Origin of the sequence: Streptomyces sp. NPDC005752 (assembly GCF_040630715.1) — a bacterium.
In the GTDB taxonomy this organism is placed as follows: Bacteria; Actinomycetota; Actinomycetes; order Streptomycetales; family Streptomycetaceae; genus Streptomyces.
In genome coordinates this window covers 55310-112815 of sequence record NZ_JBEXYB010000010.1, presented here as the reverse complement: position 1 = coordinate 112815, position 57506 = coordinate 55310, and the positions used below count along the sequence as shown (strand labels likewise).

At 70.2% G+C, this 57506-nt stretch carries 48 protein-coding genes, 1 tRNA gene, 2 pseudogenes and 1 riboswitch (1 of these 52 cut by a window edge); of the genes and pseudogenes, 36 read left to right on the top strand and 15 right to left on the bottom strand.

Annotated elements, in window-relative coordinates; translation table 11 throughout:
• Positions 1–282 precede the first annotated feature (282 nt).
• Positions 283–1728, bottom strand: a complete 1446-nt coding sequence (locus ABZ441_RS10995) for an NCS2 family permease (RefSeq protein ID WP_358970888.1) — start codon at positions 1726–1728, stop codon at positions 283–285.
• Between the two features lie 333 nt (positions 1729–2061).
• On the opposite strand from ABZ441_RS10995, the gene ABZ441_RS10990 reads away from it, so the two are divergent.
• On the top strand, positions 2062–2682 hold the full coding sequence (locus tag ABZ441_RS10990) for an XRE family transcriptional regulator (protein WP_358970885.1): 621 nt from the start codon (positions 2062–2064) through the stop codon (positions 2680–2682).
• Between the two features lie 24 nt (positions 2683–2706).
• Here the strand turns inward: ABZ441_RS10990 and ABZ441_RS10985 are convergent, their stop codons facing one another.
• A complete protein-coding gene (locus ABZ441_RS10985; protein WP_358970882.1) occupies positions 2707–4302 on the bottom strand; it encodes an MFS transporter in 1596 nt (531 codons plus the stop codon).
• 359 nt (positions 4303–4661) lie between these two features.
• On the opposite strand from ABZ441_RS10985, the gene ABZ441_RS10980 reads away from it, so the two are divergent.
• The gene (locus ABZ441_RS10980; protein ID WP_358970880.1) at positions 4662–5450 is read left to right on the top strand and encodes an ABC transporter ATP-binding protein; all 789 of its coding nucleotides are present in this window, start codon (positions 4662–4664) and stop codon (positions 5448–5450) included.
• Positions 5447–8029: an FtsX-like permease family protein gene (locus ABZ441_RS10975; RefSeq protein ID WP_358970877.1), complete on the top strand. Its 2583-nt coding sequence runs from the start codon at positions 5447–5449 to the stop codon at positions 8027–8029. The genes ABZ441_RS10980 and ABZ441_RS10975 overlap by 4 nt, the downstream gene beginning before the upstream one ends.
• Before the next feature lie 82 nt (positions 8030–8111).
• On the opposite strand, the gene ABZ441_RS10970 is transcribed toward ABZ441_RS10975, so the two are convergent.
• Both ABZ441_RS10970 and ABZ441_RS10965 read right to left on the bottom strand, forming a co-directional pair.
• On the bottom strand, positions 8112–8486 hold the full coding sequence (locus ABZ441_RS10970) for a type II toxin-antitoxin system VapC family toxin (RefSeq protein WP_358970874.1): 375 nt from the start codon (positions 8484–8486) through the stop codon (positions 8112–8114).
• A complete protein-coding gene (locus ABZ441_RS10965; protein WP_358970871.1) occupies positions 8486–8728 on the bottom strand; it encodes a type II toxin-antitoxin system prevent-host-death family antitoxin in 243 nt (80 codons plus the stop codon). Before ABZ441_RS10965 ends, ABZ441_RS10970 begins: the two co-directional genes overlap by 1 nt.
• A 182-nt stretch (positions 8729–8910) precedes the next feature.
• On the opposite strand from ABZ441_RS10965, the gene mfd reads away from it, so the two are divergent.
• On the top strand, positions 8911–12441 hold the full coding sequence (gene mfd / locus ABZ441_RS10960) for a transcription-repair coupling factor (protein WP_358970869.1): 3531 nt from the start codon (positions 8911–8913) through the stop codon (positions 12439–12441).
• Between the two features lie 60 nt (positions 12442–12501).
• Here the strand turns inward: mfd and ABZ441_RS10955 are convergent, their stop codons facing one another.
• A complete protein-coding gene (locus tag ABZ441_RS10955) occupies positions 12502–12894 on the bottom strand; it encodes an ATP-binding protein (protein ID WP_358970867.1) in 393 nt (130 codons plus the stop codon).
• A gap of 149 nt (positions 12895–13043) precedes the next feature.
• On the opposite strand from ABZ441_RS10955, the gene ABZ441_RS10950 reads away from it, so the two are divergent.
• Both ABZ441_RS10950 and ABZ441_RS10945 read left to right on the top strand, forming a co-directional pair.
• Positions 13044–13586: a UTRA domain-containing protein gene (locus ABZ441_RS10950; protein ID WP_358970864.1), complete on the top strand. Its 543-nt coding sequence runs from the start codon at positions 13044–13046 to the stop codon at positions 13584–13586.
• Positions 13583–14368: a GntR family transcriptional regulator gene (locus tag ABZ441_RS10945; RefSeq protein ID WP_358970861.1), complete on the top strand. Its 786-nt coding sequence runs from the start codon at positions 13583–13585 to the stop codon at positions 14366–14368. The genes ABZ441_RS10950 and ABZ441_RS10945 overlap by 4 nt, the downstream gene beginning before the upstream one ends.
• A 37-nt stretch (positions 14369–14405) precedes the next feature.
• Here ABZ441_RS10945 and ABZ441_RS10940 read toward each other — a convergent pair whose 3' ends face one another.
• Positions 14406–14987 carry a TetR/AcrR family transcriptional regulator gene (locus ABZ441_RS10940; protein ID WP_358970858.1) on the bottom strand — a complete coding sequence of 194 codons (582 nt, stop codon included), beginning with the start codon at positions 14985–14987 and terminating at the stop codon, positions 14406–14408.
• Between the two features lie 105 nt (positions 14988–15092).
• On the opposite strand from ABZ441_RS10940, the gene ABZ441_RS10935 reads away from it, so the two are divergent.
• The 4 genes from ABZ441_RS10935 (at position 15093) to ABZ441_RS10920 (ending at position 18606) form a co-directional block, all read left to right on the top strand.
• On the top strand, positions 15093–15959 hold the full coding sequence (locus tag ABZ441_RS10935) for a hypothetical protein (protein WP_358970855.1): 867 nt from the start codon (positions 15093–15095) through the stop codon (positions 15957–15959).
• Between the two features lie 98 nt (positions 15960–16057).
• The gene (locus ABZ441_RS10930) at positions 16058–16399 is read left to right on the top strand and encodes a hypothetical protein (RefSeq protein ID WP_358971149.1); all 342 of its coding nucleotides are present in this window, start codon (positions 16058–16060) and stop codon (positions 16397–16399) included.
• Positions 16400–16409: 10 nt separating this feature from the next.
• Positions 16410–17180 (top strand): HNH endonuclease family protein, encoded by a 771-nt coding sequence (locus tag ABZ441_RS10925; protein ID WP_358970852.1) that lies wholly within the window; start codon positions 16410–16412, stop codon positions 17178–17180.
• Positions 17181–17190: 10 nt separating this feature from the next.
• Entirely contained in the window at positions 17191–18606 is a 1416-nt protein-coding gene (locus ABZ441_RS10920; protein ID WP_358970849.1) for a hypothetical protein, read from the top strand.
• Positions 18607–18676: 70 nt separating this feature from the next.
• Here the strand turns inward: ABZ441_RS10920 and ABZ441_RS10915 are convergent, their stop codons facing one another.
• The 3 genes from ABZ441_RS10915 to ABZ441_RS10905 are packed head-to-tail and all read right to left on the bottom strand — an operon-like array spanning position 18677 to position 22604.
• Positions 18677–19276 carry a DUF6262 family protein gene (locus ABZ441_RS10915; protein WP_358970846.1) on the bottom strand — a complete coding sequence of 200 codons (600 nt, stop codon included), beginning with the start codon at positions 19274–19276 and terminating at the stop codon, positions 18677–18679.
• Entirely contained in the window at positions 19273–21477 is a 2205-nt protein-coding gene (locus tag ABZ441_RS10910) for a site-specific integrase (RefSeq protein ID WP_358970843.1), read from the bottom strand. Before ABZ441_RS10910 ends, ABZ441_RS10915 begins: the two co-directional genes overlap by 4 nt.
• Positions 21474–22604, bottom strand: a complete 1131-nt coding sequence (locus ABZ441_RS10905; protein WP_358970840.1) for a tyrosine-type recombinase/integrase — start codon at positions 22602–22604, stop codon at positions 21474–21476. The genes ABZ441_RS10910 and ABZ441_RS10905 overlap by 4 nt, the downstream gene beginning before the upstream one ends.
• A gap of 122 nt (positions 22605–22726) precedes the next feature.
• Here ABZ441_RS10905 and ABZ441_RS10900 point away from each other — a divergent pair.
• From ABZ441_RS10900 to ABZ441_RS10890, 3 genes and pseudogenes are all read left to right on the top strand, one after another.
• Positions 22727–23200: pseudogene (locus ABZ441_RS10900) on the top strand (HNH endonuclease family protein); the annotation flags it as partial.
• 31 nt (positions 23201–23231) lie between these two features.
• A complete protein-coding gene (locus tag ABZ441_RS10895; RefSeq protein ID WP_358970837.1) occupies positions 23232–23558 on the top strand; it encodes a hypothetical protein in 327 nt (108 codons plus the stop codon).
• A 127-nt stretch (positions 23559–23685) separates the two neighbouring features.
• Positions 23686–23772 (top strand): annotated as a pseudogene (locus tag ABZ441_RS10890) (N-acetyltransferase); the annotation flags it as partial.
• 128 nt (positions 23773–23900) lie between these two features.
• Here ABZ441_RS10890 and ABZ441_RS10885 read toward each other — a convergent pair.
• A complete protein-coding gene (locus tag ABZ441_RS10885; RefSeq protein ID WP_358970834.1) occupies positions 23901–24716 on the bottom strand; it encodes a DUF4352 domain-containing protein in 816 nt (271 codons plus the stop codon).
• 194 nt (positions 24717–24910) lie between these two features.
• On the opposite strand from ABZ441_RS10885, the gene ABZ441_RS10880 reads away from it, so the two are divergent.
• From ABZ441_RS10880 to ABZ441_RS10815, 14 genes are all read left to right on the top strand, one after another.
• The gene (locus ABZ441_RS10880; RefSeq protein WP_358970831.1) at positions 24911–27019 is read left to right on the top strand and encodes an N-6 DNA methylase; all 2109 of its coding nucleotides are present in this window, start codon (positions 24911–24913) and stop codon (positions 27017–27019) included.
• A gap of 97 nt (positions 27020–27116) precedes the next feature.
• Positions 27117–27767 carry a hypothetical protein gene (locus tag ABZ441_RS10875; RefSeq protein ID WP_358970828.1) on the top strand — a complete coding sequence of 217 codons (651 nt, stop codon included), beginning with the start codon at positions 27117–27119 and terminating at the stop codon, positions 27765–27767.
• On the top strand, positions 27764–29320 hold the full coding sequence (locus ABZ441_RS10870) for a serine/threonine-protein kinase (protein WP_358970825.1): 1557 nt from the start codon (positions 27764–27766) through the stop codon (positions 29318–29320). Before ABZ441_RS10875 ends, ABZ441_RS10870 begins: the two co-directional genes overlap by 4 nt.
• A gap of 171 nt (positions 29321–29491) precedes the next feature.
• Positions 29492–30148 carry a SurA N-terminal domain-containing protein gene (locus ABZ441_RS10865; protein ID WP_358970822.1) on the top strand — a complete coding sequence of 219 codons (657 nt, stop codon included), beginning with the start codon at positions 29492–29494 and terminating at the stop codon, positions 30146–30148.
• Between the two features lie 30 nt (positions 30149–30178).
• On the top strand, positions 30179–31165 hold the full coding sequence (locus ABZ441_RS10860) for a nucleoside triphosphate pyrophosphohydrolase (protein ID WP_358970820.1): 987 nt from the start codon (positions 30179–30181) through the stop codon (positions 31163–31165).
• Entirely contained in the window at positions 31162–32457 is a 1296-nt protein-coding gene (locus ABZ441_RS10855) for a cytochrome P450 (RefSeq protein ID WP_358970818.1), read from the top strand. Before ABZ441_RS10860 ends, ABZ441_RS10855 begins: the two co-directional genes overlap by 4 nt.
• 105 nt (positions 32458–32562) lie before the next feature.
• A complete protein-coding gene (locus ABZ441_RS10850; RefSeq protein ID WP_358970815.1) occupies positions 32563–33537 on the top strand; it encodes a transglycosylase family protein in 975 nt (324 codons plus the stop codon).
• A gap of 291 nt (positions 33538–33828) precedes the next feature.
• Positions 33829–34000: riboswitch (cyclic di-AMP (ydaO/yuaA leader) on the top strand.
• A complete protein-coding gene (locus ABZ441_RS10845; protein WP_358970812.1) occupies positions 34001–34693 on the top strand; it encodes a transglycosylase family protein in 693 nt (230 codons plus the stop codon).
• Positions 34694–35007: 314 nt separating this feature from the next.
• Positions 35008–36294, top strand: coding sequence for a phosphopyruvate hydratase (eno, locus tag ABZ441_RS10840; protein WP_014155837.1), 1287 nt, complete (start codon positions 35008–35010; stop codon positions 36292–36294).
• Between the two features lie 93 nt (positions 36295–36387).
• Positions 36388–36858: a septum formation initiator family protein gene (locus tag ABZ441_RS10835; RefSeq protein ID WP_205022836.1), complete on the top strand. Its 471-nt coding sequence runs from the start codon at positions 36388–36390 to the stop codon at positions 36856–36858.
• Between the two features lie 95 nt (positions 36859–36953).
• Positions 36954–37496: a DUF501 domain-containing protein gene (locus tag ABZ441_RS10830; RefSeq protein ID WP_358971130.1), complete on the top strand. Its 543-nt coding sequence runs from the start codon at positions 36954–36956 to the stop codon at positions 37494–37496.
• 34 nt (positions 37497–37530) lie between these two features.
• Positions 37531–38472 carry a Ppx/GppA phosphatase family protein gene (locus tag ABZ441_RS10825; RefSeq protein ID WP_358970808.1) on the top strand — a complete coding sequence of 314 codons (942 nt, stop codon included), beginning with the start codon at positions 37531–37533 and terminating at the stop codon, positions 38470–38472.
• Positions 38473–38921: 449 nt separating this feature from the next.
• Positions 38922–40325 (top strand): NAD(P)/FAD-dependent oxidoreductase, encoded by a 1404-nt coding sequence (locus tag ABZ441_RS10820; RefSeq protein WP_358970805.1) that lies wholly within the window; start codon positions 38922–38924, stop codon positions 40323–40325.
• A gap of 301 nt (positions 40326–40626) precedes the next feature.
• Positions 40627–41931 (top strand): cyclopropane-fatty-acyl-phospholipid synthase family protein, encoded by a 1305-nt coding sequence (locus ABZ441_RS10815; RefSeq protein WP_358970802.1) that lies wholly within the window; start codon positions 40627–40629, stop codon positions 41929–41931.
• A 54-nt stretch (positions 41932–41985) separates the two neighbouring features.
• Here ABZ441_RS10815 and ABZ441_RS10810 read toward each other — a convergent pair whose 3' ends face one another.
• From ABZ441_RS10810 to ABZ441_RS10800, 3 genes are all read right to left on the bottom strand, one after another.
• Positions 41986–44523: an ABC transporter permease gene (locus tag ABZ441_RS10810; protein ID WP_358970799.1), complete on the bottom strand. Its 2538-nt coding sequence runs from the start codon at positions 44521–44523 to the stop codon at positions 41986–41988.
• A gap of 58 nt (positions 44524–44581) precedes the next feature.
• Positions 44582–45349, bottom strand: a complete 768-nt coding sequence (locus ABZ441_RS10805) for an ABC transporter ATP-binding protein (protein WP_358970796.1) — start codon at positions 45347–45349, stop codon at positions 44582–44584.
• Positions 45350–45520: 171 nt separating this feature from the next.
• A complete protein-coding gene (locus tag ABZ441_RS10800) occupies positions 45521–46540 on the bottom strand; it encodes a LacI family DNA-binding transcriptional regulator (RefSeq protein ID WP_358970794.1) in 1020 nt (339 codons plus the stop codon).
• A gap of 222 nt (positions 46541–46762) precedes the next feature.
• On the opposite strand from ABZ441_RS10800, the gene ABZ441_RS10795 reads away from it, so the two are divergent.
• The 8 genes from ABZ441_RS10795 to ABZ441_RS10760 all read left to right on the top strand — a co-directional run bounded on the left by ABZ441_RS10795 (position 46763) and on the right by ABZ441_RS10760 (position 56242).
• Positions 46763–48496: an ABC transporter substrate-binding protein gene (locus ABZ441_RS10795; RefSeq protein ID WP_358970791.1), complete on the top strand. Its 1734-nt coding sequence runs from the start codon at positions 46763–46765 to the stop codon at positions 48494–48496.
• Between the two features lie 84 nt (positions 48497–48580).
• Entirely contained in the window at positions 48581–49576 is a 996-nt protein-coding gene (locus ABZ441_RS10790) for an ABC transporter permease (RefSeq protein ID WP_358970788.1), read from the top strand.
• Positions 49573–50478, top strand: a complete 906-nt coding sequence (locus tag ABZ441_RS10785) for an ABC transporter permease (protein ID WP_358970786.1) — start codon at positions 49573–49575, stop codon at positions 50476–50478. The genes ABZ441_RS10790 and ABZ441_RS10785 overlap by 4 nt, the downstream gene beginning before the upstream one ends.
• Positions 50479–50482: 4 nt before the next feature.
• On the top strand, positions 50483–51427 hold the full coding sequence (locus tag ABZ441_RS10780; protein WP_358970783.1) for an ABC transporter ATP-binding protein: 945 nt from the start codon (positions 50483–50485) through the stop codon (positions 51425–51427).
• Entirely contained in the window at positions 51427–52320 is an 894-nt protein-coding gene (locus ABZ441_RS10775) for an ATP-binding cassette domain-containing protein (RefSeq protein ID WP_358970780.1), read from the top strand. The genes ABZ441_RS10780 and ABZ441_RS10775 overlap by 1 nt, the downstream gene beginning before the upstream one ends.
• A complete protein-coding gene (locus tag ABZ441_RS10770) occupies positions 52317–54722 on the top strand; it encodes a glycoside hydrolase family 2 protein (RefSeq protein WP_358970777.1) in 2406 nt (801 codons plus the stop codon). Before ABZ441_RS10775 ends, ABZ441_RS10770 begins: the two co-directional genes overlap by 4 nt.
• Positions 54723–54973: 251 nt before the next feature.
• A tRNA-Leu gene (locus tag ABZ441_RS10765) sits at positions 54974–55057 on the top strand.
• Between the two features lie 297 nt (positions 55058–55354).
• Complete coding sequence (locus tag ABZ441_RS10760) at positions 55355–56242, top strand: Bax inhibitor-1/YccA family protein (protein ID WP_358970774.1); 888 nt, start codon at positions 55355–55357, stop codon at positions 56240–56242.
• Positions 56243–56324: 82 nt separating this feature from the next.
• Here the strand turns inward: ABZ441_RS10760 and ABZ441_RS10755 are convergent, their stop codons facing one another.
• On the bottom strand, positions 56325–56555 hold the full coding sequence (locus ABZ441_RS10755) for a DUF4287 domain-containing protein (RefSeq protein WP_358970773.1): 231 nt from the start codon (positions 56553–56555) through the stop codon (positions 56325–56327).
• Positions 56556–56655: 100 nt separating this feature from the next.
• On the opposite strand from ABZ441_RS10755, the gene ABZ441_RS10750 reads away from it, so the two are divergent.
• Positions 56656–56985, top strand: a complete 330-nt coding sequence (locus ABZ441_RS10750) for a hypothetical protein (protein ID WP_358970771.1) — start codon at positions 56656–56658, stop codon at positions 56983–56985.
• Here the strand turns inward: ABZ441_RS10750 and ABZ441_RS10745 are convergent.
• A protein-coding gene (locus tag ABZ441_RS10745) for a hypothetical protein (protein ID WP_358970769.1) crosses the window boundary here: on the bottom strand, positions 56982–57506 show its 3' portion. Its footprint extends 321 nt past the window's final position; the window shows 525 of its 846 coding nt (coding positions 322–846); the start codon falls outside the window, past its right edge; it ends in the stop codon at positions 56982–56984. The genes ABZ441_RS10750 and ABZ441_RS10745 overlap by 4 nt on opposite strands.

Below are 57506 nucleotides of genomic sequence, written 5' to 3'. Positions count from 1 at the left end.
GACCCGGTGCGTGCGTCGGGTGCCGAGGGCCTCCGGCTGCCCGGGCTCCGCGTTCGCGGATCTTCGCCGGGTCTCGCGCGTCCCGTGCGGCGCGCTGTGGTCTGCCTCGTTCCCCGCCGTGGGGGTCCGGGCCGCCTGAGCCGTGGGGGTCCGGGCCCGCCCGGTCCTGTGGGGTCGGGCCGCGCGGCGCGACCGCGCTTCGGCGGGTGGTGCCCGCGACGGCGGTCTCCCGGAGCGGTGTGGTTCGCACCCCGGGGACCGCCTTCGCGGCGGTTCTTCGTGCTACTTGATCCCGAGGAGCTGTTCCAGCGGGTCGATGGCGAAGTAGACGAGGAAGAGCGCCGCGGTGGCCCAGAGCAGCCAGTGGACTTCCCGGGCCTTGCCCAGGCACGCCTTGATGATCACGTAGGCGATGAAGCCGGCGCCGATGCCGTTGGTGATGGAGTAGGTGAACGGCATGACGACGATGGTGAGGAAGGCCGGGACGGCGAGTTCGTAGCGGTCCCAGTCGATGTGCTTGACCTGCGTCATCATCAGGAATCCGACCGCGACGAGCGCGGGGGAGGCGGCCTGCATCGGCACGATGGTCAGGACCGGGGTGAAGAAGAGGGCCAGGGCGAACAGGCCACCGGTGATGAGGTTGGCGAAGCCGGTGCGGGCGCCTTCGCCGACGCCCGCCGCGGACTCGATGTAGGTGGTGGCGGACGAGGAGGAGGCGGCGCCGCCGGCCACGGCGGCCGCACCGTCGATGAGCAGGACGCGGCCGAGGCCGGGGACCTGGCCCCGTTCGTCGAGGAGTCCGGCTTCGGCGGTGACGCCGACGACGGTGCCCATCGTGTCGAAGAAGTCCGACAGGATGAGGGTGAAGATCAGCAGGACGACGGTCAGGACGCTGATCTGTCCGAACGAGCCGAACAGGTCGAACTGGCCGAGCAGCCCGAAGTCGGGTGCGGCGACGGGGGAGTCGGGCACCGAGGGGGCGGTCAGGCCCCAGGACCTGACCTCGGCGAGCTGGTTGACGACGATGGACAGGACGGTCATCAGGACGATGCTGATGAGGATGGCGCCCTTGACCTGGCGGGCGAGCAGGACGACCGTGAGGATCACGCCGAGGCAGAAGACGAGCATGGGCCAGCCGGTGAGTGCGCCGGTGCCGAGCTGGACGGGCACGGTGGTGCTCGCGGCGTCCGGGATGCGGGTGACGAATCCGGCGTCGACGAAGCCGATGAAGGCGATGAAGAGCCCGATGCCGACGCTGATGGCCTGCTTGAGGGCTTGCGGGATGGCGTACATGATCGCTTCGCGCAGGCCGGTCGCCACCAGTGCGCAGATCAGCAGGCCCTCGAGCACGATGAGGCCCATCGCGTCGTCCCAGGCCATCAGGGGGGCGACCTGGTAGGCGACGACGGCGTTGATGCCGAGGCCCGCGGCCAGGGCGAGCGGGAGGTTGCCGCCCACGCCCATGATCAGGGTCATCACCGCGGCCACCAGGGCGGTGGCGGTCACCAGCTGGACGGTGTCCAGCTGGTTGCCGAACTTGTCCTCCGCGCCACCGAGGATGATCGGGTTGAGCACGAGGATGTACGCCATGGTGAAGAAGGTGGCGAATCCACCACGTACTTCCCGGCCGTAGGTCGATCCGCGTTCGGTGATGCGGAAGAACCTGTCGAGCGCGCCACCGGATCTGGTCGGTGGTATCTCGGCCGGGCTGGTCTTGCTGGGGTGCATGACGGTGTCTCCTGGGCCTGCGGTCGATGGGGGACGGGGAACCGCCGCTGCCCGGTATGACTGGCAGGCAGTTGTGCGAACACACATGCGGCACCTTGGGTGCGGATCATACGTGCCGTGCTGTGACCATCAAGTGCCCTGTTTGGAAAGAGAGTTACGGGACGAAATCTGCCTGTCGGTTCCTACGGAATCGCCGGTGATCTATTGCGTCAAACCGTGATGCAGGCGACAGCGACCATGGCTTTCCAGTCACACTCCCCTTACGTTCTGTGCGTGCACCCACCACTCCCTTTCAATGCGCGTGCTGCCCGAGCCCTGCGTGAGAAGCTCGGGATGGCCCACGGTCACGTCGCCTACGGCATGCGGGCCTCCTTCGGCACGGCCTACGTCACGCCTGAGCACGTCGCTGCCTGGGAAGGCGGCACCGCTCTGCCCAGTGCGGGTGAACTGGCGGCTCTGGCGGGGGCGTTGTGGTGCCATCCCCGGGAACTCATGGGACGCCCGCGGACGTTGCGCGAGCACCGCATCGCCCAGGGGGTCGCCGCCGAGGACGTCGCCCGCGGCACGGGTGTGCCGCTGGACGCCTACGTCCGTATGGAGGAGGCCGGCCGGTGGAGCGGGGACAAGAGGCAGTCCGCGAAACTCGGCCATGTGCTCAGACTGCCCCCGCGTGACTTCGTCGCCGTCACCGGACTGGAGGGCGAACTCGCACGCATGCTCACCGAGGCCGTCACCACGCGGTGGCAGGCCCACGTCCGCTCCATCGCCAAGCTCATCTCCGTGGAGCGCAAGGAGCTGAACGAGCCGCTGGACTCCATGTATCACGAGTACCAGGCGCTCATGGCCGCCACGCTCAGCCGGGCCGGTGGCAGCACCGCCTCCGGCGAGGACGGGCGGCGTTACCTCGAGGAGATCGTCGACCACTTCTGGGACCGGCTCCCGGATCAGGCGTAACCGCCCGGGCAGGGGAGGCGCGGTTCAGCCCCTGGGGGCCGGGGCGGTGTCCTCGTGCTCGGCCAGCACCGGGAAGCGGCGCGGGGCGACGAACACCAGTACCAGCAGGGCCAGTCCGGCCGCCACGGCCGCACCGGTGAAGACATGGTCGGTGGCGGTGTCGACGGCACGCCGCAGGTGGTCCGTCGCTGCGGCCGAGAGCGCCGCGGGGTCCTCCAGGGCGCGGGACACGGCGTCCAGGTCACCCGGCAGCCCCGGCACGGGGGCGCCGGCCAGCCGGGAGGCGAGCACCCCGTTGGCGACGGCGCCGAAGAGGGCGGCCCCCACGCTCTGGCCGACCTGACGGCAGAAGAGCACGGACGCCGTCGTCGTACCGCGCTCGGTCCAGCCGACCGTCGACTGCACGCCGATGATCAGCGGGAGCTGGAAGAGGCCGAGTGTCGCGCCGAGCAGCAGCATCAGCAGGGCGGGCTGCCAGGCGGCGCCGGGGTAGGGCAGCAGGGGGAAGCAGAGCAGGGCCAGCAGGGCCCCCGACATGCCGATGATCGCGGTGCGGCGGAAGCCGACGCGGTTGTAGACCCGGTCGGACAGGGCTGCGGCGACGGGCCAGCTCAGGGTCATCACGGACAGGACGAACCCGGCGGCGATCGGGCCGAGTCCGAGGACCGACTGGGCGTACGTCGGGAGGAAGACGGTCGGCGCGACCATCAGCAGCCCCATCGCGCCGAGGGCGAGGTTGACCGAGGCGATGGTGCGCCGCCGCCAGACCCAGCCGGGGATGACGGGTTCGGCGGCGCGGCGCTCGATCACGACGGTCAGGCCGGCGAGTGCGGCGGCGGCCCCCAGCAGTCCCAGTGAGGGGAGGGACAGCCAGGGCCAGGCGACGCCGCCCTGGACGAGTGCGGTCAGCAGGAGCGCGCCGGTGGCGAAGACCGCGAGGGCACCCGCCCAGTCGATGCGGGGGCGGGCGGCGGGGCGCGGCCGGGCGGGTTCATGGAGGTGACGGACCACCAGCCAGAGGGCGACGGCACCGACCGGCAGGTTGATGAGGAAGATCCAGCGCCAGTCGGCGTACGCGGCGAGAAGTCCGCCGACGGCGGGTCCTGCCACGGCTGAGGTGGCCCAGACGGTGGACAGTTTCGCCTGGATCCTCGGCCGTTCCCTGAGCGGGTACAGGTCGGCGGCGATGGTCTGCACCGTGCCCTGGAGAGCGCCGCCGCCGAGGCCCTGGACGACGCGGAAGGCGATGAGGGCCGCCATGTTCCAGGCGGCGGCGCAGAGCAGGGAGCCGGCCAGGAAGAGGATGATGCCGGTGATCAGGACGGGCTTGCGGCCGAAGGTGTCGGAGAGTTTCCCGTACACCGGCAGGGTGACCGTCACGGCGAGCAGGTAGCCGGAGAAGAGCCAGGAGAAGACGGAGAAGCCGCCCAGGTCGCCGACGATCTGGGGGACGGCGGTGGCGACGATCGTCCCGTCGATGGCGGCGAGGCCCATGCCGAGCATGAGGGCCGCGGCGACCGGGCGGCGGGCGCGGTCGGCGTCCGGTGCCGTTACGGGGGGAGCTGCCCCGTGCACCGCTTCGGGGCTGTCCTTGCCGCCGGTGCCGTTCGTGCCGCCCACAGGAGTCCCTTCCCTATGCATCTATTTCCTGGGGGTCACTGTCCCACCACCCGCGGTCCTGCGGGAACCGCAGGCCGAGGCGTGAGACCCCTACTCGGGTCCCGTCCTTGGGGCTTGGACCCTTAGGGGGAGCTACGTAGTTGTGCCCGGGGGCCGTTCCTCCCGCCGGAGGACGTGACGGGTGCGTCCCCTTCCTTAGCGTGTTACCGCACCGCCGATGCGGCCGGCCACAGGGAACGGGGTGGGGGAAACCCCCCTCGAAGACTGCGCCGGGCACCAGCGCGCCGGACCCCCTTCCCACCCGAGACTCGGACCGTACACAGAGACGTCCGCGCATCGACCGACATAGGAGAAAAACCGTGACAACGGCTGTAACCATTCCCAGGCACGGGGACACTGGAGGGCATACGGCCGTAGCTGCGCGAGCGCGGCAGGTCGTCAAGGCGTACGGGGCGGGCGAGACCCGGGTCGTGGCACTCGACCACGTCGACGTGGACATCGTCCGAGGGCAGTTCACGGCGATCATGGGCCCGTCCGGGTCCGGCAAGTCGACCCTGATGCACTGCCTGGCCGGCCTGGACACGGTGACGTCGGGGCAGATCCACCTGGCCGACACCGAGATCACGGGCCTCAAGGACAAGAAGCTGACGCAGCTGCGACGGGACCGGATCGGTTTCATCTTCCAGGCGTTCAACCTCCTCCCCACGCTCGACGCCCTCGAGAACATCACGCTGCCGATGGACATCGCGGGCCGCAGACCCGACGAGGGATGGCTTCGGCAGGTCGTGGAGACCGTCGGCCTCACCGAGCGGCTGAAGCACCGGCCCACCCAGCTCTCCGGCGGTCAGCAGCAGCGCGTGGCCGTGGCCCGGGCGCTCGCCGCCCGCCCCGAGATCATCTTCGGTGACGAGCCCACGGGGAACCTGGACTCGCGGGCCGGCGCCGAGGTGCTGTCCTTCCTGCGCAGGTCGGTCGACGAGCTCGGCCAGACCATCGTCATGGTCACCCACGACCCGGTGGCCGCCTCCTACGCGGACCGTGTCCTCTACCTCGCGGACGGCTCCATCGTCGACGAGATGCGCAACCCGACGGCCGAGCAGGTCCTGGACCGCATGAAGGACTTCGACGCGCGCGGGCGGACGTCATGACCGTGTGGAAGACCTCGATGCGCAACTTCCTCGCGCACAAGGGGCGGATGGCGCTCTCCGCCGTCGCCGTCCTGCTGTCGGTGGCGTTCGTGTGCGGCACGCTCGTCCTCACGGACACGATGAACGCCACCTTCGACAAGCTCTTCGCGGCGACGTCCGCGGACGTCACGGTCAGCCCGAAGGCGGCGGCCGACGCCGAGGACCTCCCGGAGACCGGCAAACCCGAGGCGCTCCCCGCGTCCGTCGTGGCCGAGGTCGCCGGCGTGGACGGGGTGAAGAAAGCCGAGGGCGCGGTCGTCAGCATGGCCGTCACGCTCGTCGACGCCCAGGACAAGAACCTCGGGTCCGACACCGGTGCCCCGACCATCGCAGGCAACTGGACCGAGAACGACCTGCGGTCCATGGAGATCACCTCAGGCCACGCCCCGCGCGGCCCCACCGAAGCGATGATCGACGCGGACACGGCCGAGAAGCACGGCCTGAAGCTCGGTGACGAGGTGCGCACCATCGCCGTCACCGGGGACATCAGGGCGAAGATCACCGGTATCGCGGCGTTCACCGTCACGAACCCCGGCGCTGCCGTCGTCTACCTCGACACCGCCACCGCGCAGCAGAAGCTGCTGGGTGCCCCCGACGTCTTCTCGCACATCTCGGTCACCGCCGAAGCGGGAGTCGCGGACACCGAGTTGAAGACGGACGTCGCCTCGGCCCTGGGCGGTCCGGCGGCGTACAAGCTGCAGACCCAGAAGGAGGCCGCCGCCGCGAACAAGGACTCCATGGGCTCCTTCCTGGACGTCATGAAGTACGCGATGCTCGGCTTCGCCGGGATCGCCTTCCTCGTCGGCATCTTCCTGATCGTCAACACGTTCTCGATGCTGGTCGCCCAGCGCACCCGGGAGATCGGGCTGATGCGGGCCATCGGCTCCAGCCGCAAGCAGGTGAACCGGTCCGTGCTCGTCGAGGCGGTACTCCTGGGCATCGTCGGATCGGTCCTGGGTGTCGCCGCCGGCATCGGCCTCGCCGTGGGCCTGATGAAGTTCATGGGCGCCATCGGCATGGAACTGTCCACCAAGGACCTCACGATCGCCTGGACGACCCCGGTGATCGGGCTGGCGCTCGGCATCGTCGTCACCGTCCTCGCCGCGTACGTCCCGGCCCGCCGGGCCGGCAGGGTCTCCCCGATGGCCGCCCTGCGCGACGCCGGCACCCCGGCGGACACCAGGTCCGGCTGGATCCGGGCGGTGCTCGGCCTGGTCCTCACCGGTGCCGGTGCTGCCGGCCTGTGGGCGACGACCCGGGTCGACGAGGCGAGCGAGGGCTCGCTCTACCTGGGCCTCGGCGTGGTCCTCACCCTGATCGGGTTCATCGTGATCGGCCCACTGCTCGCCGGTGGCGTCGTCCGGGTCCTCGGCGTCGTCGTCCTGCGGCTGTTCGGCCCGGTGGGGCGCCTGGCGGAGCGCAACGCGCTGCGCAACCCGCGTCGTACGGGAGCGACCGGCGCCGCCCTGATGATCGGCCTCGCCCTGGTCGCCTGCCTCTCGGTCGTCGGCTCCTCCATGGTCGCCTCGGCCACCGACGAGCTGGACAAGTCGGTCGGCACGGACTTCATCGTCCAGTCGAACACCGGACAGCTGATCGTCCCGCAGGCCGCCGAGGCCATCAAGAAGGTCCCGGGCATCGAGCACGTCACCGACTACAAGGTCCTCGCCGCGAAGCTCACCAACCCCGACGGGTCGACCGCCGACGAGCACGTCACCGCCGCCGACCCGACGTACCCGCAGGACCTGCGGCGCACGACCGTGGCCGGTGACCTGGCCAAGGCGTACGGCGAGAACGCCATGTCGGTCGGCTCGGACTACGCCGCGCTGCACAAGATCGAGACGGGGGACGAGATCACCGTCGCGTTCAAGGCCGGCGGGACCGCGAAGCTGAAGGTCGCGGCGATCACCTCGGACGACACGACCGTCGACCAGGGCGCGATGTACATCAACACCACGACCGCCGAGCGTTACGTCGACGCCGACAGGATGCCCACGAACATGATCATGTTCGCCTCGGCGCAGGACGGCAAGGAGAAGGAGGCGTACGCCGCCCTCAAGAGCTCGCTCGCCGCGTACCCGCAGTACAAGGTGCAGAACCAGGCCGACTTCAAGGAGGACCTGAAGGGCCAGGTCGGCCAGCTGCTGAACATCGTGTACGGCCTGCTCGCCCTGGCGATCATCGTCGCGGTGCTCGGGGTGGTGAACACCCTGGCCCTCTCGGTCGTCGAGCGGACCCGGGAGATCGGCCTGATGCGGGCGATCGGCCTCTCCCGCCGCCAGCTGCGGCGCATGATCCGGCTGGAGTCCGTGGTGATCGCCCTGTTCGGCGCGCTGCTCGGACTCGGCCTGGGCATGGGCTGGGGCACCTCGGCCCAGAAGCTGCTGGCCCTGGAAGGGCTCGGTGTCCTGGAGATCCCGTGGCCGACGATCATCACGGTCTTCGTCGCCTCGGCCTTCGTGGGACTGTTCGCCGCACTGGTCCCGGCCTTCCGGGCCGGCCGGATGAACGTCCTGAACGCGATCGCCACGGACGGGTGACGGTGCCGGACGCAGGATGACGGATCCGGCCCCGGGCGCTCCTCCGAGCGCCCGGGGCCGGATCGTGTCATGGCCGCCGTCGTCAGGCGTGCATGACCGGTACGTCGTACTGGGGGATCCACTTGTTGCGGGTGACGACCGTCAGTCCTTCGGTCTGTGCCTGGGCGACGAGGATGCGGTCGAAGGGATCGCGGTGGAGCGGAGGGAGGCGGCCTGCTTTGACGCCGTGCCCAGCGGTGATCGCGAGACTGGTCAGCTGGCAGTCGCGGACCCGCTCGGCCAGGTCATCGGGACCAGCCAACTTTCCGGCCGACTGTTTGATGGCGATCTCCCACGGAGTCGCGGCACTGAGGTAGACGGCGGGCTCCGTGTCGATGAGGTCCTTCAGCTCGTCGGAGAGTTCAGGGGAGTCGTCGAGCCACCACAGGGCGACGTGGGTGTCGAGCAGGAGGCGCATCAGCGCATCCCGAAGGCGTCGGCGATGTCGTCCGGAAGCTCGTCGAAGTTGTCGGGGATGTGGATCTGTCCCCGGAGGGATCCGCGACCGGTCCGCCGTACCTTCGGATGAAGGGGCACGACCTTCGCGATGGGCTCCCCGGCCCGGCTGATCACGACCTCCTCGCCGGTCTCGACCTGCTGCAGTATCCGGGAGAAGTGGGTCTTGGCCTCGTGCACGTTGTACTGCCGGCCTGCTTCCATGACGCCTCGCTCGGGCCAGAGATGGACTAACTGCTGGACCAAGGCTAGCCCCGCCGCCGCCGTACGGACAACGGCGTTCCCTCGCGCGAGTGACACACCGGCGTCGTACGCTGGACACCCCGGCCCGTCCCACGTGTCGGGTCCTTCGCGTTGCTCACTCGCCCCACCGGACGGAACCCTTCATGAGCCTGCACGGTCTGCTGGACGTCGTCGTCACCGACCCGGCGCTCTCCGAAGCGGTGAAGGCCGCATCCGACGGCCACCGGGCCCACGTCGACCTGGTCGGACCGCCCGCCGTACGCCCCTTCGCCGTGGCCGCCCTGGCCCGCGAGGCCGGGCGCACCGTGCTGGCCGTCACCGCGACCGGCCGCGAGGCCGAGGACCTGGCCGCGGCGCTGCGGACCCTGCTGCCCCCCGACACCGTGGCGGAGTTCCCCTCCTGGGAGACGCTGCCCCACGAGCGGCTCTCACCCCGCTCGGACACCGTGGGCCGCCGCCTCGCCGTGCTGCGCCGGCTCACTCACCCCCGGCAGGACGACCCGGAGACCGGACCGGTCAGCGTGGTCGTCGCTCCGGTCCGCTCCGTGCTCCAGCCGCAGGTCAAGGGGCTGGGCGACCTGGAGCCCGTCGCGCTGAGCAGCGGGCAGACGGCGGATCTGGGCGAGGTCGTGGACGCCCTCGCGGCGGCGGCGTACGCCCGGGTCGAGCTGGTCGAGAAGCGCGGGGAGTTCGCCGTACGCGGCGGGATCCTGGACGTCTTCCCGCCGACCGAGGAACACCCCCTCCGGGTGGAGTTCTGGGGCGACGACGTCGAGGAGATCCGTTACTTCAAGATCGCTGACCAGCGGTCCCTGGAGGTCGCCGAGCACGGGCTGTGGGCGCCGCCCTGTCGTGAGCTGCTGCTCACCGAGGACGTACGCGCCCGGGCGGCGGCCTTGGCGGAGGCGCACCCCGAGCTGGGTGAGCTGCTGGGGAAGATCGCCGAGGGCATCGCCGTCGAGGGCATGGAGTCGCTGGCCCCGGTGCTCGTGGACGAGATGGAGCTGCTGATCGACGTCCTGCCGAAGGGCTCGATGGCGCTGGTCTGCGACCCGGAGCGGGTGCGCACCCGGGCGGCGGACCTCGTCGCCACGAGCCAGGAGTTCCTCCAGGCGTCCTGGGCGGCCACGGCGGGCGGTGGCGAGGCCCCGATCGACGTCGGGGCCGCCTCCCTGCGGGGCATCGCAGACATCCGGGACCGGGCCCGTGAGCTGGGCATGATGTGGTGGTCCACCTCCCCGTTCGCCGCCGACGAGGAACCCGACGGAGACACGCTGAAGCTCGGGATGCACGCCCCGGAGGCGTACCGGGGCGACACCGCCCGTGCGCTCGCCGACACCAAGGGGTGGTTGGCGGACGGCTGGCGCACGGTGTACGTCACCGCGGGCCAGGGGCCGGCCTCCCGCACGGTCGAGGTGCTGGGCGGCGAGGGCATCGCCGCCCGGCTCGACCCGGACCTGACCGTGATCACGCCCTCACTCGTCCACGTCTCGTGCGGGGCCGTCGACCACGGCTTCGTCGATCCGGCCATGAAGCTGGCCGTGCTGACGGAGACGGACCTGACCGGGCAGCGCACCGCCAGCAAGGACCTGGGCCGGATGCCGGCCCGCCGCCGCAAGTCCGTCGACCCGCTGACCCTCCAGGCCGGCGACTACATCGTCCACGAACAGCACGGGGTGGGCCGCTACATCGAGATGGTGCAGCGCACCGTGCAGGGCGCGACCCGCGAGTACCTCCTCGTCGAGTACGCACCCGCCAAGCGCGGCCAGCCCGGCGACCGGCTCTACATCCCGACCGACCAGCTGGAGCAGGTCACCAAGTACGTCGGCGGTGAGGCCCCGACCCTGCACCGGCTCGGGGGCGCCGACTGGACGAAGACGAAGCAGCGGGCCAAGAAGGCGGTCAAGGAGATCGCCGCCGACCTGATCAAGCTGTACTCGGCGAGGATGGCCGCGCCCGGCCACGCCTTCGCTCCGGACACGCCGTGGCAGCGCGAGCTGGAGGACGCCTTCCCGTACGCGGAGACGCCCGACCAGCTGTCGACGATCGCCGAGGTGAAGGAGGACATGGAGAAGTCCGTCCCCATGGACCGGCTGATCTGTGGCGACGTCGGTTACGGCAAGACGGAGATCGCGGTGCGCGCGGCCTTCAAGGCGGTCCAGGACGGCAAGCAGGTCGCGGTGCTGGTGCCCACGACGCTGCTGGTCCAGCAGCACTTCGGCACGTTCACCGAGCGGTACGCGCAGTTCCCCGTCAACGTCCGGGCGCTGAGCCGCTTCCAGTCGGACACCGAGTCGAAGGCGACGCTGGAGGGGCTGAAGGACGGGTCCGTGGACCTGGTCATCGGCACGCACCGGCTGTTCTCGTCGGAGACCAAGTTCAAGGACCTGGGCCTGGTCATCGTCGACGAGGAGCAGCGCTTCGGCGTCGAGCACAAGGAACAGCTGAAGAAGCTGCGGGCCAACGTGGACGTGCTGACGATGTCGGCGACGCCCATCCCCCGTACGCTCGAGATGGCCGTCACGGGCATCCGCGAGATGTCGACGATCACGACGCCCCCCGAGGAGCGGCACCCCGTCCTCACGTTCGTCGGGCCGTACGAGGAGAAGCAGATCGGCGCGGCCCTGCGTCGTGAACTCCTGCGTGAGGGCCAGGTGTTCTACATCCACAACCGGGTCGAGTCCATCGACAGGGCCGCGGCGCGGCTGCGCGAGATCGTGCCCGAGGCGCGGATCGCGACGGCTCACGGGCAGATGGGGGAGAGTCAGCTGGAGCAGGTCGTCGTCGACTTCTGGGAGAAGAGGTTCGACGTGCTGGTCTCCACGACGATCGTCGAGTCCGGCATCGACATCTCCAACGCCAACACGCTGATCGTGGAGCGCGGCGACAACTTCGGTCTCTCCCAGCTGCACCAGCTGCGCGGTCGTGTGGGCCGTGGCCGGGACCGGGGCTACTCCTACTTCCTGTACCCGCCGGAGAAGCCGCTGACGGAGACCGCGCACGAGCGGCTGGCGACGATCGCCCAGCACACCGAGATGGGTGCGGGCATGTACGTGGCGATGAAGGACCTGGAGATCCGCGGCGCGGGAAACCTGCTCGGCGGTGAACAGTCCGGTCACATCGCCGGCGTCGGCTTCGACCTGTACATCCGGATGGTCGGCGAGGCGGTGGCGGACTACCGGGCGGCGGTGGACGGCGGCGTCGAGGAGGAGCCGCCGCTGGAGGTCAAGATCGAGCTCCCGGTCGACGCGCACGTCCCGCACGACTACGCCCCGGGTGAGCGGCTGCGCCTCCAGGCGTACCGCGCCATCGCCTCGGCGAACTCGGAGGAGGACATCCGGGCGGTGCGCGAGGAGCTCGCCGACCGCTACGGCAAGCTGCCGGAGCCGGTGGAGAACCTCCTGCTGGTGGCGGGCCTGCGGATGCTGGCCCGGGCCTGCGGGGTGGGCGAGATCGTGCTGCAGGGACCGAACATCCGCTTCGCGCCCGTGGAGCTGAGGGAGTCGCAGGAGCTGCGGCTGAAGCGGCTGCATCCGAAGACGATCTTCAAGCCGGCGGCCCGGCAGATCCTCGTGCCTCGGCCGACGGCCGGCCGGATCGGTGGGAAGCCGGTGGTGGGGCGCGAACTCCTGTCGTGGACCGGGGAGTTCCTCACGACGATCCTGGGGTCTTAGGGCAGGGTCGTCCGCTCCGGCCCCGCCGTGACTCCCGGCGGGGCCGACGTCCTCCCGGCGCTACGGACAGGGGGGCCGGTCAAAGGCCACCCAGACCGTCTTGCCGACGGCATGGTGGTCGACACCCAACTCCGCGGCCAGCTGCCGGGCGAGGAACAGACCCCGGCCCGAACCGCTCTCCTCGCCCACGAGCCGGACGGCCGGACGGCCGCCCCCGCTGTCGCGGACCGCCAGGCGTACGAAGTGGTCGGTGGCGCTCAGGCGCACCGAGAACTCCCTTCCCGGCGGCACTCCATGGAGCAACGCGTTGGTCGCGAGCTCGGAGACGCAGAGCTTTATGTCGGCGATCAGGGGGGCCAGCTGCCACCCCGTCAGGACCTGGTCGACGAAATCGCGTGAAGCGCGGACGGACGTCTTCCGTCGTGGGAAGCGCCGTTGCTGTGACAGAGGCACGGTGTGCACCGCCTTGCTCGTGGGCCGTAACGGCGCGACCGTATCGCTATTCGCTATTCGCGAAAAGCGGCAAGGTATGCTTTGGGGGAGCCGGGCGGCTTCGCCTACCGTGTGCTCGACACGGCCCGGCGGTGTTTCGAGGAGGAAGAATGGTCGAGGGAGTTCCGGTCACCACGTCGGCCCGCTACCTGGCGCCTTCCGGGGCAGGGGCCGGTGACGTCTGGGCAGCCGACGCGGCAGCCGGCGGGCACCGGGGGACGCAGGAGATCGTGCGGGCCGGGGAGGTGGACGCCCCCGGCCGGGTGGCCGTGCTGCTCGGTCTGGGCAAGGGGCAGCGGGTCGTCGAGCGGCGCAGGGTCATGTATCTCGACGGTGTGCCCTGCGAGTTGACCGACACCTACTACCCGGCGCGGATCGCGCGGGGTACGAAGCTGGCAGGGACCGCCAGGATCCGTGGAGGGGCGGTACGCCTCCTGGCGGAGCTGGGCCACGTCGGTGTCAAGGTGCAGGAAGAGGTGGTCGCGCGCATGCCCACGAAGGATGAGCGGGTCGCTCTGGCCGTGGACGGGGATGTGCCGGTACTTGAACTGATACGGCTCACTCTGGACGCGCACGATCGGCCGGTCCAGGCCGACGTGATGGTCATGCCGCCGGGCGGCCAGCGACTGCGGTACGAGATCAGGATCGGATGAGCGTGTCCGGACACGAAGGGGAAGCCGTGGACCGTCGCTCCCTTCACGAGCGCATCGCGGCCGATCTGCGGGACGAGATCATGTCGGGTGACCTGGCACCCGGGGCCGGCCTTCCGTCCACCGCGCAGTTGAAGGAGCGGTTCGGGGCGTCGAACGCCACCGTCCAGAAGGCGTTGCGCCTCTTGAAGGAGGAGCGGTTGGTGATCGGCAGGGCCGGGGCTTCGGTCACCGTGCGCGACCACCGGCAGCGGACGATCCGCCCCGCGTCGTACATGGCGCCTGCGGTCTCCGGTGAGCCGTACCGCTGGCTGGCCGAGGCGGAGCGCTCCGGCGTCCAGGCGCACAGCACGCTCGTGGAAGTGGCGGAGGCGGTGCCCCCGGCTGACGTGGCCGACGCACTGGGCCTGCGGCAGGGAGAGGCGGCCGCCCTTCGGCGCCAGGTGCTGTCGATCGATGGTGAGCCCGCGGAGCTCGTCGCCTCGTACTACCCGATGGACATCGCTCGGGGAACCGCGATCACCGAGCGCCGTAGGATTCCCGGCGGCACGCCCACTCTGCTCGCCTCGCTCGGCCATCCGCCCAGGCTCAGTGTGGACCGGGTGTCCGCGCGTGTGGCCACGCAGGATCAGTACCGGCTGCTGAGGCTTCCCGGGGACCTTCCCGTGCTGCGCACTCTGCGTGTCGTCCTCAGTGACCATGACCGGGCCATCGAGGCCACGGTGATGGTGAAGGCAGGCCATCTCTACGAGGTGCAGTACGAGTTCACGCCCGGCTCCGCCTGATCGCCGTTGGGTGCGGGAAGGTCCGCAGGGCCCCCGGTCATTCCTCGTCGTCGTCTCGGCGCGTGAAGATCAGGCCGGTCAGTGAGCGGAAGGCGGCCTCCGGGGTGCGGCCTTCCATGGCGTCGGCGAGGTTGCCCGTCAGTAGCAGGGTGGCGAAGCCGTGGGCGAGCGACCAGGCGGCGATGCCCGCGAGCCGGGCGTCCTCGCCACGGGCGGCGTCGGAAAGGCCGTCGACACCCGCGCGGAGCTCGTCCGTGGCGCGCGCCTTCGCGGTGAGCAGGGCCGTGTCGTCGGGCCGGTACAGCTCGGGGCGGAACATCACCTGGAAGTGCGCGGGGTGCCTGGCGGCGAACCGTACGTAGGCCACGCCCCGTTCCTGGAGGTCGGGGGCCTCGGCGAGGGCGTCCGCGAAGAGCGCGTACCCCTCGGCGGCCACGGCGGTGAGCAGGCCGGTGCGGTCCTTGAAGTGGTGGGCCGGCGCGGCGTGCGAGACACCCGCGCGGCGTGCCAGATCGCGCAGGGACAGGGCGTCGGGGCCTTCCTGGGTGATGACGTCGAGGGCGGCGGCGAGCAGGGTCCGCCGCAGGTCACCGTGGTGGTAGGCGCGTTCGCTGGTCATGGCACGTACGGTACGCGGAATCTAGGCATTGACAAGTTTACGGTCGCGGCGCACCCTGAGTATCTAGTCACTGACAAGATTGACCGGGGAGCGGGAGGTCGGGAGATGTCCGACGAATGGGGTCGCGTGCGTCAGATGTGGCACCTGCTGGAGCCCTTGCACGCCGTCGTCTACTACGCGCCGGAGGCCTTCGAGGAGGCCGCGGCGCTGGGGTACGCCACCGACGAGCGGTGGCCCAGCTACTTCGCCTGGCGTGCCGCGCCGCTCGGGGCGGTGGACGCGGACCGGGTGACGAGGACGTTCCACAGCTTCGATCCCCGGATGGTCGGCGCGTACGTGCCGGCCGTCTGGTCCGTCGCCTCCCCGGAGGCCGTGCTCGCGGCCAGGGCGAGAGCGGTGGACCGGGCGTATCGGGCGCTGTTCGGGGACCGGGTGGACGGGCCGGAGCTCGCCGAGGCCGCGGCGCTCGCCCGGCGGGCGGCGTCGGCGGCGGACGTGGCCGGGCGTCCCCTCGCCGGAGCCGCTGCCGCGTTGCCCTGGCCGGACGAGCCACATGTGGCGCTCTGGCACGCGGCGACGATCCTGCGGGAGCACCGGGGGGACGGCCATGTGGCGGCGCTCGTGGGGGCGGGACTCGATCCGGTGGAGTCGCTGGTCTCCTTCGCGGCCGTCGGTGCCGCCCGCCCGGAGGTTTTCGCGAGCCGGGGATGGAGCGGTGAGGAGTGGGGGGCCGCCCGTGCCCGGCTGGCCGCGAGAGGGCTGCTGGAGGAGGACGGGACGGCCACGCTCGCGGGCCGCGCGCTGCGCGCCGAGGTCGAACGCCGTACGGACGAGAGCGCGGCGCAGCCCTGGCGGGCGCTCGGTGCCGAGGCGCGGGAACGGCTCGTGAAACTGCTGGGGCCGCTGTGGGTGGAGACGATCGGCTCGGGGCTCCTGCCGTCCGAGACGACGCTGGGGATCGGGAAGGTGTGAGCCGGCCCGGGCCGGCGTGACGGCACTGGCCCGTGTCGTGACGGGGGAGACACCCGCCCCGTGCCGTCACGCCGGCCTGACGCCTAATCTGGTCCGCTGTGAAGCCTTCTGACGCAGCGAGCCCCCGAAACCGCCTCCTCGCTCTGGTGACCGTGGCCCTGACGGGTTCTCTGGCCCTGACCGGGTGCGACTCCCTCGACGAACTGCCGGACCCCGCACGTTCCGAGGCGGCACCGGCACCCGGCGGCAGCGCGCTGCAGGCGGCCGAGGGCCTCACGGTCAAGGGCCGGGCCCCGAAGACCGGTTACGACCGTGACGAGTTCGGATCGGCATGGATCGACACCGACCGCAACGGCTGCGGCACCCGCGTTATCTCTATGCTTCGCGCCGTGATGGATCTGTTCTCGCAGCGCATGCAGGGTGTGGTCAGCTGTGCGTAGTGAGAGGCACATGAGTCACAAACTCCTGCGGACTCGCGGGAAGAAGGCTGTGCTTTCGGCCGTCTTTGTCACCGCGTGCGTTGCAGGCTGTGATGGCCTGGAGCCGGGCGGAAGTTCCGCAGGATCCGGACCGGACGCAGCTGCCGGCCAGGCGGTGAGCCCGTTGACGAATTCCGACGGGACGAGGCCGGGGCTCGCCGCGCTTACGTCGGAAGCGGACAAGGCCAACGCACGCAAGCTCATCCAAGGACTCACTACAAAGGGGCGTGGGCCGAAGACGGGCTACGAACGGGATGAGTTCGGATACGCGTGGATGGATACGGCGGACGGGGTTCCGCTGGCGAGGAATGGTTGTGACACGCGGAACGACTTGTTGAAACTCCATGGGAGGCACGTGCAGCTCCGTTCAGGTTCCGACTGCGTGGTCGTTGCGATGGACCTGTACGACCCGTACACCGGCAAGGACATTGCTTGGAAGAAGGCGAAGGCCAACGAGGTGCAGATAGACCACGTGGTCCCGCTCTCCTACAGCTGGCAGATGGGCGCCGCCCGATGGCCGGAGAGCAAGCGCAAGCAGCTGGCGAACGACGTGCTCAATCTGCTTCCTGTCGAAGGGCGCGCCAATTCGGCGAAGCGGGACTCGGGGCCCGCGTCCTGGTTGCCGCCGAACAAGAAGATCCGGTGCTCGTACGTGGTCCGCTTCGCGCAGGTCGCTGACAAGTACGAGCTCCCGGTGACGACGGCGGACAAGGCGATGATGCTGAAGCAGTGCAAGGGCTGACAGCATCCCGATGACTGTCCTGGCCCCGGGGCTGCGGAGTTCCTATCGGACGTGGTGGCTAAGGTGCGCAGTCATGGACGCTGCCGATCTCGACCGTCAGGCCCGGACTTTGTCCGGCTGCATCCCTCCGCTCCTGGTCACGCGGCTTCTTGAGCTCGGCCACGATGACGAGGTGGAGGTCCAGGCCCGTTGTGGGGAATGGTTCTGCGCGCGGGCATGGGCGCGGTTGATCGGTGACCAGGGTCGGCAAAGTCAGGCGTTGGAGGTGCTGGCTCCGTACGTTGCCACGGGCTGGTGGCCGGCAGCCCGGACCCAGGCGGAACTGCTGGAGGGCTGGGGGCGGGCAGAGGAGGCGATCGCGCTGTCCCGCCCGTATGCGAGCACGGGAGGACTCCGGCTGGAGTTCTTCGCGCGCCTGCTGGCCCGGCACGGGCGTACGGACGAGGCGATCACTCGGCTGAGCGCCGGAATCGAGGACTCGCTTCTCGCCGCCGCTCTGGTCGACATCGCCGAAGGAACAGGCCGGGACGAAGACATCGCCGCGCTGCTGGCTGCTCGGATCCCCGACCAGCACCGGTGTGACAGCCCGTGGTGCTGCAGCGGCCTGGACCCCGACAGCACCATCGGGCTGCTTGCCACGATCCGCGAACGCCAGGACCGCGTCGACGAAGCGATCGCCCTGCTGCGTACCCGGCACATCACATCCGTCAACAACAGGGATCAGCTGGCCGACCTGCTGGCGAGACACGATCGGATCGAGGAACTTCGCGCGTACGCGGTGACCGAGCACCACGGTCACGCTGCGCAGCGCTTGGCCGAGGCGCTGGAGGAGCGACGCGACGTGGAAGGCGCGATCGCCGTGTACCGGCAGTCGGGCGACTCGCAGGACTTCCGGTGCCACGGCACGGTGCGACTGGCGGATCTCCTGGCACGCCATGGCCGAGGGGGCGAAGGCGTCGATGTGATGCGGCACCTGGCCGAGGCCCATAACGGGGACGACTGGATCCTGCATACGTGGGCCAACCTTTGCCTCGACCAAGGCCGCCCCGAGGACGGCCTGGCGCTCCTTGACGCCCTCGCCGCCGCCCGTGGGCGCGAGGAGGACTGGGACCTGTACTGGATACGGTTGCCGCTGATCGCCGCCCGCGACGGGGTCGACGCAGCGATCGCGCAGGCCCGCTCCCACCCAGAGGGATCCACCTCGTACGCGGTGCCGCACATCGCCGAGCTACTTGCTGGCGCCGGACGCACCGAGGAGGCGGTTGCCGTTCTTGAACAGCAAGCTTCCGCGAACAGCCATGACCTGGCCGGCCACCTCATCGACTTGGGTCGCGTCAAGGACGCTGTCATGCTCCTTCAGCAGCGCGATTCGGAGCCGGTCCCACCTGTCTGGACCGGCTCACTCTTTAGCGATCCCCCGTTCTGACTCCGCCCCTCACGGCTGTCCGGCAGACGACACTCAAGCCGGACAGCCTCGAGTGGCAGCAGAGCACGGATTACGAGGTCGGAACGGACCGCATGGCACGGCGGAGACTGGCTCGCGCGGCGGTAAGATCGTCCTCCGCCTCACTCAGTTGGCCCTCCAGGGCGGCGATCTGATCCCTGGCCTCTGACAACGCTTGCTCCAGCGCGGCATTCCGCTGCTCGATCTGCTGTACCCGCTCGATCAGCTCATTCCGGTTCACGCCCTCCAACTCGGCGCCGAGAGACAGCCTGACCCGGTTACGGAGCCGATCGCGCTCCTTCTTGAGGTCCTTGATCTCTTCGCGAGCCAGTGCAAGATCCGTCCGCAACCCGGCTGGAGACACCCGAGATGCCTCCGGAGCGAGGGAGTTCTGGTGCCCCCGCGCTCGCTGGGCGGTGATGCCGTCCTGAACGGCCTGATGCACCTGAGGCTGGTTGTAGACGAACCACGTGGACACCGAGGCATCCCGTGCCACTTGGGTGACGGTGACCCGTCGTCCCGAGCGGAGAAGGCCGTCCACGGCGTCGAGCGCACGCCTGGTCTTGTCTTCGCTGTCCTTGGCGCGGCTGACGCGTAGACGTTCGACCCGGGCGTTCCGGTCGTTGCCCCCGGAAGCGGCGGGGCGTTTCATTCCGAGCTCCGTGTGGTCAGTGCCTGCAGGGGGACGAAAGCCGCTGCCGAACGAGCCTTGCGCAGTTCGCGTGAGGCGGATTCGACGGCGGCCCGCTCCTCGGCGGGGAGCGCGTCAAGCTTCCGCCGCATCTCGTCGGCTGACTTCGAGTAAGCGCGGATCTGGTCGTCGAGATTGCGAACGACCCAGTCGGCGGCCTCCATCGCCAGGGCGGCTTCCTTGTCGGCCCGCAGGTCCGCGATCTGCTGCTCCAGGGCGGGGAGGTAGGAGGGATCAGGTCGGTAGAAGTCGCATCCGGCGCACTGGAAGCGGATGCGGCAGTGCCCGCCGCCGGCCTTGACGTTGCTTGGCTCGGTGCAGCCGCCGTAGGGGACCCCGACGCTCTCCACCTCGTAGGCGAGGGGATCGCTGAAGCCGCGGGCCGCACCGTTCCGGTCCACGGCGAGTGCAGCGACCGTCCGTACGGCCTCCTGTTTCCGGCCGAGGGAGACCTTGTAGTACCCCATCGTCACGTCCAGTGAGCGGTGGTCCATGAGTTCACGCAGGACATCGGGGCGGGTGCCCGCGTCCGCATGGCGCTGGGCGTACGCATGGCGGAAGCCGTACGGGACGACCTGGGTACGGTCGTAGGCGAGCGGAGCACCGTCCTCGTCGAGTCGCTCGTCCACGAGGTCCGGGATCATCTCGTCGACCCAGTCGCGGAAGATCCTGTTGGAGAACTGCGCAGCGTTCAGATGCCCACGGCGTGGACGATTGCGCTGGCCCGGCGAGGGAAACAGCCACTGGGTGCATCCCGGGACGGCTGGCAGTGCGTCGAGCTCCTTCTGCCAGGTTTCGACCAACTGGGCGGTGCTCTCCGAGACCGGCAGCCGGCGGCCGTGGCGTCGCCGCTTGTGGTTGTCGTAGAGCAGCGTCGGTTTGCCGTCGACCCGCTCCAGGCAGTCGCGGCGCAGGCTGGTGACCTCTCCCGGACGTCGACCGGTGTCCCGGAGAACCGTGTAGACCACCTGGTACATCCGCGCGAAGTCGGCGGCCGTCCAGCCGCCGCTCGCGTACCCCGTCGAGGTGCCCAGCAGCCCGAGGTGCACGTCGAGCTGGGCGATGACGTGCTCGGGGATCGCGCGGCCGAGATCGTCCTCGGTCACTTCCACGGCGGCGATGCTGTGGAAGCGGGGGTTGAGCGCGAACCCGCCGGGCACGTGGTCCATCATCCCGGCCTGACGGGCGTATTCCAGGAACGTGCGCCAGTGGCGGAGCAGGGCCCTGCGGTGGCTGGTGGAGTAGTCGTGACCGTCCTCGGGGCGCTTGGTGATTCGGAACAGGTCCACCACGGCGTTCATGTCAGCCATGGCGAGGAGCCCCGGCTCATCCCCGTGGGGGCGGCCTGCCAATGCGGAGGACGCGATGGTCGCCGCGTAGGCGGTCTGCCGTAGGTCCATGACGTTGGGGCGTGCCGTGCGGCCGTACTCTTTGACCAGTTCCCGCAGCCAACGCTGCCGTACCGGACGGAAGTCGATGTCGCCGTGGACAGCGGCATACTTGCGACCGCGCCCTGCCGTCAGCCCGATGAGGGCGCACTCCCATACGTCGCCCGAGGTCGGATCGGTGCCCTCGAACTCGACGCGTGCGCGTCGGACGTGCAGGAGAACACCGTTCAGGACGCCGGAGGCCGCAGCCGGAAGCCCGGAGGAGAAGGAGGCGTTCAGGTCGAGGAGCGAGCCGAGTCCGGCGGGGAGGCCGGCCACAATGCGGCGTACCCGCTGGGGGACCAGGCTGATCCCGGCGTCGTCGCGCTGCTGAAGCCCGTACAGGAGCTCCTGGCGGACTGCAGGACTCACACCCGCGAGCGAGAACTGGGAGATGCCCGGCATCGCCCCGCTCGCTGAGGTGTTGGGCCTGCGGCGTGCTGGATCTGGGGTGTGCGAGGTGTCGAAGTCCGCAGGGTTCCCCAGGAGATATCGGGCTTTCCGGCAGGCGTCGCAGCGGGATCCGTTGCTCGCCACATGAGTGGCACAGGTGACCACGGAGCAGACGAACACGCTGGTCGTCGGGTTGCAGGGATCGGCAGTGAACAGTGCCTGAACGGGGTCCCATTCATCTGTGCGCCAGCCCGAGGGCAGGCGTGCCGCGAGCCATGACGGCCACTCCGGGGCGCCGGGGGCGGAGGAAACGGCAGCGGAGCGGAGCAGCGCAATCGTCATCGCGGTAGCTCCGGCGCGAGACTTTCGACGGCCGCGACGGCTGCGCGGAGATCCTCGTCCTGGGCGTGCAGGTACACGGCGGTGCTCGCCGAGGAGGCGTGCCCCAGGAGGGTCTGTACGACGTCCGGGGCGACCCCGTTGCGGATCCAGCGGGTGGCGGCTGTGTGCCGCATCATGTGCGGTCGGGCGGTCAGACCACAGCGCCTCCCGATCCGTTCAATCACTTGCTTGGTATTGGAGTACGAGAGCGGACGTCCCTCGTGGACGCCGACGAGGTTGAGGAAGACGTAGTCACAGTCGGCGGAGTCGACTACCTGTTCACGCTCGGCGAGATGATCGCGGTATCGGTGCACCACTTCCGGTGTGAGCGGAACCATGCGAGGGCGCCCGGCCTTGGCCCGCGCCCCGTTGACGTTGTCCTGCCGGGGCCTGACGTGCAGGTGCGCGCCACAGGTTCGGCAGCCCAGGTGCGTGGAGTCGGGGAGCAGATGCATGTCCTCACGCCGCAGTCCAAGGGCTTCGCCGATACGAAGGCCCGCTTCCACCAGGACGGTCAGCAGCAGCCGGTCACGCGCAGTGCGAGCGGCGTCGATGACCTGCTTCGTCTGGACGTCAGTGAGCGTCTGTGGTGCCCGCTCGATCTCCGGCGCCTTCAGGACGCGGGCTTTGACCATCAGGTGCTGGCCGCCCTCGCCTGGATCGAAGCCGGCCGGGGCGTGAGGGAGGAAGCGCGGCTCGCTGAGACGCGCGGCGACTTCGTGATCCACGTGTCCCTGGACCGCGCAGAAGCGGAGGAACTCACACACCGCAGTGAGCGTGGCGTTGACCGTCTTTCCGGACGGAGGCCGCCCGTACTGGGTCGGTGTCCGTTCGACGTGGAACTTGAACAGGCTCATGTCCCCGAGCCGGACGGCCCTCCAGTCGGTACCTCGCTCTGCGCACCAGTTGAGGAAGCGGCCGATTCTGGGGATGTACGCGCGCTGTGTCTGTGGTGATCGCCCGGCTCCGCGCAGATACAGGGAGAACTCACGGGCTTCGGGGTGAGGCGCGTACGTCTCCTCGTCGACCAGGAGCCAGGTGGTCTCGCCGGTGGTGGGCGAGACGGCCGTCTCTGTGCATAACGTCATGGATCTGCTTCCTGTCTCAGATGTCGCTCATGTGCCTCATGGCATGACCAATAACGGCGAGGGACAGGAATGGGTTACGGCTGTGCCTCATGTGCATCGCATCGATGAAGGAGCTGCAGATAACCCGCGACGACATCCTCGCCGACCAGCTCGACGACGTCTCCCGGGACGCCGACGGCTGCAAGGTGCTCAGCGGTGTGCTGGACCCCGATCCGTACACCGGGACCCGCGTCACCTTCGAACGCGGACGCAGCAAGGTGGACATAGACCACCTCGTCGCCCTCTCCGACGCCTGGCAGAAGGGCGCCCAGCAGTGGAGTGAGGGCAAGAGGAGGGCGTTCGCCAACGACCCGCTGAACCTGGTCGCGGCCGACTCGTCCACCAACCGCCGTAAGGGGGACGGGGACACGGCGACCTGGCTGCCGCCCAACAAGGACTACCGCTGTACGTATGTGGCGGGGCAGGTGTCGGTGAAGAGCAAGTACGGGCTCTGGGTGACGACGGCCGAGCGGGAGGCCATGGTCGAGGTGCTGTCCGACTGTCCCGCCGAGAAGCTGCCCGCAGGCGGCAGCCCGACCGAGGCGCCCACGCGTTGAGCGCCGGACCGGCGGTGTGAATACTGGGCGCATGTGGAAGTGGCGGCTGACGGCTGCGGGGATGAATCTGCTGCTCGGAGTTCCGGGCGTCGTGCCGATGTTCCTGATCTGGTACTACCTGTCGAACGGGCCGCTCGCGGATGCCGGCTGGACCTCCCGTGAACCGACCGAGAACGACGGCATGCAGCTGTGGCTGGTGATCGTCGTGCCCGTGGTGGCGGTGTTCGGGATCATCTGGTGGCTCGCCAACGACTGGGTGCAGCGCCGGGCCGCGCTGCCGCCGGGCACGTACTGGACGGCCGGGGTGCTGCTCACACTCTGGCCGGTGTGGGCGGTCGCCGTCGGTTCGGTCGTGTGAACCCGGGATGCGTCGGCCGGGGGCCCGCGCGGTGGGGCACCTCCACCGGGCCCTCGGTGTCGAGGGGCAGCCCCGTCCGGGGCCGCCACCGGTCGAGTGGGAACTCGGCGGCGACACGGGGGAAAGCGGCGCGCTCGTGCCGGTGCAGTGCTCGGTGCGACACGGCTACGCGGTGTACGTCGAGCCGAACGTGTGGGTGCGCCACCGCGCGTAGGGAGCGCGCCGCCCGGCCCGGAACGTACGGGCGCGCCCGTCCCCGTACCGGTGGTCCCTGCCTGGGGACGACCGGTACGGGGACAGGCGCGTGAGGCCGGGGCGCGGTGCGTGAGTGGGCGGTGCCCCTCAGAGCTTCAGCTCCCACTGGCTCGCGTCCCAGTCGAAGCCGGGGGCGACCTCGACGGTCAGGTTCTTGGCGTCGGCAGGGGCGTCGAAGGCGTACTTCGCCGTGATCTTCTTGCCCGGCAGGATGGTGCCCGTGAAGCCTTCGCCGACGCTGCCGTCGAAGATCTGCTCGGCGTTCACGCCGCCCTCGCCCGCGCGGGCGTCGACGGTGACGAGCGCCGCGTCGAACTTCTCCTTGCCCTTGTTCTCGATGACGACCGAGACCGTGTAGGCGCTGTTGCCCTTGGTGTAGCCGACCGCGAACTCGTCGGCGGTGTAGGCGGCCGGGGCGTTCACGGTGACCTCGAGGCCGTCGTCGTACGCGGCGGAATCGCCCTCTCTCAGGACGTCGTCCTTGTCCTCGGCGCCGCCGGCGGTCCCTCCGGCCGCCCCGCCGTCGGCCGCGGGCTTCGCGGAGGCCGAGCTGTCCGCGACCGCCTTGTTGATGTCGGTCACCACGTCGTCCACCGCCTTGAAGGTCAGGACCGCCCCGACCACCGACAGGACCAGCGCGACCAGGCCGAGGACGGCGCCGAACGTCGTCACACCCTTGTTGGTGGCCTCACCGCGCTTGGCGCGGCCCCGCCCGGCCAGGCCCAGGATCAGTGCGATGAGCCCGAGGATTCCGGCGAGCCAGAAGAAGAAGGGGACCAGTCCCGACACCGTCCCGATGATGCCGAGGACGAGGGCGGAGATGCCGAGGCCGTTGCGGGCGGGGCGCGAACCCGGTGTCTGTGCGGGGGCGTACGGCTGCTGAGGCTGGGTGTACTGGGACATGGGTGTGCCCTTCCGATGAAGAACGAGGAGTGTGAACGGGCGATCCGCCGCAACGGTGTGCGGTGGGTCAATAAAAGCAAATGCTGTGAACCGAGTCAACACAGAAAAGCGCGTGAACCGGCGTACTGGTGGAATCGGTATGCTCACCCACACACAGCAGGCGACACCGATGCGCGTGGAACGGGAGAAGGCCAGTGCCGGATGACTCGACAGAGGTGACCGCGGCCGAGATCGCCAGACTCGCGGGTGTGGGCCGCGCCGCCGTCAGCAACTGGCGTCGCCGGCACGCCGGATTCCCGAAACCCGTCGGGGGCACCGAGGCCAGTCCCTCCTTCGCACTCCCCGAGGTCGAACAGTGGTTGCGCGCACAGGGGAAACTCGCCGAGGTGCCACTGCGCGAGCGGGTCTGGCAGCAGTTGGCGGGCCATCCCGACGGCGCCGTGACCGCACTGATCCACACGGGCTGCGCCCTGCTGCTCGTCCGCGACAGGCCCACCGCCTGGCTGGAGATCACCGCCGTCTCCGACGCCCGGATGGCCGGCGTGCTGCCGGGAGCCGTGGACCACGTGCTCGCCGACCGCTTCGGAGCGGGACACGCGGTCCCCACGCCCACGGCGGCCGCTCTCCTGCCGTCCGTCCCCCTGCTGCGCGCCGCGGCCGAACTGGCGGCGGAGACCGGCGCCCGGCAGGCCTTCGACTTCCTCTTCGGCCGCCAACTGGACGCCAACCCGCGCCAGTACACGCTCACACCCCCCGGCCTCGCCACGCTCATGGCCGACCTCGCGCAGCCGGCCCGGGACGCCGCCCGGCGGACCGGCAGGCGCGGCTCCCGCACGGTCCTCGATCCCGCAGCCGGGACCGGCGCCCTGCTGCGCGCCGTCAGCCGGCCCACGGCGCTGTACGCGCAGGAGGCCGAACCGGACCTGGCGGCGCTCACCGCGCTCCGTCTCGCGCTCGGCTCCGAGGGAGACGGAGCCGGCGTACCCACGCTCGCGGTGCGTACCGGCGACACCCTGCGCGCCGACGCGTTCCCCGGGCTCACCGCGGACGCGGTGCTCTGCCACCCGCCGTTCAACGAGCGCGACTGGGGCCATGACGAGCTGGCCTACGACCCGCGCTGGGAGTACGGCTTCCCCGCCCGCACCGAGTCCGAACTCGCCTGGGTGCAGCACTCCCTCGCCCGCACCCGCGAGGGCGGAACAGCCGTGGTGCTGATGCCCCCCACCGCCGCCTCCCGCCGTTCGGGACGCCGGATCCGCGCGGACCTGCTGCGCCGAGGTGCGCTCCGCGCCGTCATCGCGCTCCCGGCCGGCGCCGCACCCCCGTACGGAATCCCGCTCCACATCTGGATCCTCCGCAAACCGGGCGCCGAGCAGCTCCCGGCGCCCGAACTGCTCTTCGTCGACACGGCGGGGCCCGAGGCCGCGGGCGCCCCGTCCGGCCGGGACCGGCTGGACTGGCCGGCGGTGCGCGCCGCCGTGCTCGACGCATGGACGCCCTTCGACGTGGCGGGTCGCCGCGATCCCGTCGAGGAGCACCCGGGGACCAGCCGGGCCGTCCCGGTCATCGAACTCCTCGACGACGACGTGGACCTGGCCCCGGCCCGCCATCTGCCGCCCCCGGCCGCGGGTGGCGGCGCGGCCGAACTGGTCCGCGTACGGGAGCGGCTGGACGACACCCTGAAGCTGACCGCCCGGCTCACGCCACCGCCCGCGGTGGCCCGTGAACCGGTCAGACGGCCCTTCACCACGGTCGGTGAACTCGCGCGTGCCGGTGCCCTTCACCTGCGGACCGGCTCCGGGGCCGGCGACGGCACGGTACCGGTCCTCACCGAACACGACGTGCTCGCCGGTACGGCCCCCAGCGGTACGCCCAACGCACCGGCCGCGTCCCCCGAGGGCGAACCGCTCCTCCTGGAGGCAGGCGACGTCATCGTGCCCGTGGTCGGCGGCGGTTCGGTCGCCAGGGTCGTCGACGACGCCACCGCCGGTGCCGCCCTCGGCCGCAACCTCCAGCTGCTGCGCCCCGATCCGGCGGCCCTGGACCCCTGGTTCCTCGCCGGATTCCTGCGCGGCACCGCCAACAACCGGCAGGCCAGCAGCTACGCCTCCACCGCGGCACGCCTCGACGCCCGACGCCTCCAGGTGCCGCGTCTGCCGTTGGCCGAACAGCGGCGATACGGCGAGCAGTTCAGCGCCCTCGCCGCGTTCGAGGACGCACTGCGCTCGGCGGGACGGCTCGGCGGGCAGCTGGTGCAGGGGATGTACGACGGACTCACGGACGGGTCGGTCGCTCCGGAGTGATGTGAAGCACAACGGTTGTGCACAACCTGGAGCCGGTTGTCCGTGTCGGTGTATACGCTCACTGCACACGTCCGATCCACGCCTCCGGGAGCAGCACATGCACGGCTACGGCTATCCGCCGGAGCAGCAGCGGCCGACACGTCGTCCGTCCTCGTCCACGCTCGTCACGCTGCGCGTGGTCTTCGTGGCGCTCACCCTGCTGAGCTGTGGATTCCTCGCCTGGGCGGCCATGCTGCGACTGGCGATCGTCACCCGCAAGCAGCGCGACTGGTGGCTGTTCGGCCTCGTGCTGGCACTGAACGCCGGACTGGTCGCCTACCTCGGCTCGCTGCCACCGGAGGACGAGGTGATGACGGACGGGCAGGCGATCATCATGCTGTCCTGGATGCTGGTCGTCTTCGTCGGCACGGTCACCTACTACCTGTACACGGAGATACGGCACTTCGGCCCGTACGGCGTTGTGCAGGGGAGTTCCTACGCGGGGCCGTACGCCGGCCCGTACGCAGGGCAGCACCCGGCGGCGTTCCCGTCCCCCGGGTACGCCTCGAGCCGGACCGAGCCCCCGGCCCCTGGGTCCTACGGCTACCCGCCCGCCCCGCAGCGGAGTCCCGCTGACACACCACCGCCGTCCTCCGCACCGACCCCTGCCGTGCCGGCCGCTCCTGCCGCCCCCCAGCGCCTCGACCAGGTGCGTGCCGAGCTCGACGAGCTGAGCGACTACCTCCGCAAGGAGGGGGACAGCAGGTGAACGGGCGTGTCATCGCCGGTCGTTACGAGCTGGCGACGATTCTCGGCCAGGGAGGCATGGGCCAGGTCTGGACGGCGTACGACCAGCGCCTCGACCGCAGGGTCGCGGTGAAACTCCTGCGCCCCGACCGGGTCGCAGGCCCTTCGGACAGTGCGGCCGCGGACGATCTGCGCCGCAGGTTCGTCCGTGAGTGCCGGGTCACCGCACAGGTCGACCACCCGGGCCTGGTCACCGTGCACGACGCGGGGAGCGACGGCGACGACCTCTATCTCGTCATGCAGTACGTCGAGGGCGCCGACCTCGCCGACCACCTCGCCGAGCACGACCCCTATCCGTGGCCCTGGGCCGTGGCGATCGCCGCCCAGCTGTGCGCGGTGCTCTCCGCGGTCCACGCCGTGCCGATCGTCCACCGCGACCTCAAGCCGCGCAACGCGATGGTGAAACCCGACGGCACCCTCACCGTGCTCGACCTCGGCATCGCCTCCGTCATGGACACCGACACCACCCGCCTGACGCACACGGGGTCACCCATCGGTTCGCCGGCCTACATGGCTCCCGAGCAGGCGATGGGCGGTGCCGTCGGCCCCTACACCGACCTGTACGCCCTCGGTGTCCTGCTGCACGAACTGCTCAGCGGGAACGTGCCGTTCGCCGGGTCCACCGCCCTGGGCGTCCTGCACCGCCACCTCTACGAGCCGCCCCTCCCGGTCCGTCATCTCAGGCCCGAGGTCCCCGAGGCGCTCGAAGCACTCGTCCTGCGGCTGCTCTCCAAGGATCCGCAGGACCGCCCCGCCTCCGCCCAGGAGGTCTACGAGTCGCTGCGGCCCCTGCTGCCCGCCGGCGGCACACCGTCCGGGCCCCTCGACCCGACCCGCCCCTTCCTCCGCCCGCACGCGCCCTGGCCCGACCGGGCGACCGTCCCGGCGTCGGCGCCCGTCCCGGCCCAGCAGGCACCCGCACCGCCCCAGGAGCCGCCGTCCCGGCCGGACGTCGCGCAGGCCGTCGACGACGTGAAGCGGCTGCTCGGCGAGGGCCGTATCACCCAGGCCGTCGACATCCTCGGGGGAATCCTGCCCGCCGCAGCCCAGGAGCACGGCGAACACTCACCGGTGGTACGGATCCTGCGCAAGCAGTACGCGGCCACGCTGATGGACGACGGCCAGTACCGCCGCGCGCTCCCCGAGCTCCGCCGCCTCGCCGACGACCGCGCGGCGGCAGCCGGCCCCGCGGACTCCCAGACCCTGCAGTTCCGTTACGACGCCGCGCTGTGCCTGGAGCAGCTCGGCGAGGCGGCCGCCGCGCTCGCCGAGTACCGCGCCGTCCTCCCCTACTACGACAACGGCTACGCGACCTCCGTCGGCCCCGGCCGGGCCTTCGACATCCGCCACCGGATCGGCCACCTCCTGCTGGGCGTGGGCGACCACACGGCGGGCCGCGCACAGCTGCAGGCCCTTCTCCACGACACGGAGCGCACCTACGGTCCGCACCACCCGCTCCCCGTCGAGCTCCGCCGTCAGCTGACCCACCACCAGGACGTACGCGGCTCGATGTGAGGCCGGGCACGGCCGAAATGGGCGAGCCGGAAGGGATTTCGTCCCGCACCCCACACTGACCCGTCCGGAAATCGTTGGTCGAAGCAGTGGCCCGAATCACGTCCACTGCCTAACATCGATCACCGCAAGGCTTTGTGCACTGATGCACAAACTCTCCCCGGGAGGCTCCCTTTGCACCGCCGTCGTCGCACCGCGCTCGCCCTTTCCGCCGCAACGCTCGTCGTGGCGCCGCTCCTGTCCGCCTGTGGCAGCGAGGCCCATCCCGGTGCCGCGGCCGTGGTCGGCGGCGACAGGATCGACGTGGCCACGGTCCAGGCGGAGGCGGCCGACGTACGCACTGCGCAGCAGGAGTCGGAACAGTCCGAGGAACTGGTGGCGAAGTCGGGCCAGCTGAACCGGGTCAAGCTGTCCGGCCTGATCTTCGGGCGGGTCCTGGACCGGGCCGCGAAGGACGCCGGGGTGAGCGTCAGCCGCAAGGAGGTCCAGCAGATCCGCAGTGACGCCGCCGCGCAGTCCGGCGGCGACGAGGGGGTGCGGACGCTGATGCTGGAGCAGCGCTGGGTGGCGCCCGGCCAGATCGAGGCGAGCCTGCGCCAGGAGGTACAGCTCCAGAAGCTGGCCCGGGCGCTCGGCGCCGACCTGCAGAGCCCCGCCGGGGTGAAGGCCGTGGGGCAGTCCCTCACCGAGGCGTCGAAGGCGCTCCACATCGACGTCAACCCCCGCTACGGCAGCTGGGACAACCAGAAGGTCCAGCTCAGCACGTACAAGGCCCCGTGGATCACCCAGGTCACCCCCGTGCAGGGCCAGGACCCCGAGGCAGGCGCCTGACCCGGCCCGCCCACGGGTAGGTTCGGGGGTGTGAACGCTGAAGACCCCGGCCGTATCGTCCTGCTCACCGCCAGCCACCGCGTCGCCCCCGGTCTGCTGTCCTGGCCCGCGTGGCAGACGCTGCACGCCGCCGACCGGGTGCTGTGCGCCGAGCGGGACCACCCGCAGCTGCCCTATCTGAGGGAGGCGGGGGTCGCCGTCGACCACACCGCGCCCTCGGCCGAGGAACTGGTGGACGACTGCGCGGGCGGCCGCACCGTGGTGGTGCTGGTGGGCGGCGAGGGCAACCAGCCGCTCACCGACGGGCTGGCCAGGCTCGGCGGTTCGGGCCGGGTGCAGATGCCGGACCTGGAGCTGCTGCCCGGTTCGTACGACCTGCCCGGCGCCCGGCTCCTCGACCTGGTCCAGGTGATGGACCGGATCCGGCTCGAATGCCCGTGGACCTCGCAGAAGACTCACAGGGGCCTCGCGAAGTACGCCATCGAGGAGGCGTACGAACTGGTCGAGGCCATCGAGGACGGCGACCGCGGGGAACTGCGCGAGGAGCTCGGCGACGTCCTGCTCCAGGTCGTCTTCCACGCGCGCATCGCGCAGGAGGACCAGGAGGAGCCGTTCGGCATCGACGACGTGGCGGCCACGATCGTCGAGAAGCTGATCCACCGGCATCCGCACGTGTTCGGCGACGAGACCGCCGAGACCCCGGAGGACGTCCACGCGCACTGGCTGCGGACGAAGGCGATCGAGAAGCAGCGCGCATCGGTCACCGACGGCGTGCCGCTCGGGCAGCCCGGCCTGGCGCTGGCGGCCAAGCTCGGCAGCAGGGTCCGCGCCGCGGGTCTCGACGCCGCGCTCCCCGAGGGCGACGGGGTGGGGTACCGCCTGCTCGCCCTCGCCGTACGGGCCGAACAGGACGGCACCGATCCGGAGGCCGCCCTGCGGGCCGCCGCCCGCGCCTACCGGGACGCGATCCGGGCGGCGGAGGGGCTCGGTACCACTCCGGATAGCGTCGAGGAGTGAACGACAGCCCCGACACGCCCTCCGCGCCCGACGCAGCGCCCGAACTCTTCACCTGGGAGTTCGCCACCGACCCCTACCCGGCCTACGCGTGGCTCCGCGAGCACAGTCCGGTGCACCGCACGGCGCTGCCCAGCGGCGTCGAGGCCTGGCTGGTGACCCGGTACGCCGATGCCAGACAGGCACTCGCGGACACCCGGCTCTCCAAGAACCCCGCCCACCACGCGGGGTCCGCGAACGCCAAGGGCCGGACCGGCATTCCGGGTGAGCGCCAGGCGGAACTGATGACGCATCTGCTGAACATCGACCCACCGGACCACACCCGGCTGCGCCGGCTCGTGTCCAAGGCGTTCACCCCGCGCCGGGTCGCGGAGTTCGCGCCGCGCGTGCAGGAACTCACGGACCGCCTCATCGACAATTTCATCGAGGAGGGGAAGGCGGACCTCATCCACGACTTCGCCTTCCCGCTCCCCATCTACGCGATCTGTGACCTGCTGGGTGTTCCGCGCGAGGACCAGGACGACTTCCGCGACTGGGCGGGCATGATGATCCGGCACGGCGGGGGGCCGCGCGGCGGGGTCGCCAGGTCGGTGAAGAAGATGCGCGGCTATCTCGCCGAACTCATCCACCGCAAGAGGGAGAATCCCGGCGACGACCTGATCTCGGGACTGATCCGGGCGAGCGACCACGGCGAGCACCTCAGCGAGAACGAGGCCGCGGCCATGGCCTTCATCCTCCTGTTCGCCGGTTTCGAGACGACAGTGAATCTCATCGGCAACGGCACCTACGCCCTGCTGCGCAACCCGCCCCAGCGCGAACGCCTGGAGCGCTCCCTGGCGGCGGGGGAGACCGAACTGCTCGCGACGGGCATCGAGGAACTGCTGCGCTACGACGGCCCGGTGGAGCTGGCGACCTGGCGTTACGCGACCGAGCCCGTGTCCCTGGGAGGGCAGGACATCGCGGTGGGGGATCCCGTACTCGTGGTGCTGGCCGCCGCCGATCGTGATCCGGACAGATTCCAGGATGCGGACACCCTGGATCTCGCCAGGAGTGACAACCAGCACCTGGGCTACGGCCACGGCATCCACTACTGCGTGGGGGCGCCGCTGGCCCGGCTGGAGGGCCGGGTGGCGCTGGCGACACTGCTGCGGCGCCTCCCCGACCTGCGGCTTGCTGCGGAACCTGCCGATTTGCGATGGCGCGGCGGGCTCATCATGCGTGGACTGCGGACGCTTCCGGTGGAGTTCGGTCCGGGTCAGCCGGACGAAAAAGGTGACAGCCTGTCAACTCTGTGACTTTCGCGTGATCTCCGCTGCATCGACTTGTGACACACGTTCGAGTAGGGCTAGGTTCACCGTTCGACTCACCCGTCACATGTCAGTCACACGGAAGGCAATCCCATGGGCTCCGCGAACGGCAGACACCGTCGCCCTCGTCAGGCACCCGCCATCGTCGTCGCCGCAGGCGTCACGGGGTCGGCCATCGCCATCCCGCTGCTCGGTGCGGGCGGCGCGCAGGCCACAGAGGCCACGACCTGGGACCGGGTCGCCGAATGCGAGAGCGGTGGCATGTGGAGTGCCGACCTCGGCAACGGCTACTACGGTGGCCTGCAGTTCTCGCAGGAGACGTGGTCGTCCTACGGCGGTACCGCGTACGCGTCCCGCGCGGACCTCGCCAGCCGCTCGCAGCAGATAACGGTCGCGGAGAAGGTACTGGACGACAAGGGGCCGCAGGCGTGGCCCAGTTGCGCGGTGATCTCCGGGCTCGCCCTGGACGGGGCGCTGCCGGGTGTCGACCCGGGCGGCGAGACGTCCGCCGAGCCGTCCGAGGACGCGACTCCGTCCGAGACCCCCTCGTCCGACGCTTCGGACCCGGCGGACGCGACGGACGGAGCGGACGACCCGGACGCGGAGGACAAGGCGGACGGGAAGGCGTCCGGCGAGGCGGCGGACAAGGCGGACGAGTCCGGGAAGACCTCCGCAACCCCGTCCGCCACGCCTTCCCCGGAAGCCTCCGAGACGTCCGGCGCCTCGAAGGGTGACAAGGCGAAGGGCGGGAAGCACCGTGGCATCCCGGCCCCGGAGGCGAGTGCCGGGACGGACCTGGAGGACGGGCGCGAGTCCGGCCGGCACGCGTCGCGCGGCGACTCCGAGGCGCGCCAGGGAGCCGAGGGGACATACACCGTCCGCACGGGTGACAACCTCTGGGCGATCGCGGACTCGCAGGAGCTCACCGGCGGCTGGACCGCGCTCTACGAGGCCAACAAGGGTGAGCTGGGCTCCGACCCGGACCTGATCCTTCCCGGCCAGAGCCTGGACCTCGACCTCGGGGCGGATGCCCCCGCCGCCCAGGCGGAGACCACCGTCGCCAACTGATCAAAAGCGGGAAAACACCCCGAATGCAGGGGTAGTTCAGAGACCTATGTCCACTTATGCGTAAGTGAGACATGGGTCTCTTTGCTTCAACTGGTGCGCCTGGTCCGTCCGATCCGTCCATATTGGCTCCGACCTGCGAAAACGCACACCACCCCTGGACCGTTACGGGGCTGATCGGCCGTTATGTCCATCTTTGAATGTGGGGGTTGCGTGTGTTTACGGTCGGAGCCGCTCGCACCGCGGGCACCTTCGACCGTCACGCCGAATCCTGCCGTCGGACGAAGGGGACCGACGCGTAAAGCGCCGTAGGCAGGAGCGGGGGACCCAGGTAAGCGCCGGACCCGGTCGTCGTGAGACGGGCGAAGGTACGGCTAGGGGTGAAGACGTCCGCGGGAGCGGGCGTCCGGGCAACTCACAGGCCCGAACCCGACAGCTCACCTCGTAGGCGTCGGTGAGGAGAACCATGCTGCTTTCCAGCAAGGGCAAGCACCGCCGCCCGTCCAAGGCCGTCCGCATCGCGACCCTGGCCGGCGTCACCGGTGCCGCCGTGGCCGTACCGCTCATGGGAGCGACCGGCGCCTCGGCCGCCTCCGTCGAGACCTGGGACGCCGTCGCCCAGTGCGAGTCCGGTGGCAACTGGTCCATCAACACCGGCAACGGCTACTACGGCGGCCTGCAGTTCTCGCAGTCCAGCTGGGCAGCCGCCGGCGGCACGCAGTACGCCGCCCGCGCCGACCTGGCCAGCAAGGACCAGCAGATAGCCGCCGCCGAGAAGCTCCTCGACCTGCAGGGCCCGGGTGCCTGGGCCTGCGCCGGTGCCGGCGGCCTGACGAACGACGGTGTGGACCCGGGCGTCGACACCGGCTCGGAGAAGAACGGCGACACGGCCCCGCAGGCCGCGCCGGAGCGCAAGGCCGAGCAGCCCACCACGCGCAGCGAGAAGCGCACCGCTCCCAAGGAGACGGTCACCACCCCGACCGGCGGCAAGGTCGAGAAGGGTGACGGCGAGTACAAGGTCAAGACCGGCGACACCCTCAGCAAGATCGCCGACGCGAAGAAGGTCAAGGGCGGCTGGGAGAAGCTGTTCGACCTGAACGACGACATCGTCGACGACGCCGACCTGATCTTCCCGGGTCAGCAGCTCCACCTGAAGTAGTCCGGGGTCGTTCTTCCTCCTCCCGCCCCGGAGGCCCGGCCCGGCGTGCTGACCCCCCGCACGCCGGGCCGGTGCCGCGTCCGGACCCCGCGGTCGGGTGTGCGGCGGGCTCGCCGGTAAGGGTGAGTGTTCAACTGTTGTAGTTACTCGCCAGTAAGATTCTGCGGCTTTGTCCGTTATGCGGGCCCTTGGGTTCTTTTTCGTCCCAGGTGACGGGCGGACGGCCGACGCAGCGGGCCGGGCCGGTTAGGCTCGTGGCGCAAGGCCACAGTGACCCTGCAGAACCAGTGTCAGATCCCAGAAGGAGATGCCTCGTGCCGTCCATCGACGTCGTCGTAGCCAGGGAAATCCTCGACTCCCGGGGCAACCCCACGGTCGAGGTCGAGGTTGGCCTCGACGACGGCAGCACGGGACGTGCTGCTGTTCCGTCCGGCGCCTCCACCGGTGCGTTCGAGGCCATCGAGCTTCGCGACGGTGACCCCAACCGCTACCAGGGCAAGGGCGTCGAGAAGGCCGTCCTCGCCGTGATCGAGCAGATCGGCCCGGAGCTCGTCGGCTACGACGCCACCGAGCAGCGCCTCATCGACCAGGCGATGTTCGACCTGGACGCGACCGAGAACAAGGGCTCCCTCGGCGCCAACGCCATCCTCGGCGTCTCGCTGGCCGTGGCGCACGCCGCGTCCGAGGCCTCCGACCTCCCGCTGTTCCGCTACCTCGGCGGCCCGAACGCGCACCTGCTGCCCGTTCCGATGATGAACATCCTGAACGGCGGCTCGCACGCCGACTCCAACGTGGACATCCAGGAGTTCATGATCGCGCCGATCGGCGCCGAGTCCTTCTCCGAGGCCCTGCGCTGGGGTGCGGAGATCTACCACACGCTGAAGAAGGTCCTGAAGACCAAGGGCCTGTCCACCGGTCTCGGTGACGAGGGCGGCTTCGCCCCCAACCTCGAGTCCAACCGCGCCGCCCTCGACCTCATCCTCGAGGCCGTCAAGGAGGCCGGTTACGTCCCGGGCCGCGACATCGCGCTCGCCCTCGACGTCGCCGCGTCCGAGTTCTACAAGGACGGCGTCTACGAGTTCGAGGGCAAGTCCCGCTCGGCCGCCGAGATGACCGAGTACTACGAGGAGCTCGTCTCCGCGTACCCGCTGGTCTCCATCGAGGACCCGCTGTACGAGGACGACTGGGCCGGCTGGAAGGTCATCACCGACAAGCTCGGCTCCAAGGTGCAGATCGTCGGTGACGACCTGTTCGTCACCAACCCCGAGCGCCTCGCCCGCGGCATCGAGGAGGGCTCGGCCAACGCCCTGCTCGTCAAGGTCAACCAGATCGGTTCGCTGACCGAGACCCTGGACGCCGTAGAGCTGGCCCAGCGCAACGGCTTCAAGTGCATGATGTCCCACCGCTCCGGCGAGACCGAGGACGTCACCATCGCCGACCTCGCCGTCGCGGTGAACTGCGGTCAGATCAAGACCGGTGCCCCGGCCCGCTCGGACCGCGTCGCCAAGTACAACCAGCTGCTGCGCATCGAGGAGATCCTCGACGACGCCGCGGTGTACGCCGGGCGTTCGGCGTTCCCGCGGTTCCGCTTCGAGGGCTGACAGCCCGAGTCCGGAGCACAGCCTCCGTCCGTCCCCGCATCCGGTCCCGTACCGTGTGCGGGGACGGACGTGCGTAACGGGGAGGCGTGAGACATGGCCGGGAAGGACCGCGACCGGTTCTCCACCGCGACCAGGCTGCGACTGCTCGGCGAGCAGACGGCGGCCCGCGTCTACCGGTCCCAGAACCGCCGCCAGGCTCGTCGCTCCCGGCTCACCGGCCGGGCCGCGTTCCTCGCTCTGATCGTCTGCTCCCTGGTGGTCGCCCTCGCGTACCCCATGCGGCAGTACGTCTCCCAGCGCGACCAGATCGCGGAACAGGAGAGGTTGTCGCAGGAGGCCCGCGAGCGGACCGAGGAACTGCGCGACGAGAAGGCACGGCTCAAGGACGACGCGTACATCCGCCGTCTCGCGCGCCAGCACCTGCACTACGTGCTGCCCGGCGAGACCGGCTATACGGTGGTCGACCCGGACGCGGCCGAGGTGCGCCGGGGTGAGCCGGGGGCGACGGGGCGGCCCTGGCACTCGAACCTCTGGGACGGCGTCGACAGCGCCGACCGCGAATGACCCTCCTCCCCGCAGTGGTCCGGGACCCGGCGCACCCGCGGTGCTCCGTTCCCGCACCGATCCGTACAGTCCGACCGATGACATTCAAGGCAGGCATGGACACGCCCCCTCCGCAGACCGAATCCACCACGCCCACCGACGCGGACATCGCCGCGTTCGAGCTCCAGCTCGGCCGGCCGCCGCGCGGGCTGCGCGCCATCGCGCACCGCTGCCCGTGCGGCAACCCGGACGTGGTCGAGACGCAGCCCCGTCTGGAGGACGGCACGCCGTTCCCGACGACGTACTACCTGACCTGCCCGCGTGCCGCGTCCGCGATCGGCACGCTGGAGGCCAACGGGGTCATGAAGGAGATGACCGAGCGGCTCACGACGGACCCTGAGCTGGCCGCCGCCTACCGTGCCGCGCACGAGGACTACATCGCGCGCCGCGACGCCATCGAGGTCCTTGAGGGCTTCCCGAGCGCGGGAGGCATGCCGGACCGCGTCAAGTGCCTGCACGTCCTGGTCGGCCACTCGCTGGCCGCCGGCCCCGGGGTGAACCCGCTGGGCGACGAGGCGATCGCGATGCTGCCGGAGTGGTGGGCCAAGGGGCCGTGCGTCACCCCGTGCGGTTCCGACGCCGGACCCGACGCGTCCTGACCCCGCGCGGAACACGTACAACCACAGGAGCCCCATGACCCGCGTTGCCGCCATCGACTGCGGTACCAACTCCATCCGCCTGCTCGTCGCGGACGTGGACCCCGCCACCGGTGACTTCACCGAGCTCGACCGCCGGATGCGGATCGTCCGGCTCGGCCAGGGTGTCGACCGGACCGGCCGGCTGGCCCCCGAGGCGCTCGAGCGCACCTTCGAGGCCTGCCGTGAGTACGCGGCCGCGATCGAGGAGCTCGGAGCCGAGCGGATCCGGTTCGTCGCCACGTCCGCGTCCCGCGACGCGGAGAACAGTGACACCTTCGTCCGGGGGGTCCTGGACATCCTGGGCGTCGAGCCCGAGGTCATCACGGGTGACCAGGAGGCGCAGCTCTCCTTCGACGGCGCCACGAAGGAACTGGTGGGCAGCGACCACCTGGAGAAGCCGTACCTCGTCGTGGACATCGGCGGCGGCTCCACCGAGTTCGTCGTCGGTGACGACCGTGTCCGCGCAGCCCGATCCGTGGACATGGGCTGCGTACGCATGACCGAGCGTCACCTGGTGCAGGACGGTGCGGTCGTGGACCCGCCCACGCCCGACCGGATCGCCGCGATACGTGCGGACATCGGCGCCGCCCTGGACCTGGCCGAGGCGACCGTGCCGATCTCCTCGGCCGCGACGCTCGTCGGCCTGGCCGGGACGGTCACGACCGTCGCCGCGATCGCGCTCGGGCTGAAGGAGTACGACACCGAGGCGATCCACCACTCCAGGGTCTCCTACGAGCGGGTCCGGGAGATCACCGAAGGGCTGCTCGCCTCGACGCACGCGGAGCGCGCGGCGATCCCCGCGATGCACCCGGGCCGGATCGACGTGATCGCGTCCGGCGCCCTCGTCCTGCTCGCCGTGATGGAACGGTCGGGGGCTCGTGAGGTCGTCGTCAGCGAGCACGACATCCTCGACGGGATCGCCTGGTCGACCGCCTGATCACGACGTGGTCGCGGCTGCGGTGAGACGTTGCTCAAACGCATTCCCGCCTGCACCTTTGAGCCCGTGCAAGGCCCCTCCGGACCCGTTCGGAGGGGCCTTGCACGAGGTGCCGCGGCGAACTTCGTGAACTTCTTCACAAGGAATTCGGCCCCACCGGGCGAAGTTCTGCCTCCGAGAGGCCGTGCGGGACGCCTGCGGCTCCGCGCGAGGGGGGTGCCGGGGCGTTTCCGGGGTGTGGCGGGGGCATGTCCCGGGCAGGTGGTTCATCCCGGATGACTGCTCAAGGGCCAGCTCACAAGTGGTGAACAACGTTCGCCAGGGGTGCGTGGTTCCCCACTCGGACCATGACCTCGGTCACGTGGGCGGCGAAGTGTAGCAGAGGGTGGCGGATACCTTGTGAAGGGGCTCACGAGCATGCCCCCCGAGGGGGGTGGATACTCGATGGCATGAGCACCACGGAGCGTCCCAGGATCCTCGTTGTAGGCGGTGGGTACGTAGGCCTGTACGCAGCTCGTCGCATTCTGAAGAAGATGCGGTATGGAGAGGCGACCGTCACGGTCGTCGACCCGCGCTCGTACATGACGTACCAGCCCTTCCTCCCCGAAGCTGCTGCCGGCAGCATCTCGCCTCGGCATGTCGTCGTCCCGCTGCGACGCGTGCTGCCCAAGGCAGAGGTTCTCACCGGCCGTGTCACGACCATCGACCAGGACCGCAAGTTCGCCACGGTCGCGCCGCTCGTCGGCGAGGCCTACGAGCTGCCCTTCGACTACCTGGTCATCGCGATGGGCGCGGTCTCCCGGACCTTCCCGATCCCCGGCCTCGCCGAGCAGGGCATCGGTATGAAGGGCATCGAGGAGTCCATCGGTCTGCGCAACCACGTCCTCGAGCAGCTGGACAAGGCCGACTCGACGACCGATGAGGACGTCCGCCGCAAGGCGCTGACGTTCGTCTTCGTGGGCGGCGGCTTCGCCGGTGCGGAGACCATCGGCGAGGTCGAGGACATGGCGCGCGACGCGGCCAAGTACTACACGAGCGTGAAGCGCGAGGACATGCGCTTCATCCTGGTCGACGCCGCCGACAAGATCCTTCCCGAGGTCGGCCCGAAGCTGGGCGCGTACGGCAAGGAGCACCTGGAGAGCCGTGGTGTCGAGGTCTACCTCTCGACCTCCATGGACTCCTGCGTCGACGGTCACGTCGTCCTGAAGAACGGCCTCGAGGTCGACTCCAGCACGATCGTGTGGACGGCCGGCGTGAAGCCGAACCCGGCGCTGGCCCGCTTCGGTCTGCCGCTCGGCCCGCGTGGTCACGTGGACACCTCCGAGAAGCTCCAGGTGCAGGGCACCGACTACATCTGGGCCGCGGGCGACAACGCCCAGGTGCCGGACATGGTCGGCCGCCGCGCCGGCAACCCGAACGCCTGGTGCCCGCCCAACGCCCAGCACGCGCTGCGTCAGGCGAAGGTCCTCGGTGACAACGTCATCTCCGGCATGCGGGGCTTCCCGCAGAAGGAGTACAGCCACGCCAACAAGGGTGCTGTCGCCGGACTCGGCCTGCACAAGGGCGTCGCCATGATCGTCATCGGCAAGGTGAAGATCAAGGTCAAGGGCCGACTCGCCTGGTACATGCACCGCGGCTACCACGGCATGGCCATGCCGACCTGGAACCGCAAGATCCGGATCTTCGCCGACTGGACGCTGGCGATGTTCCTGAAGCGCGAGGTCGTCTCGCTCGGCGCCATGGAGACTCCGCGCGAGGAGTTCTACGAGGCCGCCAAGCCGAGCCCCGCGCCGGTCGCGGCCAAGGCCGACGGCGACAAGAGCAAGTCCGGCGAGAAGGCGAGCGCCTCCTAGCGCCTGTACGTCACCGAAGGGGTCGTCCGCCATCCGTGGTGCGGACGGCCCCTTCGGCGTGCCCGGACCTCCCTGCGGGACTCCGCGCGGCGGTCCGGGCCCTCTCGCGGCGGTCCGGCCCCGTAACTAGATGGCGAGTACAGGTATTTTGCCGTTCCGTTGCCCGGGAGCGGGATGGCGTGGGTGCGGTGGGGTGTTGACGCCGGTGTACCTCACCGGGCCCCGAGGTGTCGCGGCACGGTTCGGATGCGTATATGCGAATTTGGGCACGTTCGGAAACACCACCACGGAGGTGTGCACCATGGCCGACGCCGCATCGCGGCTGACCGCTCTCGCCGAAGAGTTGCTGGGAGAGCCCCTGCCGGTCCGGATCCGGGCCTGGGACGGCAGCGAGTCCGGGCCGCCGGGTGCGCCCACCCTCGTCCTGCGCCACCGCCGTGCCCTGCGCCGACTGCTCTGGAAGCCGGGCGAACTGGGCCTGGCCCGGGCCTGGGTGGCCGGCGAGATCGACGTCGACGGAGACCTGTACGCCGCCCTGGACGCTCTGGCCTCGCTGCTCTGGGAGCGTGGCGCCGACGCGAAGGACCGTGTCCACCCCGTCCGCGACCCGAAGGTACGGGCATTCGCCGGCGGCCTCCTGCGAGTGGCCGGCCCCTGGCCGCCGCCGCCCCCGCCCGCCGAGGAGATCCGCCGCCGCGCCGGCGCGCTCCACACCAGGCGCCGGGACAAGGAGGCCATCAGCCACCACTACGACGTGGGCAACGACTTCTACGCGATGGTCCTCGGCCCGTCCATGGTCTACTCCTGCGCCTACTGGCAGGACGGAGCCACACTCGAGGAAGCCCAGCGCGACAAGCTCGACCTCGTCTGCCGCAAGCTGGCACTGAAGGAGGGCGACCGCCTCCTCGACGTGGGCTGCGGCTGGGGCTCGATGGCGATCCACGCGGCCCGTGAGTTCGGTGCCCGGGTGACCGGGGTGACCCTCTCCGCCGAACAGGCCGCCTTCGCCCGCAAGCGCATCGCGGAGGAGGGGCTCACCGACCGGATCGAGATCCGTGTCCAGGACTACCGGGACGTCAGGGACGGTCCGTACGACGCCATCTCCTCGATCGGCATGGCCGAGCACGTGGGTTCGGTCCGCTTCCGTGAGTACGCCGACGACCTCTTCGCCCTCCTCAAGCCCGGCGGCCGACTGCTCAACCACCAGATCGCCCGTCGGCCCGAGAAGGACGAGTCGGCGTACCACGTCGACGACTTCATCGACGCCTACGTCTTCCCCGACGGGGAGCTGGCCCCGGTGGGCCGCACCGTCGCCACCCTGGAGGAGGCCGGCTTCGAGGCCCGGGACGTCGAGGCGATCCGCGAGCACTACGCACTGACCCTGCGACGGTGGGTGGCCAACCTGGAGAAGAACTGGAAGGAGGCCGTGCGGGCCACCTCGCCCGGACGCGCCAGAGTGTGGCGGCTCTACATGGCCGCCTCCGCACTCTCCTTCGAGCACAACAAGATCGGTGTCAACCAGATCCTCGCGGTGCGTCCGCGGGAGGACGGCGCGGCGGCCATGCCGCTGCGGGCCCGTGACTGGACCGCGTCGGCGAACGGCTGACCCGCGAACGCGGAAGGGCCGGCACCCTCGGGTGCCGGCCCTTCCGTCGTGCGGTTACTCCGTCTTGATCGCGGTCAGCATGTTCAGCTTCGCGCCGCTGCGGGCCGGCCACAGCGAGGCCAGCACGCCCACGAGTCCTGCCAGCACCAGGAAGACCGCGAGCCGGTCCCACGGGATGACCAGGGCGTAGCCGGGGATGTCGGCGGACAGGCTCTTCCCGATCGCCCAGCCGATGAACGTACCGAGGGCGACTCCGACCACCGCTCCGAAGAGCGAGATCACGACGGCCTCCAGCCGGATCATGCGCTTGACCCTGCGCCGGTCCAGGCCGATCGCCCGCAGCATGCCGATCTCCTGCTGTCGTTCGAAGACCGACATGGCCAGCGTGTTGACCACTCCGAGGACGGCGATCACCAGGGCCATCGCCAGCAGCCCGTACATGATGTTCAGCGCGGTGTTGATGAACCCGCCGAACATGTCCCGGATGCCCTGGCGGTCCATGATGCTCATCGCGGGGTTGTCGCCGAGCGCCTTGACCACGGCTGCCTCGTTGGCGTCGCTCTGGCCGCCTTCCATGGTCAGCCACACCTCGCGGATGTCGGCGGCGCTCTCGTGCGGGGTGACGACGGTCTCGGAGATCAGGACCGGGGAGAGGAACTCGTTGCCCTCGTAGAGCGCCCCGACCTTCAGGGTCTCCTTCTTCTCGTCCTGGAACGTCACGGGGACGCTGTCGCCCGTCTTCCAGCCGTGCGACTTCGCGGTCTTGCGGTCGACGGCGATCTCGCCGTCCTTCAGCGAGGACAGCGACCCGGAGACCGTCTTCAGGTCGAAGACCTTCTCGACGTCGCCCGGGGTGACTCCGGAGGCTGAGACACCCTCCTCGCCCTTACCGCTGACGGTGAGCCAGACGGATCGCTGGGGGGAGGCCGCCGCGACGCCGTCGGCCTTGCGCAGGGCGGTGAGGGCCGACTCGTCGAGCGAGTCGCCACTGGCCATCGAGACCATGTAGTCGGCCCGGATGTTGTCCGTCGTCATCTTGTCGATGGCCTGGCCGAGCGTGACGCCGAGCACGGAGATACCGGTGACCAGGGTGAGCCCGATCGCCAGGGCGGAGGCGGTGGCCCCGGTGCGGCGCGGGTTACGGACCGCGTTCTGCGCGGCCAGTTTGCCGGAGACGCCGAAGAGCTTCCGCAGCAGCGGACGCGCCAGGGCGATCACCGGCCGTGAGAGCAGCGGGATGAGCACGATGACGCCGACGAGGGCGAGGAAGGCTCCGCCGCCCAGGAGCCACCGGCCGTTCTCGTCGCCCTGGGCGGCACCGGCCACGATCAGGGCGGAACCGAGGAGGGTGACCACGGCGCCGAAGGAGTTCCGTACGACCAGCGACTTGGTGGTGGCCACCGCGTGCACGCTGCTCATCGCCGCCACCGGCGGGATCTTGGCGGCCCGGCGGGCGGGCAGCCAGGCGGCGAACACGGTGATCAGCACGCCTACGGCGAACGCGGAGACGACCGCGGTGGGGGAGACGACCAGGGGACCGGCCGGGATCTTCCCGCCGAACATGCCCATCGCGGAGCGCAGTCCCACCGCGAGCGCGACGCCGAGGGCGAAGCCGATCACGGACGCGACCATCCCGACCACCCCGGCTTCGAGCAGGATGGCCCGCTTGACCTGCCGGCGGGAGGCGCCGACGGCGCGCATCAGGGCGAGTTCCTTGGTGCGCTGGGCGATCAGCATGGTGAAGGTGTTGGCGATCAGGAACACGCCGACGAAGAGCGCGATGGCCGCGAAGGCGAGCAGCATCGCGTTGAGGCTCTTGAGACCGGACTCGGTCATCTCGGCCTCCTCGTTCGCGAGGTCCGCGCCCGTCTTGGCCTCGGCGGTCTCCGGGAGGAGGGGCTTCACGGCGGTCAGGAGCTGCTGGTCGGACGTTCCCGCCGTGGCGGCCACGGTGACGTCGCTGAACTCGCCGGGCTTCAGGTAGAGCTTCTGGGCCACCTCGGTGTCGAAGAGGACGAGGCTGCCGCCCGCGTTCACGGCGCCGTCCTCGGTGGTGAAGATTCCCGAGAGGGTGTACTCCTTCACCGGCCCGTTCGTGGCGACCCGCACCGGCTTGCCCACGCGGTACTCGCCCTTGGCGGCGGTCTCCTTGTCGAGGGCGACCTGGCCTGCCTCCACCGGCCCCGTGCCGTCGGTGAACGCGTACTGCGGGTCCTTGCCGCCGGACCCGGGGGAGAAGTTGGAGCCGGTGTTGGACCAGCCGTCGCCGATGAGCTTGCCGCCGGTGTCGGCGACGCCGGCGAACCCGGAGACGCGTCCGGTGGCCCCTGCCACCCCGTCGAGGTCCTGGATCTTCTTGAGCGTCGCGTCGTCGATGCCGTCGGCCTGGTCGTCGCCGCGCTGGGCCCAGGTCTTGACGGCGACGGCGACGTCGTCGTAGCTCTTGGCCGACTGGTTGCGGAAGGCGTTGCCGAGGGTGTCGGTGAAGACGAGGGTGCCGGAGACGAACGCTACGCCGAGCATGACGGCGAGCACGGTCATCAGCAGCCTGGCCTTGTGCGCGAGCACATTGCGCAGGGCGGTACGGAACATGTCTGTGTGTCCTGGGATGGGTTCCGGAAGGGGGGAGGGGAGCGGCGGCCTTGCCGCGTCAGCTGGTGCGGCCCTTCGCGTCGAACGCCTTCATCCGGTCGAGGACCCCGTCGGCGGTGGGGTTGAGCATCTGGTCGACGACCGCGCCGTCCGCGAGGAAGACCACACGGTCCGCGTAGGAGGCGGCCACCGGGTCGTGGGTCACCATCACCACGGTCTGGCCGAGCTCGCGCACCGAGTTGCGCAGGAAGCCGAGGACCTCGGCGCCGGAGCGGGAGTCGAGGTTGCCGGTCGGCTCGTCACCGAAGATGATCTCCGGCTGCGACGCCAGGGCGCGGGCGACGGCGACGCGCTGCTGCTGCCCGCCGGAGAGCTCCGTGGGGCGGTGCTTCAGCCGCTCCGCGAGGCCCACCATGTCGATGACCTTCTGCAGCCAGGCGGCGTCGGGCTTACGGCCCGCGATGTCCATCGGCAGAGTGATGTTCTCCAGCGCGGTCAGCGTCGGCAGCAGGTTGAATGCCTGGAAGATGAAGCCGATCTTGTCCCGGCGCAGCTGCGTGAGCTGCTTGTCCTTCAGCGTCCCCAGCTCGGTCTCGCCGATGCGCACGGAGCCGCTGCTGAAGCTGTCGAGACCGGCCACGCAGTGCATCAGCGTGGACTTGCCGGAACCCGACGGGCCCATGATCGCGGTGAATTCCCCCTGCGGGAAGTCCACGGTCACCCGGTCGAGGGCGACGACCTGGGTCTCACCCTGGCCGTAGACCTTCGACAGCTCCGTGGCGCGGGCGGCGACCGCGGTGGTGCGGTGGACGGTGGTGGTGGTCACAGGGGGACTCCTGGTTGGGACGAGGGTTCGTGGGGGACTCCTCCATCCTCGCCGCCGTACCGTCCCGGGTCGTCAGCCCTCGTGCCCGTTCCCGGGGCCCTCTTGAGTCGCACCCGCCGGGCGGTCGCGTAGTCCTGAGGTAGGAGGCCGACCCCGAGTCCTGCCGGTTCCTCAGCGGGGTGGGGCGGTGGATCCCCGGGGCACCAGGCGGGCCGCCGCGTCCTCGAACCCCGGGGCCGAGCCCTCGGCCACCATGGCCAGCAGAGTGCGGGCGGCATGGGTGCCGTACGCGGGGATGTCCCTGCTCAGCGCGGTCAGCGGGGGACGTACGACGCGGGAGAGCTGGGAGTCGTCCCAGGCGACGAGCGAGAGGTCGGCGGGCACGTCCAGGCCCATCTCCTGGGCGACGGAGAGCCCGGCGACGGCCATGATGTCGTTGTCGTAGATGACGGCGGTCGGCCGCGAGGCGGAACTGATCAGGCGCCGGGTGGCGTGCGCGCCCTCCTCGCCGGAGTAGTCGGTGTGCACCACCACCGGTTCGTCCAGCCCGAGTTCGGCGCTGATCTCGCGCTGGGCGCTGTCGCGCAGCCGGGTGTGGGCCAGTTCGGGCAGTCCTGCCACCCGGGCGACGGAGCGGTGACCGAGGGCGGACAGATACGTCAGGGTGTCCCGCAGCGCCGCGGAGTCGTCCGACCACACGGGGGTGAGGCCCCCGGCCGCCGAGGGGTGGCCGATCACGACGGCCGGCATGCCGAGCTCGGCGATGCCCTCGATGCGCGGATCGGGGCAGCGGACGTCGGCGAGGAACACACCGTCCACCCGGCCCTCACCCCACCAGCGGCGGTACATCTCCAGCTCCTGCGCGGGGTCGGCGACGACCTGGAGGAGGAGGCCGCAGCCCCGGGTGGAGAGTTCGGTCTCGATCCCGCTGATCAGCTCCATGAAGAACGGCTCCACGCCGAGCATCCTGGCCGGGCGGGACAGCGCGAGGCCCACGGTGTCGGCGCGGGCACGGGTGAGGGCGCGGGCGGCGCTGTTGGGGCGCCAGCCGATCTCCTGCGCGATGGCCTTGATGGAGGCGCGGGTCGCGGGGGAGACGCCCGGGCGGTCGTTCAGGGCGTATGACACCGCGACCTTCGATACCCCGGCGCGGCGTGCGATGTCGGCGATCGTGGGGCGGTGCTTGGACATGGGACCTCGCTTAACCGGTTCGTGTTCAACGCGCATCCTAGCCGCAGGCCCCTGACCTCCGTCTTCCCCTCGGCGGTCCAGACCTCTTCGGAAGTCTCTGGAAAAAGCGCAGTGGGAGCGCTCCCGCACCCTTGACACTCCTGCGGGGCCCCCATACCTTCACGGCACTTACCCGGTTCAGTAACTCCGCTCGGCAGGGACGGCGGGGGAAAAGGAGGGGTTATGGGTACGCGTACCCGGCTGCGGGTCACGACCGCGCTCGCCGTGTTCACGCTCGCCGCGACCGCGTGCACGGGGGGCGGCTCCGGGGCGGGCGGCACCGGCGGCCCGGCCGGCAAGGGCGGCTCGCTGCCGCGCGACGAGACGCTCTACACGACCGGCACCCAGTGGGGGCCTCCGGCCAACTACAACCCGCTGCGCAACTGGGACCACGCGACCGGCACCAAGGGACTGGTCTACGAGACCCTGTTCCACTTCGACCCGAACGAGGGCAAGCTGACGCCCTGGCTCGCCGAGTCGGGCGGCTGGACCGGGGACAGGACGTACGAGGTGAAGCTGCGCCAGGGGATCACCTGGGCCGACGGCAAGCCGCTGACCGCGAAGGACGTGGCGTACTCCTACGGCCTCGGCAAGATCGAGGCGTCCGCCTTCCACTCACTGTGGAGCTGGCTGTCCGACGCGAAGGCCGTGGACGACTCCACGGTCCGCTTCACCTTCAAGGAGGCCCGCTACCAGGAGTGGGACTACACCCTCTACGGCCAGCCGGTCGTCCCGGAGCACGTCTGGGGCTCGCGCACGGACGAGGACATCCTCAACGGCGTCAACGACAAGCCCGTCGGAACCGGTGCGTACAGGCTGAAGAGCAAGACCCAGGACCGCGTCGTGTGGGAGCGCCGCGACGACTGGTGGGGTACGAAGGCGCTGAGCATGACGCCGGCCCCGCGGTACATCGTCGACGTCTCCAACCCGAGCAACGAGGTGGTCATCGGCCAGCTCGGTCAGGGCCAGCTGGACCTCAGCAACAACTTCCTGCCCGGCGCCTCCTCGCTGGTCAAGAGCAAGAAGGTCGTGTCGTACTACGACGAGGCCCCGTACATGCTCTCCGCCAACACCGCCTGGCTGGTGCCCAACACCACCAGGAAGCCGATGGGCGACGCCGCCTTCCGCCGGGCGCTCGCCGCGTCCGTCGACACCGGGAAGATCGTCAAGGGTGTCTACGGCGACCTGGTGAAGCCGGCCTCCCCGACCGGTCTGCTGCCGCAGTGGGAGCAGTTCGAGGACAAGGCCCTCATTGCGGAGAAGGGCTTCACGCACGACGCCGCGGCGGCGAAGAAGGAGCTCGCGGACGCCGGCTACGAGGACGCGGACGGCGACGGCTTCGTCGAGAACAAGGACGGTTCCGCCCTCAGTCTGAAGCTGGCGGTGCCCTCGGGCTGGACCGACTGGATGGAGGCGGCCAAGGTCGTCGCCGCCGGCGCCGAGGACGCCGGCATCAAGGTCACCACCGAGTTCCCCGACCAGAACGCCCTCAACGAGCAGCGCGGCAAGGGGGACTTCGACCTCGTCATCAACAACGAGCGCCAGCTGTCCAACACTCCCTGGACGTACTACGACTACATCTTCCAGATGCCGGTCCAGAAGCAGCAGAACACGGTCAACTTCGGGCGGTACGAGAACGCGGAGGCCTGGAAGCTGGTCCAGGAGCTGGGCGGGGTGAAGACCGACGACACAGCGGGCATGAAGGCCGCCGTCTCGAAGATCCAGGACATCCAGCTGACCGAGATGCCCATCATCCCGCTCTGGTACAACGGCCTGTGGTCGCAGTCCACCACGGGGGCCTGGAAGAACTGGCCGTCTGACGCCGCCGGTGCGCCGAAGACCGCACCGGCCCTGTGGCGCAACTGGCTGGAGATGGGCGGCTTCGAGACGCTCACGCAGCTGAAGCCCGCCAAGTGACGTCGCCGACTCCATGACTGCCCCGCCGTGCGCGCACCACCTGACCGTGCGCGCACGGCGGGGCTCTCCACCAGGGGAGCCCTCTTGCGCCGCTATTTCGCCCGCAAACTTCTCGTCTACGCGCTGACGTTCGTCGTCGCCGTCACCGTCAACTGGATGATCCCGCGCTTCATGCCCGGTGACCCGGTCTCCGCCATGGTCGCCCGGGCCCGCGTCTCGCAGCCGGAGGCCGCCGAGGCGATGCGCAGCTACTACAACAACCTGTTCGGCTTCGACGAACCCCTGTGGCAGCAGTACCTCCACTTCTGGGGTGCGCTCCTCCAGGGCGACTTCGGGATCTCCATCTTCGTCTTTCCCACGCCCGTCGGTGACGTCCTGCTCGACGCGCTCCCGTACACCCTCGGCCTGATGATCCCCGCAGTCCTGCTCAGCTGGTTCGTGGGCAACTGGATCGGCGCGCTGTCCGCCCGCCGCAAGGTCCTGGACAACACCGTGCTGCCGGCCGGATACCTGCTGACCGCCATGCCGTACATGTGGATCGCCGTCATCCTCGCGTGGGCGCTGGGCGCCGAGGCCGGCTGGTTCCCCATATCCGGCGGCTACAGCCTGGACATCCAGCCCGGCTGGAGCGCCGCCTTCGTGCTGGACGCCCTGCACCACTGGGTGCTGCCGTTCCTCTCGCTCTTCCTCGTCGCGCTCGGCGGCTGGGCCATCGGCATGCGGAACATGATCATCTACGAGCTGGAGTCCGACTACGCGTCGTACCTGTCGGCCCTCGGAGCACCCCAGCGGCTCATCCGCCGCTACGCCTTCCGCAACGCCGTCCTGCCCCAGATCACCGGGCTCGCCCTGCAACTGGGCGTGCTGGTCGCCGGTGCGCTCGTCACCGAGATCGTGTTCGCCTACCCGGGGCTCGGCTCACTGATCCTGGCCGCGATCCAGAACCAGGACTTCTTCCTGCTCCAGGGCGCGTTCCTGTTCATCGTCATCGGCGTACTGATCGCCAACTTCCTCATCGACATCGTGTACGTCGTCGTCGACCCCCGCACCCGTACGGGCATGGCAGGAGGCACATCATGAGCACACTGCCCGACCCGGCGCCCGAGGCCCCCTCCGCCGAGGCACCCGTGGCGAAGCCCGGCCGCGAGTCGCTGCACTACGCGGTCCGCAACCCCAAGCTGATCATCGGGGTGAGCCTGGTCGCGATCCTGCTCGCGGTCGGCGTCGTCGGCCCGGTGCTGCTCGACAGCGGCACCCCCAACGAGTACGTCGGACCGCAGGCGGCCGCCCCCGACGGGACGTACTGGATGGGCACCACCACCTTCGGGCAGGACGTGTACGCGCAGTTCGTCCACGGGCTGCGCGCGACCTTCCTGGTGGGCGTCGTCGGCGGGGCCATCGCCGCCGTCATCGCCATGCTCGTCGGCTTCCTCGCCGGCTACCGGGGCGGCGTCACCGACGAGATCCTCAACATGCTCACCAACGTCGTCCTGGTGATCCCCGCCCTCGCCGTCCTCCTGATCATCAACGCCTACATGGGGGTGCGCAGCGTCGCCGTGCAGGGCCTGTTCATCGGCCTGACCTCGTGGCCCTGGGCGGCCCGCGCGATCCGCGCGCAGACCTTCTCGCTGCGCACACGGGAGTTCGTGGACCTGGCCCGGCTCAGCGGCAGCGGCACCTGGCGGATCGTCTTCCGCGAGATCGCGCCCAACATGAGCTCGTACCTCTTCATGATGTTCATCCTGCTCTTCGGCGGGTCCATCCTCATCGCCTCCTCGCTCGACTTCATCGGACTCGGCCCGACCGAGGGCGTCTCGCTCGGGCTGATGCTGCAGAGCGCCCAGCAGTGGAGCGCGCTCCAACTCGGCATGTGGTGGTGGTTCGTCCCGCCGGGCGCCGGGATCACCGCGATCGTCGGCGCGCTCTACGTGGCCAACGTGGGCCTCGACGAGGTCTTCAACCCGAAGCTGAGGGAGTCCTGAGGACATGACCCTGACCGTCAACGACCTGCGGGTCCACTACCGCACGCTGCGCGGCGAGGTCCGGGCCCTGGACGGCGTCGGCTTCGACCTGGCGGACGGCGAGATCCTCGGCCTGGCGGGCGAGTCCGGCTGCGGCAAGACGACCCTGGGCAAGTCCCTCATCCGGCTCGACGGCCGGATGAGGCACGCGGGCGGCACGGTGACGCTGGACGGCGACGAACTGCCGCTGTCCGACGACCGTGCCATGAACGCCTACCGCTTCCACAAGATCTCGCTCGTCCCGCAGTACTCCATGAGCGCGCTCAACCCGACCCGCCGCATCGGCCGCATGATCCGCGAGCTCCTCGCCTCACGCGGCGTCGCCGTCGACACGGACGAACTCCACCGGCGGCTCGCCCTGGTCGGCCTGGAACCCGACGTCCTGGACCGCTACCCGATCGAGCTGTCCGGAGGCATGAAGCAGCGCACCGTCATGGTGATCTCCACGCTGCTCGACCCGTCCGTCCTCGTCGCCGACGAGGTCACCTCGGCCCTTGACGTCTCCAACCAGCAGGCCGTCGTGGGCGCCCTCACGGGGCTCCGCGACAAGGGCCTGGTCACCAGCATGATCTTCGTGACCCACGACCTCGGACTGACCTCGCACATCGCCGACTCGATCATGGTGATGTACGCGGGCAAGCTCGCCGAGAAGGCCCCCACGAAGGCGCTCACGACCGGACCCCGCCACCCGTACACGAAGATGCTGATCGGCTCGCTGCCCCAGGTGGGCGCCCGTCACAAGGACAAGCCGCTCAGCGGCATCCAGGGCTCCCCGCCCTCTCTGCTGAACCCTCCGGCGGGCTGCCGCTTCCGTGACCGCTGCCCGATCGCCGACAGCGGGTGCGCCGAGGAACCGCCGGTCGTCGAGGTAGCCCCCCGCCACACCGTCGCATGCTGGAAGGCGGCCTGATGCTGACCCTCGACCGTGTCACCAAGACCTTCCGGGCCGGCGCCTTCGGCGGCGGCTCCGTCACCGCCGTGGACCGGGTGTCCTTCGAGGTGGCTCCCGGCGAACTCGTCTCGCTCATCGGCGAGAGCGGCAGCGGCAAGTCCACCATCGGCCGCATGGTCCTGGGGCTCACCCACGTCAGCGCGGGCAGCCTCACCCTGGACGGCGAGCGGGTCCGGCCGGGCAAGGACTTCTACCGCCGGGTCCAGGGCGTCTTCCAGGACCCGTTCAGCTGCTACAACCCCGTCTTCAAGGCCGACCGCGTCTTCGCACTCGTCCGCCGCGCCTACCACCCGGGCGTCTCCGACAAGGACTGGGCCGAGCGCGTGGAGGCGGCGGTGCGCGACGTGCGCCTGGACCCCGGGCAGGTGCTCGGCCGCTACCCGCACCAGCTCAGCGGCGGACAGCTCCAGCGCCTGCTCATCGCCCGCGCCCTCCTGCTCGACCTGCGCTTCCTGGTCGCCGACGAGATCACCAGCATGCTCGACGCCTCCACCCGCATCGACGTGCTCAACCTCCTCGCCGGCCTCAAGGAACGCGGCCTCGGCGTCCTCTACATCACCCACGACCTCTCGCTCGGCACCTACCTCGCCGAGAGGACGGTGGTGCTGCGCGGCGGCCGTGTCGTCGAACGCGGCGACACGCAGAAGGTCTTCGGCAACCCCCTCCACCCCTACACCCGCACGCTCCTGGCCGCGGTGCCCCGGCTGAACCAGCCCTGGACCTCCGCCGTACCCGTGGAGGCCTGCGCCTTCCACGAGGGCGGGGCGCGGGACACCGACCTGTACGAGACCGAGCCCGACCACTTCGTCGCCTGCGCCGGACTCCCCGACTGCGGAAGGACCCCCGCGTGACCCCTCGCCACCTGCCCCTCCACGACGGCTGGACGCTCACCGCCGACGGCCCCGTACCGCCGGCTCTCCCCACGGGCGGCGTCCCCGCGGACGTGCCCGGCTGTGTCCACACCGACCTGCTGGCAGCCGGACTGATCGACGACCCCTACCTCGACGACAACGAGACCCGGCTCGGCTGGATCGGCCGCACCGACTGGACGTACCGCACCGACTTCACGTGGGCGGACGACGGGAACGAGTTCACCGACCTGTGCTTCGACGGCCTCGACACCGTCGCCACGGTCCTGCTCAACGGCACCGAGGTCGGCTCCACCGCCAACCAGCACCGCGGCTACCGCTTCCCCGTACGGCCGCTGCTGCGCGAGGGCCCCAACACCCTCGTCGTACGCTTCACCGCCCCGTACACCTATGCCGAGGCACTGCGGGACAAGCTCGGCGACCGGCCCGGCGCCTACGCCGAGCCGTACGCCTTCATCCGGAAGATGGCCTGCAACTTCGGCTGGGACTGGGGCCCCACTCTGGTCACCTCCGGCATCTGGCGCCCGGTCGCGCTGGAGTCCTGGACGGGTCCGCGCATCGCCGGGGTGAAGGTCCTCGCCGACCTCGACGGGGACGGGGTGCCGCGCCTCTCGCTGACCCTCGACGCCGACCGGTCAGGGGGCGGACCCCTGGAGGCTTCGGTGGAGGTGGCCGGCGAACGGGCCGTGTTCACCGTCCCGGCCGGTGCGGACCGCGCCGCCGTCGCCCTCTCCGTGCCCGGAGCCGCGCGCTGGTGGCCGCACAGCCACGGCGAGCAGCCGCTGTACGACGTCACCGTCCGCCTCGGTGACGACGCGTGGAACGGCAGGACGGGCTTCCGGGGCGTCGGCCTGGAGCGCGAGGCGTTCCGCGTCTCCGTCAACGACGAGCCCGTCTTCGTACGCGGGGTGAACTGGATCCCCGACGACTGCTTCCCGGCGCGGGTCACCCGGCAGCGGATCTCCGACCGTCTCGACCAGGCGGTCGCCGCGGGCGTCAACCTGGTCCGCGTCTGGGGCGGCGGCCTCTACGAGAGCGACGACTTCTACGAGCTGTGCGACGAGAAGGGGCTGCTGGTCTGGCAGGACTTCCCGTTCGCCTGCGCCGCCTACCCGGAGGAACAGCCGCTGTACGACGAGGTGGCCGCCGAGGCCCGCGAGAACCTCGTCCGGCTCGCCCCGCACCCCTCTCTGGTGCTGTGGTGCGGCAACAACGAGAACCTGGAGGGCCACGCCGACTGGGGGTGGCAGGACAAGCTGGAGGGCCGCACCTGGGGCCACGGCTACTACCACGAACTCCTGCCCGCACTGTGTGCCGAGACCGACCCCACCCGTCCCTACTGGCCGGGGTCGCCCTACTCCGGTTCCCCGGAGCTGCCCCCGAACGACCCCGCCCTGGGCACGGTCCACCTGTGGGAGGTGTGGAACCGGGTCGACTACACGCACTACGCCGACACCGCGCACCGCTTCGTGGCGGAGTTCGGCTTCCAGGGCCCGCCCGCGTATGCCACCCTGCGCCGAGCCGTCAGCGGTCCGCTGCGCCGGGACGCCCCGCTGATCTCCCATCACCAGAAGGCGCAGGACGGCGACGCGAAGCTGCTGCGCGGCCTGGGCGACCATCTCCCGCAGCCCGCGTCCTTCGACGACTGGCACTGGCTCACCCAGCTGAACCAGGCCCGCGCGGTCGCCTTCGGCATCCGCCACTTCCGCTCGCACAGCCCGTACTGCACGGGCTCGGTCGTCTGGCAGCTCAACGACTGCTGGCCGGTCGTGTCCTGGTCGGCGGTGGACGGCGACGGCCGCCGCAAGCCGCTGTGGTACGCCCTGCGCAGGGCGTACGCGGACCGGCTCATGGCCGTACGGGACGGTGCCCTGCACCTGGTGAACGACTCCGCCCGCCTCTGGGAGGGCACCCTGCGGCTGACCCGGCGCTCCCTGGACGGTGCCGTCCTGGCCGAGGAGACGGTCGCGGTGGGCACCGCCGCCCGCGGCGTCACCCGTGTGCCCCTGCCGGCCTCGGTGGCCGTGCCGGAACAGAGCACCCGCGAGGTGCTGGTGGCGGAACTGGGCGAGCTGCGGACGGTCGAGTTCTACGAGGAGGACACCCGTCTCGCGCTGCCGCCGGCGCGGTACGACGTCGCAGTCACCCAGGGTGACGAATCCGGGATCGGCTACCGGGTCACGGTGACCGCGCGGACGCTGCTGCGCGACCTCGCGCTCTTCCCCGACCGGCTGGATCCCGCGGCGGAGGTCGACGACATGCTCGTCACCCTGCTGCCCGGCGAGAGCGCCGCCTTCCACGTCACGGGCGCGGTGTTGAAGGACCCCGGGGCGCTGGGCTCACGGCCCGTCCTGCGCTGCGTCAACGACACCGTCGACGGATGAGGTGGCGGGGTCCTGGCGGGCGGTGGCGCGACCCATGGCGCGGGGGACCGTACCGGTGCGTCGAGTTTCCGTCATTCCCGTTTGCCGGGGTTCGTCCCCCTCGGCCGGGCAGGGCTTGTGCTGATGCGGTGGCAGGTGTCTGACGGACCCTCACACGATCAATAAAATAAGACAACATCGAGTGGATGTTCCGCTGTTGGAGGGAGACCCACGGATAGGGTCATGTGCCAAACGCGGAGCCGCGCGCCCACGCCCGGGTGGTGGAATGCAGACACGGCGAGCTTAAACCTCGCTGCCTCCTCGGGGGCGTGCCGGTTCGAGTCCGGCTCCGGGCACGCGCTCGCAGGGGCGTGGGTGCGTGAGGTCCGGAGGAACGGAAGCCGTTCCGGGATGCGATTTTATTCATGGGGCGAACACGGTGGGTGACGAGGTCCTGCCGTGCGCCGGCCCGCTTCCGGCGGCCCGGCCCGCTTTTCACCGGGCCGCCCCGGGGGTACGAGGGTTCCGTACCCGTGCCGGAGGCGCCGGGGCCTCCGGCTTCCGCAAAGATCCTCCTCTGGCACTAGGGTGATTGTTTTGCCTACCCATTACTCTTGACGCAAGGCCGCGCACGGTGGCCATGGAGGAGTGAAATGAGGAGCAGCAACCCGGTCTTCTCGCGACGGGGGTTCAGCCGCGACAACGGCCACGCGGGCTTCAACGCGGTGCCGCAGGCCGGGGCCCCCGCAGCGGGTGCCAACCCGTACGCGCAGGGCACCGCCGCCAACCCGTACGCCACGAACCCCTACGCCCAGCAGGACACCCAGTACGGCGCCCCGCAGGCGCCGGCGCGCTCCGGGGCGATGACGATCGACGACGTCGTCACGCGCACGGCGATGACGCTGGGCACCGTGGTGCTCACCGCGGCGCTCTCCTGGGCACTGCTGCCGGTCGACGAGGCCAATCTCGGCACGTCGTACGGCATCGCCATCGGCGCCGCCCTGGTGGCGTTCGTCCTCGCGATGGTCCAGTCGTTCAAGCGCAAGGCCTCGCCGGCGGTCATCCTCGCGTACGCGGCCTTCGAGGGTGTCTTCCTCGGAGTGATCTCCAGCGCGGTCAGCACCTACATCAGCCCCGGCACGGTGATGCAGGCCGTGATGGGCACCATGTGTGTCTTCGCCGGCGTCCTCATCGCGTACAAGATGCGCTGGATCCGTGTCACGCGCCGTTTCTACGGCTTCGTGATGGCCGCGGCCATGGGCTTCGTGCTCCTGATGATGGTCAACCTGCTGTTCTCCGTGTTCGGCGGCGGTGACGGCCTGGGCTTCCGCAGCGGCGGCCTCGGCATCCTCTTCGGAGTCATCGGCATCATCCTCGGCGCGTGCTTCCTGGCCCTGGACTTCAAGCAGGTCGAGGACGGCGTCAACTTCGGCGCACCGCGCGAGGAGGCATGGCTGGCGGCCTTCGGCCTCACCCTGACCCTGGTGTGGATCTACCTGGAGATGCTGCGTCTGCTCTCCATCCTCAACGGGGACGACTGACCCCGTAGGCGCGACGACGACGGAACGGCCCGCAGGCCCTGCCTGCGGGCCGTTCCGCATGTCGCGGGGAGGTTGCCGTGCCTCAGGCGAGCTTGCGGGCGGCCCGTCTCAGGTCGTACTCGTGGATGATCGCCTTGGCGTGGCCGTAGGTGAGGTCGTGTTCGCTCCGCAGCCAGCTGACCTTCTCCTCGAAGCGGAAGAGAGAGGGACCTTCGTCGACGGTGCGGAGCCAGTCCGCGATGTCGCGACCGGTGCAGTGGGGGATACGGGAGAGCAGGTTGCGATGGGTTTCTTCGGAGAAGACTTGGGACATCGGCGCCTCCGACGCAGTACGCGTTGCTTTTCCTTCCCGACACCGTGCCCGAGCGCCGCGGCGTTGGCAACCATCCGGTGGGGGCGCGTAGGGTCACGGCGTGCTCGATACGACTCCCCTGATCACTGCCGTGGACCGATTCGCCGACCGCCTGCGGAGCACCCCGCAGAGCCGGCTGCAGCGCGGCGTGGCCGCGGAGGCGCTGGTGACGGCCAGGGAGCTGTCCGCCCGGGCCCAGCGCGCCGAAGCGCCGGACCGGGAGCCGAGGATCATGCCGGACGTCGGGATATTCGCCGTCGGTGACCAGCTCGCGGTCGCGGGCCGGGACCTGGCCGTGGCACTGGAAACGGCCTCGTCCCAGGAGCTGGACGAGGCCGTGCTTCGTGTCGAGGAGGCGGCGGGGCGGGCGTTCGCACCCGGGCCGCGCTAGAACGAGGCGATGACGCGGTCGGCGAGGATGTAGACGTTCTCCCTGCCGCACGAGAACGTCAGCGCGTAGGCGCCGGAGACCCCGGAACCGCCCAGCAGTACCGGCTGTTCACCGGAGCGCAGCGAGTCGGCGAGCCGCTCGGCGGTCTCCCGGTGGCCCGGGGTCATGCAGAGTGTGGTGCCGTCGGCGAAGACGTACACATCGAGCGTCCCAAGGGGGCCGGGGCGCACGTCCGTGAGTTCCGTAGCGGTATCGGCGAGCCGCTCCAGCCGGTTCACGGTACGCTCATGGTCGGTGACCACGGGTGTCTGTACGGGGACGAAGTCCGGGTGCGACGGGTGGCGGCGACGGGCCGCGGCCAGCTCGGGGGAGTCCTCGGCGAACTCCGCGTACTCGACCACCTCGGGCATGTCGGTGAGCTCGGCCAGCTCGTCCAGGGCCTCGGTGGCTTCGAGGTCCATCGCCTCCAGGCCGGCGAAGTCCGCCTGCCGGGGCATGAAGAACGGGACGTCTTCGCCGAG

Coding starts and splice junctions, on each gene's coding strand:
- ABZ441_RS10795 (WP_358970791.1), top strand. CDS start 46,763: ATGGGTACGCGTACCCGGCTGCGGGTCACGACCGCGCTCGCCGTGTTC.
- ABZ441_RS10990 (WP_358970885.1), top strand. CDS start 2,062: ATGGCCCACGGTCACGTCGCCTACGGCATGCGGGCCTCCTTCGGCACG.
- ABZ441_RS10760 (WP_358970774.1), top strand. CDS start 55,355: ATGAGGAGCAGCAACCCGGTCTTCTCGCGACGGGGGTTCAGCCGCGAC.
- ABZ441_RS10975 (WP_358970877.1), top strand. CDS start 5,447: ATGACCGTGTGGAAGACCTCGATGCGCAACTTCCTCGCGCACAAGGGG.
- ABZ441_RS10815 (WP_358970802.1), top strand. CDS start 40,627: ATGGCCGACGCCGCATCGCGGCTGACCGCTCTCGCCGAAGAGTTGCTG.
- ABZ441_RS10920 (WP_358970849.1), top strand. CDS start 17,191: ATGACTGTCCTGGCCCCGGGGCTGCGGAGTTCCTATCGGACGTGGTGG.
- ABZ441_RS10895 (WP_358970837.1), top strand. CDS start 23,232: ATGTGGAAGTGGCGGCTGACGGCTGCGGGGATGAATCTGCTGCTCGGA.
- ABZ441_RS10970 (WP_358970874.1), bottom strand. CDS start 8,486: ATGCGCCTCCTGCTCGACACCCACGTCGCCCTGTGGTGGCTCGACGAC.
- ABZ441_RS10845 (WP_358970812.1), top strand. CDS start 34,001: ATGCTGCTTTCCAGCAAGGGCAAGCACCGCCGCCCGTCCAAGGCCGTC.
- ABZ441_RS10850 (WP_358970815.1), top strand. CDS start 32,563: ATGGGCTCCGCGAACGGCAGACACCGTCGCCCTCGTCAGGCACCCGCC.
- ABZ441_RS10830 (WP_358971130.1), top strand. CDS start 36,954: ATGGACACGCCCCCTCCGCAGACCGAATCCACCACGCCCACCGACGCG.
- mfd (WP_358970869.1), top strand. CDS start 8,911: ATGAGCCTGCACGGTCTGCTGGACGTCGTCGTCACCGACCCGGCGCTC.
- ABZ441_RS10950 (WP_358970864.1), top strand. CDS start 13,044: ATGGTCGAGGGAGTTCCGGTCACCACGTCGGCCCGCTACCTGGCGCCT.
- ABZ441_RS10835 (WP_205022836.1), top strand. CDS start 36,388: ATGGCCGGGAAGGACCGCGACCGGTTCTCCACCGCGACCAGGCTGCGA.
- ABZ441_RS10875 (WP_358970828.1), top strand. CDS start 27,117: ATGCACGGCTACGGCTATCCGCCGGAGCAGCAGCGGCCGACACGTCGT.
- ABZ441_RS10905 (WP_358970840.1), bottom strand. CDS start 22,604: ATGACGTTATGCACAGAGACGGCCGTCTCGCCCACCACCGGCGAGACC.
- ABZ441_RS10885 (WP_358970834.1), bottom strand. CDS start 24,716: ATGTCCCAGTACACCCAGCCTCAGCAGCCGTACGCCCCCGCACAGACA.
- ABZ441_RS10940 (WP_358970858.1), bottom strand. CDS start 14,987: ATGACCAGCGAACGCGCCTACCACCACGGTGACCTGCGGCGGACCCTG.
- ABZ441_RS10925 (WP_358970852.1), top strand. CDS start 16,410: ATGAGTCACAAACTCCTGCGGACTCGCGGGAAGAAGGCTGTGCTTTCG.
- ABZ441_RS10775 (WP_358970780.1), top strand. CDS start 51,427: ATGCTGACCCTCGACCGTGTCACCAAGACCTTCCGGGCCGGCGCCTTC.
- ABZ441_RS10810 (WP_358970799.1), bottom strand. CDS start 44,523: ATGTTCCGTACCGCCCTGCGCAATGTGCTCGCGCACAAGGCCAGGCTG.
- ABZ441_RS10945 (WP_358970861.1), top strand. CDS start 13,583: ATGAGCGTGTCCGGACACGAAGGGGAAGCCGTGGACCGTCGCTCCCTT.
- ABZ441_RS10785 (WP_358970786.1), top strand. CDS start 49,573: ATGAGCACACTGCCCGACCCGGCGCCCGAGGCCCCCTCCGCCGAGGCA.
- ABZ441_RS10825 (WP_358970808.1), top strand. CDS start 37,531: ATGACCCGCGTTGCCGCCATCGACTGCGGTACCAACTCCATCCGCCTG.
- ABZ441_RS10965 (WP_358970871.1), bottom strand. CDS start 8,728: ATGGAAGCAGGCCGGCAGTACAACGTGCACGAGGCCAAGACCCACTTC.
- ABZ441_RS10995 (WP_358970888.1), bottom strand. CDS start 1,728: ATGCACCCCAGCAAGACCAGCCCGGCCGAGATACCACCGACCAGATCC.
- ABZ441_RS10780 (WP_358970783.1), top strand. CDS start 50,483: ATGACCCTGACCGTCAACGACCTGCGGGTCCACTACCGCACGCTGCGC.
- ABZ441_RS10910 (WP_358970843.1), bottom strand. CDS start 21,477: ATGACGATTGCGCTGCTCCGCTCCGCTGCCGTTTCCTCCGCCCCCGGC.
- ABZ441_RS10935 (WP_358970855.1), top strand. CDS start 15,093: ATGTCCGACGAATGGGGTCGCGTGCGTCAGATGTGGCACCTGCTGGAG.
- ABZ441_RS10820 (WP_358970805.1), top strand. CDS start 38,922: ATGAGCACCACGGAGCGTCCCAGGATCCTCGTTGTAGGCGGTGGGTAC.
- ABZ441_RS10800 (WP_358970794.1), bottom strand. CDS start 46,540: ATGTCCAAGCACCGCCCCACGATCGCCGACATCGCACGCCGCGCCGGG.
- ABZ441_RS10755 (WP_358970773.1), bottom strand. CDS start 56,555: ATGTCCCAAGTCTTCTCCGAAGAAACCCATCGCAACCTGCTCTCCCGT.
- ABZ441_RS10915 (WP_358970846.1), bottom strand. CDS start 19,276: ATGAAACGCCCCGCCGCTTCCGGGGGCAACGACCGGAACGCCCGGGTC.